The 40,868-nt window shown below is 60.9% G+C and carries 37 protein-coding genes, 1 tRNA gene, 1 pseudogene and 1 riboswitch; of the genes and pseudogenes, 22 read left to right on the forward strand and 17 right to left on the reverse strand.

All coding sequences use genetic code 11. The annotated features are described in order from the left end of the window. Positions 1–119 precede the first annotated feature (119 nt). Positions 120–1,508 (forward strand): annotated as a pseudogene (locus JMA46_RS12775) (amino acid transporter); the annotation flags it as partial. A 135-nt stretch (positions 1,509–1,643) separates the two neighbouring features. After that, positions 1,644–2,741 carry a hypothetical protein gene (locus tag JMA46_RS12780; RefSeq protein WP_207345729.1) on the forward strand — a complete coding sequence of 366 codons (1,098 nt, stop codon included), beginning with the start codon at positions 1,644–1,646 and terminating at the stop codon, positions 2,739–2,741. A 240-nt stretch (positions 2,742–2,981) separates the two neighbouring features. On the opposite strand, the gene JMA46_RS12785 is transcribed toward JMA46_RS12780, so the two are convergent. Next, positions 2,982–3,566: a helix-turn-helix domain-containing protein gene (locus JMA46_RS12785; protein ID WP_207345730.1), complete on the reverse strand. Its 585-nt coding sequence runs from the start codon at positions 3,564–3,566 to the stop codon at positions 2,982–2,984. A gap of 199 nt (positions 3,567–3,765) precedes the next feature. Here JMA46_RS12785 and JMA46_RS12790 point away from each other — a divergent pair, with 199 nt between their 5' ends. Then, on the forward strand, positions 3,766–5,247 hold the full coding sequence (locus JMA46_RS12790; RefSeq protein WP_207345764.1) for a sodium:solute symporter: 1,482 nt from the start codon (positions 3,766–3,768) through the stop codon (positions 5,245–5,247). A 172-nt stretch (positions 5,248–5,419) separates the two neighbouring features. After that, a complete protein-coding gene (locus tag JMA46_RS12795) occupies positions 5,420–5,638 on the forward strand; it encodes a hypothetical protein (protein ID WP_207345731.1) in 219 nt (72 codons plus the stop codon). A gap of 1,313 nt (positions 5,639–6,951) precedes the next feature. On the opposite strand, the gene JMA46_RS12805 is transcribed toward JMA46_RS12795, so the two are convergent. The 5 genes from JMA46_RS12805 to JMA46_RS17650 all read right to left on the reverse strand — a co-directional run bounded on the left by JMA46_RS12805 (position 6,952) and on the right by JMA46_RS17650 (position 12,175). Further along, positions 6,952–7,368 (reverse strand): hypothetical protein, encoded by a 417-nt coding sequence (locus JMA46_RS12805; protein ID WP_207345733.1) that lies wholly within the window; start codon positions 7,366–7,368, stop codon positions 6,952–6,954. Positions 7,369–7,797: 429 nt separating this feature from the next. Next, complete coding sequence (locus tag JMA46_RS12810) at positions 7,798–8,028, reverse strand: lipoyl domain-containing protein (RefSeq protein WP_207345734.1); 231 nt, start codon at positions 8,026–8,028, stop codon at positions 7,798–7,800. A 40-nt stretch (positions 8,029–8,068) separates the two neighbouring features. After that, positions 8,069–9,043 carry a histidine phosphatase family protein gene (locus JMA46_RS12815; RefSeq protein ID WP_207345735.1) on the reverse strand — a complete coding sequence of 325 codons (975 nt, stop codon included), beginning with the start codon at positions 9,041–9,043 and terminating at the stop codon, positions 8,069–8,071. Between the two features lie 61 nt (positions 9,044–9,104). Beyond that, a complete protein-coding gene (locus tag JMA46_RS12820) occupies positions 9,105–10,643 on the reverse strand; it encodes a hypothetical protein (RefSeq protein WP_207345736.1) in 1,539 nt (512 codons plus the stop codon). Continuing rightward, positions 10,640–12,175: a hypothetical protein gene (locus JMA46_RS17650; protein WP_207345737.1), complete on the reverse strand. Its 1,536-nt coding sequence runs from the start codon at positions 12,173–12,175 to the stop codon at positions 10,640–10,642. Before JMA46_RS17650 ends, JMA46_RS12820 begins: the two co-directional genes overlap by 4 nt. A 290-nt stretch (positions 12,176–12,465) precedes the next feature. Between JMA46_RS17650 and JMA46_RS12830 the strand changes: the two genes are divergently transcribed. After that, entirely contained in the window at positions 12,466–13,776 is a 1,311-nt protein-coding gene (locus tag JMA46_RS12830; protein ID WP_207345738.1) for an MFS transporter, read from the forward strand. A 31-nt stretch (positions 13,777–13,807) separates the two neighbouring features. On the opposite strand, the gene eno is transcribed toward JMA46_RS12830, so the two are convergent. Continuing rightward, positions 13,808–15,091: a phosphopyruvate hydratase gene (gene eno / locus JMA46_RS12835; protein WP_207345739.1), complete on the reverse strand. Its 1,284-nt coding sequence runs from the start codon at positions 15,089–15,091 to the stop codon at positions 13,808–13,810. 271 nt (positions 15,092–15,362) lie between these two features. Continuing rightward, a riboswitch (SAM riboswitch) is annotated at positions 15,363–15,474 on the forward strand. A gap of 14 nt (positions 15,475–15,488) precedes the next feature. Between eno and JMA46_RS12840 the strand changes: the two genes are divergently transcribed. The 3 genes from JMA46_RS12840 (at position 15,489) to JMA46_RS12850 (ending at position 17,616) form a co-directional block, all read left to right on the forward strand. Then, positions 15,489–15,782, forward strand: coding sequence for a hypothetical protein (locus JMA46_RS12840; protein ID WP_207345740.1), 294 nt, complete (start codon positions 15,489–15,491; stop codon positions 15,780–15,782). Positions 15,783–15,873: 91 nt separating this feature from the next. Further along, a complete protein-coding gene (locus JMA46_RS12845) occupies positions 15,874–16,413 on the forward strand; it encodes an inorganic diphosphatase (RefSeq protein ID WP_207345741.1) in 540 nt (179 codons plus the stop codon). Between the two features lie 111 nt (positions 16,414–16,524). Then, positions 16,525–17,616: a VIT1/CCC1 transporter family protein gene (locus tag JMA46_RS12850; protein ID WP_207345742.1), complete on the forward strand. Its 1,092-nt coding sequence runs from the start codon at positions 16,525–16,527 to the stop codon at positions 17,614–17,616. A gap of 34 nt (positions 17,617–17,650) precedes the next feature. On the opposite strand, the gene JMA46_RS12855 is transcribed toward JMA46_RS12850, so the two are convergent. From JMA46_RS12855 to sucC, 3 genes are all read right to left on the reverse strand, one after another. Beyond that, positions 17,651–18,778, reverse strand: coding sequence for a Rossmann fold nucleotide-binding protein (locus JMA46_RS12855; RefSeq protein WP_348770162.1), 1,128 nt, complete (start codon positions 18,776–18,778; stop codon positions 17,651–17,653). Between the two features lie 119 nt (positions 18,779–18,897). After that, entirely contained in the window at positions 18,898–19,800 is a 903-nt protein-coding gene (sucD, locus tag JMA46_RS12860) for a succinate--CoA ligase subunit alpha (protein WP_207345743.1), read from the reverse strand. A gap of 12 nt (positions 19,801–19,812) precedes the next feature. Then, entirely contained in the window at positions 19,813–20,982 is a 1,170-nt protein-coding gene (gene sucC / locus JMA46_RS12865; RefSeq protein WP_207345744.1) for an ADP-forming succinate--CoA ligase subunit beta, read from the reverse strand. Between the two features lie 306 nt (positions 20,983–21,288). Between sucC and JMA46_RS12870 the strand changes: the two genes are divergently transcribed. Continuing rightward, on the forward strand, positions 21,289–21,912 hold the full coding sequence (locus tag JMA46_RS12870; RefSeq protein ID WP_207345745.1) for a maleylpyruvate isomerase family mycothiol-dependent enzyme: 624 nt from the start codon (positions 21,289–21,291) through the stop codon (positions 21,910–21,912). Between the two features lie 42 nt (positions 21,913–21,954). On the opposite strand, the gene JMA46_RS12875 is transcribed toward JMA46_RS12870, so the two are convergent. Continuing rightward, positions 21,955–22,674, reverse strand: a complete 720-nt coding sequence (locus JMA46_RS12875; protein WP_207345746.1) for a hypothetical protein — start codon at positions 22,672–22,674, stop codon at positions 21,955–21,957. Positions 22,675–22,734: 60 nt separating this feature from the next. Further along, entirely contained in the window at positions 22,735–23,109 is a 375-nt protein-coding gene (locus JMA46_RS12880) for a VOC family protein (RefSeq protein ID WP_207345747.1), read from the reverse strand. 99 nt (positions 23,110–23,208) lie between these two features. Between JMA46_RS12880 and JMA46_RS12885 the strand changes: the two genes are divergently transcribed. Then, positions 23,209–23,730, forward strand: coding sequence for a hypothetical protein (locus tag JMA46_RS12885; protein ID WP_207345748.1), 522 nt, complete (start codon positions 23,209–23,211; stop codon positions 23,728–23,730). A gap of 76 nt (positions 23,731–23,806) precedes the next feature. Here the strand turns inward: JMA46_RS12885 and pcrA are convergent, their stop codons facing one another. Together pcrA and JMA46_RS12895 are read right to left on the reverse strand one after the other, a co-directional pair. Then, entirely contained in the window at positions 23,807–26,377 is a 2,571-nt protein-coding gene (gene pcrA / locus JMA46_RS12890) for a DNA helicase PcrA (RefSeq protein ID WP_247647285.1), read from the reverse strand. Between the two features lie 423 nt (positions 26,378–26,800). Continuing rightward, positions 26,801–27,466, reverse strand: a complete 666-nt coding sequence (locus JMA46_RS12895; RefSeq protein WP_207345749.1) for a DUF6226 family protein — start codon at positions 27,464–27,466, stop codon at positions 26,801–26,803. Positions 27,467–27,560: 94 nt separating this feature from the next. On the opposite strand from JMA46_RS12895, the gene JMA46_RS12900 reads away from it, so the two are divergent. From JMA46_RS12900 to JMA46_RS12910, 3 genes are all read left to right on the forward strand, one after another. Continuing rightward, the gene (locus JMA46_RS12900; RefSeq protein WP_207345750.1) at positions 27,561–27,803 is read left to right on the forward strand and encodes a hypothetical protein; all 243 of its coding nucleotides are present in this window, start codon (positions 27,561–27,563) and stop codon (positions 27,801–27,803) included. Positions 27,804–28,827: 1,024 nt separating this feature from the next. Continuing rightward, entirely contained in the window at positions 28,828–29,385 is a 558-nt protein-coding gene (locus JMA46_RS12905; RefSeq protein ID WP_207345751.1) for a hypothetical protein, read from the forward strand. A 123-nt stretch (positions 29,386–29,508) separates the two neighbouring features. Further along, complete coding sequence (locus JMA46_RS12910; RefSeq protein ID WP_207345752.1) at positions 29,509–29,955, forward strand: Clp protease N-terminal domain-containing protein; 447 nt, start codon at positions 29,509–29,511, stop codon at positions 29,953–29,955. A 500-nt stretch (positions 29,956–30,455) separates the two neighbouring features. Here JMA46_RS12910 and JMA46_RS12915 read toward each other — a convergent pair whose 3' ends face one another. Continuing rightward, complete coding sequence (locus JMA46_RS12915) at positions 30,456–31,310, reverse strand: inositol monophosphatase family protein (RefSeq protein ID WP_207345753.1); 855 nt, start codon at positions 31,308–31,310, stop codon at positions 30,456–30,458. 31 nt (positions 31,311–31,341) lie between these two features. Here JMA46_RS12915 and JMA46_RS12920 point away from each other — a divergent pair, with 31 nt between their 5' ends. The 5 genes from JMA46_RS12920 to JMA46_RS12940 all read left to right on the forward strand — a co-directional run bounded on the left by JMA46_RS12920 (position 31,342) and on the right by JMA46_RS12940 (position 33,921). Then, complete coding sequence (locus tag JMA46_RS12920) at positions 31,342–31,965, forward strand: hypothetical protein (RefSeq protein WP_207345754.1); 624 nt, start codon at positions 31,342–31,344, stop codon at positions 31,963–31,965. 59 nt (positions 31,966–32,024) lie between these two features. Next, positions 32,025–32,096, forward strand: a tRNA-Arg gene (locus tag JMA46_RS12925). 91 nt (positions 32,097–32,187) lie between these two features. Continuing rightward, entirely contained in the window at positions 32,188–33,126 is a 939-nt protein-coding gene (rarD, locus tag JMA46_RS12930; RefSeq protein WP_207345755.1) for an EamA family transporter RarD, read from the forward strand. After that, complete coding sequence (locus tag JMA46_RS12935) at positions 33,123–33,458, forward strand: YnfA family protein (protein ID WP_207345756.1); 336 nt, start codon at positions 33,123–33,125, stop codon at positions 33,456–33,458. The genes rarD and JMA46_RS12935 overlap by 4 nt, the downstream gene beginning before the upstream one ends. 40 nt (positions 33,459–33,498) lie before the next feature. Further along, complete coding sequence (locus tag JMA46_RS12940) at positions 33,499–33,921, forward strand: NUDIX domain-containing protein (protein ID WP_207345757.1); 423 nt, start codon at positions 33,499–33,501, stop codon at positions 33,919–33,921. Positions 33,922–34,019: 98 nt separating this feature from the next. On the opposite strand, the gene JMA46_RS12945 is transcribed toward JMA46_RS12940, so the two are convergent. Then, on the reverse strand, positions 34,020–35,201 hold the full coding sequence (locus JMA46_RS12945; RefSeq protein WP_207345758.1) for a M20 family metallopeptidase: 1,182 nt from the start codon (positions 35,199–35,201) through the stop codon (positions 34,020–34,022). Positions 35,202–35,245: 44 nt separating this feature from the next. Continuing rightward, positions 35,246–37,138: an ABC transporter ATP-binding protein gene (locus tag JMA46_RS12950; protein ID WP_207345759.1), complete on the reverse strand. Its 1,893-nt coding sequence runs from the start codon at positions 37,136–37,138 to the stop codon at positions 35,246–35,248. Positions 37,139–37,479: 341 nt separating this feature from the next. Between JMA46_RS12950 and JMA46_RS12955 the strand changes: the two genes are divergently transcribed. The 4 genes from JMA46_RS12955 to JMA46_RS12970 all read left to right on the forward strand — a co-directional run bounded on the left by JMA46_RS12955 (position 37,480) and on the right by JMA46_RS12970 (position 40,592). Continuing rightward, on the forward strand, positions 37,480–38,298 hold the full coding sequence (locus JMA46_RS12955) for an amino acid ABC transporter substrate-binding protein (protein WP_207345760.1): 819 nt from the start codon (positions 37,480–37,482) through the stop codon (positions 38,296–38,298). Between the two features lie 62 nt (positions 38,299–38,360). Then, the gene (locus JMA46_RS12960; RefSeq protein ID WP_207345761.1) at positions 38,361–39,020 is read left to right on the forward strand and encodes an amino acid ABC transporter permease; all 660 of its coding nucleotides are present in this window, start codon (positions 38,361–38,363) and stop codon (positions 39,018–39,020) included. Then, positions 39,007–39,840: an amino acid ABC transporter ATP-binding protein gene (locus JMA46_RS12965; RefSeq protein WP_207345762.1), complete on the forward strand. Its 834-nt coding sequence runs from the start codon at positions 39,007–39,009 to the stop codon at positions 39,838–39,840. The genes JMA46_RS12960 and JMA46_RS12965 overlap by 14 nt, the downstream gene beginning before the upstream one ends. 422 nt (positions 39,841–40,262) lie before the next feature. Then, entirely contained in the window at positions 40,263–40,592 is a 330-nt protein-coding gene (locus JMA46_RS12970) for a hypothetical protein (protein WP_207345763.1), read from the forward strand. Positions 40,593–40,868: the final 276 nt, after the last annotated feature.

Below are 40,868 nucleotides of genomic sequence, written 5' to 3' on the forward strand. Positions count from 1 at the left end.
TTGAGCTGGCCTGTAGTCTTGTTCATGTGTCCGGTCCTATTCACTGGATGCCACACCCCGGAGCGTTTGCAGCGCTGCCGGGGTATTTATTTGCCATTTAGTAATAGGAACTATGGTGCATCGTGGTCGTGCTTGTCATCCTGTTCCTCGCTCTGAACCTTGTGGTCATCACCGTGGCACTGGTCAATGTGGCCGGCAGCCCGCTTCTCACGGCCGACTGGTGGGGCGCTCTCACCACCTCGCACGGCAATCCGATCAGGATCGTAGCCATCGCCCTGCTCGTGTTCCCGCGGCTGGCCCTGGGCCTGTCCGGCTTTGAAACAGGCGTTGCCGTCATGCCCCAGATCAAGGGCCGCAACACCGACACCGAGGCGAGCCCGGAAGGCCGTATCAAGGGCGCCCACCGCCTGCTGACCACGGCCGCCGTCATCATGAGCACGTTCTTGATCACGTCCTCGCTGGCCACCACCATTTTGATCCCGGCGGCCGCATTCCAGCCCGGGGGCGCCGCCAACGGCCGGGCACTGGCATACCTGGCGCACAGCCTCCTCGGTGAAGGTTTCGGCACCGTCTACGACATCAGCACCATCGCGATCCTGTGGTTTGCCGGCGCCAGCGCCATGGCCGGTCTGCTCAACCTGGTTCCACGCTACCTGCCGCGCTTTGGCATGGCCCCGGAATGGGCGGCGGCCGTGCGGCCCCTGGTGCTGGTGTTCACCGTTGTTGCCATTTTCATCACCATCATTTTCAAGGCCGACGTCGACGCCCAGGGAGGTGCCTACGCGACAGGGGTGCTGGTACTCATCACGTCCGCGGCCATAGCCGTCACGTTGTCGGCAAGACGCAAGGGAGAACGCTACAAGACCATCGGCTTCGGGGTTGTCTCGGTGGTGTTCGTCTACACGACGGTTGCCAACTCGATCGAACGACCCGACGGGCTCAAAATCGCCGTACTTTTCATTCTCGGAATTGTCCTGGTCAGCTTGCTTTCACGGCTGCGCCGGTCCTTTGAGCTGCGCGCAACGTATGTTCGCCTGGATGAGGACGCCATGAACTTTGTGGCGGCAGTGGATGAAGACACCATCCGGATCATTTCCCATGATCCCAAGACGCGCAGCGCGTCCGCCTACCGCCGCAAACTCAGCCATGCAGCACAGGTCAATGACATTGGAAATCCACGCAATGTGCTCTTCATGGAAGTCATTGTCGATGATTCTTCCGATTTTGAAACAGCGCTTGAAGTCCACGGAATTACCAGGCACGGTTTCAAAATCCTGCAGGTGCATTCCTCCAATGTGCCCAACACCATTGCCGCAGTGCTCCTACATGTCCGCGATGCCACAGGACTGATCCCCCACATCTACTTCCGTTGGACGGAGGGGAATCCCATCAAGAATCTGTTGAAGTACCTACTCATTGGCGAGGGTGAAATTGCCCCGGTGACCCGAGAAGTGCTCCGTGAAGCCGAGCCGGACCTGACCCAGCGACCCTGGGTGCATGTGGGCTGACCGGCGGCCTTGCCAGTGCCGTTCCGGTGCCGTTCCTGCTAAGGACCTTCTCCGCTGGAGGGGCATTGACTTCGTTGATACGATGCAGATGTCTGCCCCCGCCGCCCTCTACATGGACGATCAGAAGGAGAGACCATGCATATCGATATGCCAACACACAGTGACATAGAACGACTCGCATCAGCCCGCGAGTCACTCTGTGTTTCCATTTACCTTCCCACCAGTACGGTTCCAGTTGATTCCGAATCGAATCAGCTCAGAGCACGCACACTGTTCAAAACCGCCATGGGGCGCGTCCGCGAGCGCGCTGACGAGAACACTGCGGCCGCCGTCGAAGAACAACTCAACAGTCTCCTTGAAGACACCAGTTTTTGGTTCGATCTGGGCCGCAGCCTCGCAGTGTTCGTCACCCCGGAGCAGATAGTCGAGTACCGCCTCCCGAACGAACTGGAGGAGCAGGTGGGCGTGAGCGACCGGTTCGCCATCATCCCCATCCTTCGCGCCACCACCTTCCGGCATTCCGCCTTCGTTCTCGCCATCTCGCAGAACGGGCTGCGGCTCGTGGAGGTGTCCGCTGACATGCCTGCCAAGGAGGTGCCGCTCCCTGACGCACCCCACGATGCCGCGAGCGCCGTCGGACTTGGAACCGTTGGGTCACGGTCCTCGCACGAACGGCTGAAGGGCGATGAAAACCGCAAGGTGCGCCTCATGCAGTATTCGCGGGCAGTCGATCACGCGCTGCGCCCCATCCTCAACGGCAAACCGCTGATTCTGGCTGCGGCCGAACCCCTGGCCAGCATCTACCGCAATGTAACGGGCTACGCGCAGGTGGCATCCGAACTCATTCGTGGCAACCCTGACGACTTGACGGAGGCTCAGCTCGCCGATGGCGCTAGGGAGATTCTCGACGGACTCTACGCAGCAGAACTCGCAGATTTGCGTGCCACGTTTGCCGATCGCAGGCAGAGCGGCCGCGCCTCGGCGGATCTCAGCGACCTCGCGCGTGCGGCGGCGTTCGGGGCAATAGGGACGCTCGCGGTGGACATGAATGCGTTGGTTCCGGGGAACGTGGACGACGACGGACACCTCACCTTGGATCCCGGCTCGGACAATGATGCCATCGAGGAGATCGCGCGGCATGCGATCTCTGCCGGCGCACGGGTGCTGGCAGTGCGGCAATCCGATCTGCCGGAGAACGTCCAGGCCGCGGGCATCCTGCGCTACGCCGTCTGAGCACAGCATCAAGCACCCCAGGAGCGTGAGGGTGCCCTCCCACCCCACGCTCCAGCACCTTCCGGCCCCTATCGGGCGTGCCTCCCGCAGGTTCAGGAAACGGCCGGAAGGTTGCGATGGCTCGTTGCCTGCGTTGGGTGCTTCCAATTCAAAAAGCGTCAAGCAAAACACCCCAGAAAGTGCAGGAGGGTCGGTGGCCGACGGCCCGAAAGTGCTGGAGGGTCGGTAGGTGGGGAGGGTTTAGCCGCCGGAGCCTGAAGCTGCCGGGACAAGTATCCACAGTGCCTCAACCGGATGGGCCGTGTGGTTCACCCAGCTGTGCGGCTCACGCCCTGGGAATGAAAGAGTGTCGCCCGTCGTCAGTTCGTAGATGTCCTGGGTCATGCGCAGCGTCAGGTCGCCGCTGATGATGTGCAGCACGTCCACGTCGCAGTCGACTGCATACAGTTCAGACTCCCCCCGCCCATAGGGTTCAATGGTGGCTCCAAGGACTTGCACTCGCCGTTCCGAGCGGGCGGTCAGCAGGCGCTCCACAATTCCTTCACCGCCCAAGTGGATCCGCGGACCCTCGCCTTTTCGGGTCAAATGCGTGTCAGGGGACGCGAACAGGTCGCCGATGGAGATCGACAGGACTTGGCACAGGGTCACCAGTGACGCCACGCTGGGGGACGTCAGATCACGCTCCACCCTGCTGAGAAATCCTTTGGTCAGTCCCGTGGCGTCGGCCACTTGCTCAATGGTCAGGCGCTGGTCTTGGCGGGCAGCACGGATGCGCGATCCGATGGCCACCGGATCGATGCTTGGTTCCAAGGGCAAAGATTTCATGAAGGCTCCTCGCAACACTGCTGCCACTGCGTTTCAAGATGAAACATTGACTGTAACTATGATCACAGTTTAGCCTAATAGACAACAGATGTTGCTTTAGAGGCAATACTTTTCGGTCAATACCCAATACTTACTACCTCGCACACTGGAGTGTCACGTGGACTTGAACATCGCCATAGTTGGCTTATATTTGCTGGCCATGCTGGCCTTTGGTTGGTGGGGCAAATCCCGCACCAAGAATAACAGCGACTTCCTCGTCGCCGGACGCCGTCTGGGCCCCTTCCTCTACACCGGAACCATGGCGGCCGTGGTGCTTGGCGGCGCCTCCACCGTGGGAGGTGTGGGGCTTGGCTATAAGTTCGGCATCTCCGGGATGTGGCTGGTGGTTGCCATCGGCGTGGGCGTGCTGGCGCTGAGCCTGCTGTTTGCCCCGACGCTGCAAAAACTCAAAATCTACACCGTCTCGCAGATGCTCAGCCTGCGCTATGGGCAGGAAACCACCAAGGTCTCCGGCATTGTGATGCTCGCTTACACCATCATGATTGCGGCAACTTCCACCAGCGCCTACGCCACCGTCTTTGTGGTGCTCTTCGGCTGGGACCGTTGGGTTTCCATCGCCGTGGGCGGCGTCATTGTGCTGATCTACTCCTCCATTGGCGGCATGTGGTCCATCACCTTGGCCGACCAGGTGCAGTTCCTGATCCAGACCGTCGGCGTCTTTGTGCTCATGCTCCCCTTCGCTCTGAACGCGGCCGGCGGCTTGTCAGCCATCCAGGGACGAGTCGAGGAAAGCTTCTTCCAGTGGGACGGCATCGGCGTGCAAACCATCATCACGTACTTCGTGGTGTACGGTCTGGGTTTGCTGATCGGTCAGGACATCTGGCAGCGTGTGTTCACCGCGCGCACCCCGCAGGTGGCCCGCTGGGGTGGCACCACGGCCGGCATCTACTGCATCATCTACGGGTTCGCCGGCGCTTTGATTGGTTTGGCCGCCCGGGTGGCCCTTCCTGACATCAACGTCGCCGAGTTGGGTAAGGACATTGTCTACGCCGAGGTTGCCCAATACCTGCTGCCGATCGGCATTGGTGGCTTCGTCTTGGCAGCCGCCGTGGCAGCCATGATGTCCACTGCCTCCGGCGCCCTGATCGCCGCCGCCACGGTGGCCCGCAAGGACGTTGTCCCGTTCGTGGCCAGCTGGTTCGGCAGGAATATCGACTCCTCAGACTCCTCCAACCCTGAGCACGACGTCCGCGCCAACCGCCTCTACGTGGTGGGCCTGGGCATCCTGGTAGTGGTGATTTCCATCATTGTCAGTGACGTGGTGTTCGCCCTGACCATCGCCTACGACATCCTCGTCGGCGGGCTCCTGGTAGCCATCATTGGTGGCCTGGTGTGGAAGCGCGGCACGGGCCTGGGTGCTGCCTGGTCCATCGCCGTGGGCTGCGGACTGACAATACTCATGCTGGTCCTGTACGCCACCGGAGCACTGCCCAGCGCAGACGGGATTTACGCCAACGAGCCCATCTACTATGGCCTGCTGGGCTCCCTGCTGGTCTACGTGGTGGTTTCACTGCTCACCCCGCCCACCCCTGTCCACATTCGCAAGGCGTGGGAGGACCGGCTGGCCGCTGCAGCCACCGATACGAACCCGGACGACGTCCCTGTTCAGCTGAAAAAGTAGAAAGTTCGACGGCGGGAGGCGGGCTTGGGCAACCAAGCCCGCCTCCCGCCGTCGTCATTTAACCCCTCCCCGGCGGAGGCGTCATTTTCTGGCCAACAAATGTCAGGAGCCATGTTCAGTGGCCTGATTTTTCTCCGACGAGCGCGAAGTGGTCAAGGGTAAACTAGGTAACGTGAACAGCAGAGTCGGGCGCATCGCCCTCATTACCATCGGTTTGATCGCTGTAATCATCGGTGGAATATTCGCCGGGCAGGGAGTGAACTTGATCCCGGGAAGTTTCATGACCGGTAACCGAATGTGGCTCTCCATCGGACTGATAGTCGCGGGCGTCGGCATCATCCTTTTGGTGCTCGGCCTACGTCGGCCCAAGACCGGCCGCCCGAGCAAATGAAGCTCTGCTGGTGTGCCCGTCTAGGTTTGTACCGGATCTGATTTCCGGGCAAAAGCAGAAGTCCCGAGGAGAACGGGTCTCATCGGGGTGTTTCAAGAGTGTAGCGCCGACCACCAGCATGATGTTCTGCAACTCGAGACGACGCTCCGCCGGGGAACGGTCTGTGGGACATTTGGGGTCTGCAATATAATCCCGTTTACAGGCATCCCCTTTTTGGACCATAGTCGAGGTATGGAACTAGGTGGAATTCTTCCCGAAGACGCCACCGATTCCGCCATGGAACTGGTCGAAAGCCTGAAACTCATGCCCACTCCGGTGATGGGGCTCATGCCCTAACCAGCGTTGGAGGATTTGGATGCCGTCGGTCTGGGCTGCACCGGGGGTGATGGTGGGTATAGCGAAACGATGGCGAGCATCACCTATAGGCTTTGGAGAAATCCGGATGACCGCGCAGGCTCGGTCAACCTCGCGGACCTGGATGAGACGACACGCAGGTCGATCGAGGAAGTTCCGCCATAGCCGAGGTCTCCCTGGCTGACCATGTCAACTACATTCTCATGAACCAGTACCGGGAGGAGCTCTGGCCGGGCGGCACCCCGTGGGACCAGCACGCACCCGCAGTAATCGGCCGGATGGTCAACGACTAGGCCGAATGTACGCTCGTCACCGTTCAGCTCTCCAGTGAACTACCCACTCAACTCAACGTGAAGTCTCATTGCAGTCCCCCGCTCTCAGCGTTGCGAACCGGATCATCGTTGTCGTCCCACTCAGCAGTGATGGCCACACCGCGTTCGCGCAAGAGCTTGAAAAGTCTTGCCGCGTAGAGTGTGTAGGTCTAGGACTCCAGATTGCTGATAGCGCTCCGCGTGACGCCCGTCCGAGCGGACAGCTCCCTCTGGGACATCCCTGTCGCCAGCCTCGCCTGCTGCAGAGCCATCCTTAGATCAGCCGGCGATGGATCGTCGCAATTTGTTTCGACACGTTGAGCCTCCCCATCGACACGGGCGATGCCGTGCTACGAAGATTCAGATCATAGTCGTTGATATGATTTTTTGCATCAATTCCACTGCCCAAGAACTACAGTTGGCCTCATCATCTCTGCAGTTCAGGATCACGGCTGGTCATATGCGGCCAATGAGTATGCAACGACTCCCGGTTCACACCTTTGCACGGGAAGGCTCAACAGTCTTCCTTCGCTTAAGGGCACGGCTTCTATCGTGCCTCTGACGATTCGAGGCCCCACAGAATGAACAACAAAATATTGGAACTGGTTCCTACGAAGTGGGCTACTCTTTTTGACCATGGCAGCAACCTCAACGGCGTGTAGCAGCGCTGGCGACGTCATCGTCGAGTTCATTTCGGGTCGGAAAGTTGTGGTCGCCGGGCCCATTTGTCCAGAGGTGCAACTTGTCGTTCCGAATGGGGAGGTCGAGTTGCGAACTTCCCCATAGGTGCCACCGCATAGGTGCCACCACTACAACGAGGCGTTTGACAAGGCCGAGAGACTGACCTTGTTTTCCGAGCATTGGTCGCCCAATGTGGTGAAGAGGCTCAACGACTACAAGATCGAGGTCGTCAAGATCGAAGGCGAGTTCGTCTGGCACGCCCATCGGGACAACGGCGAGTTGATGATCCAGTTGCGCGACGGGAAAGTCAGCCTCAATCCAGGGCAGCTCTTTATCGCTCCCAAGGGTGTGGAGCAGTGCCCGATCGCTGAGGGAGAAGTCCACGCGCTGCTCATCGAACCCGCCGATGTCCTCAATGCCGGTGAAGCTGGCGGATCAATGACAGCCGCGTACGAAGACACGCTCACGTCGCCTCCTCCGCAAGGCGTTGGAGTTACGGCTCTCACCGGCCAAGACCCGGAAAGTGAACATGATCGAAGGGCTCGACTTCCTGGGGCTTCACATCCAGCGGCGCAGCAAGCAGGGCACGGGCAAGTGGTACAACAACGCCTTCATCTTCGACCAGCCGATCCGATTGGTGAAACAAAAGGTGCGAGAGTGGGCTCACTGGAGAACGTCGCATGGCACAGATCGATCTGGTGGTGGAAGCACCTGCACCGCTGGAACTGGAAGGACGTCCGCCGTCACCTCGCCGGCCCCATTGGCCATTGGTGCAGCCAACTCCGGAAAAGGCAGGAAGTTGCGGCGGGGCTTTCAGTCCACAGTGGCAATGACTGCGCCTTGGCGAACCTCGTCCCCTGCGGCGACCACCCAGCTCAAGGTACCAGCCACCGGGGTGTTGATCTCGGCGTCGAACTTGTCCACGGTGACCTCGGCAATGACCTGATATGCGGCAACTTGGCTGCCGTGCGGGGCACGCCACTCCAGGAGTACACCCGGCTCGTCGGGGTCCCCGGACATCAGGGGAAAGAGAATCTCCGTCATGGCATGCACCGCTTCCTTCTGGGCACTGATTGTCCCCAGCCTAGCGGCCGTCGTTGAGAACCCGCAGCATGATGTCTTCAGCTTTTTCATACCTCAGCGTCGCCACCCATAAACGGAAGGGCGCTTCGCCGGGCGCTGGCCCGTGGCGATGGGATGCGGCCCGGCGAACCCGCACTGAATGGATGGGCCCTGAATGGACAGGTGAGGCCCATCCTGCGATGTCTTCGGCGCCAAGTGCGGCAAGCGCCGGGGTCACCAAGCGTTCAGGAAGGTCGGCCAAGCACGCCCAGTACAACGCCTGCAGCCCGTTGCCCCGGCCGAACGGCGGCAGCCAGAACGGCAGCCCGAGGTTCATGGACTCCACCGCGGAGATGGGAGTTTCATTGCCCACGGTCATCGCCAGTGCCCCCTCGTCTTCCAGTGCCGCAGCGGCACTCTGACCGATCGAGACCACAGTCCATTCCCCGCCTGAACGGGTCAGCACGCTCAAACAGCCGGTGGGCAGCTCGATTCCGGCCGCGGCGGGGCTCAGCGACACAAGCAGTGCCATGATGACGGCGTCGTGCGTGACAAGGACGACGGGTCCTGCTTCGGCGGCATCGGCGGCGTCCTCCAACGCCGGCATGGCCCGCTGCACAATAGCATCATCCGTTTCAACACCGGGGGCACTAGCGGCCGTACCCCACAACGCGGCAACTTTCGCCTCCAGAAATCCCGTCCACTGCCCAAAGTCCCTGTCGATCAGGCGTTGATCAACGCTCGTGACAAGGTGCGCCGCCTCGGCGACCGCGCCAGCTGTCTGCACAGCCCGCGCCAACGGGCTGGAAGCAATCTTCACCGGCCGCACCCGCGCCAGCACACGGCCCACTTCATGGGCCTGATCCTCGCCGTGGGTATCCAAAGGCGGGTTGGCATGTCCTCGTATGTATCCGGTCCGGTTCAGCCCCGTTTGTCCGTGGCGAACCAGATAGACCGTTCTGGATTCTGATGCGGGTTCTGACTGTTTGATCGTCATGACGACTTCCCACCTTTGATATGTGCAGCGAATCATCGAAAGTAAAGCCGACGTGCTCGGCTCAGCCGCGACGTGCCGTTTTCGCATAGAAGGACGGCGCCAGCTCCGGCTCTGCAAATACCCTGGCATAGAGATCCGGACCATAGCTGGTGCGCTCCGGGGCGCCCTCCTCAACCGTGAATGTCCGCTCCCCCGATGGGGTGCGCCCGGCTTTCAACAGCAAGGCCCCCGACGTGTGCAGTGCATGGACGTCTTCGGTAAGCTCGTAGAAGTGCGTAACAAACACCACCCGCATCCCGCTGTCGACCAAGGCCCGGACGATGTCGCGCGCAATGACTGTTCCTTCTCGTTCGTTGGTTGAGGAGAACGACTCATTGAACAGCACCATGGCATGACCCTTCGCCGTGTCGGCAATGGCGCTCATGCGCTCCAACTCCTCATCCAACTTCCCACTTTTGAGACTGGCATCTTCTTCCCGCTTGTAGTGTGAATAGATGCCCGAGACGATGCTGGAGCTAAAGTATTGAGCACAGACAAAGATGCCGCACTGCATCATCAGTTGTGCCGTTCCCAAGCTGCGCAGGAAGGTGGACTTGCCGCCCTCGTTGGCTCCTGTGACCATGATCAGGGACTTGTTGTCAGCGTTGATGTCGTTGCCAACCACCACACCCTTCCGCGCCACTGTCAGGGAAACATCCCGAAGATCACGGGCAGAGCACACCATCGCCTGGGGCGTCTCCGGTTTGGGAAAGCAGAGTGGGGCATCGGCATCCAGAAAGGCCGCTTCGAGGTTGATGCAACCCACGAAGAAGGCCAATTCCTGCCGCAGCATTTTGATGAAATTCATGATGTGGTCATCCGATTGGGCCAAGACATTGGCCGCCAGATCAATTCCATGGCCTTCCAACTCGCCCAATGCCCGAAACCCTGCCTCGTCACGGTCGTTGATGCGAAAAGTGAAGCTTTCCTGTCGCTTGCCGGCCATCCGCTGCAACCAATTCCTGGGGTCAGGGCTCTGCTTCGAGAGGGTGTAGTCGGTTCCCTTGTTGGCACGCCCCAAGCCAGCAGCTATCAACATTCCGTCCTTGAACCTGAGCTGCCGTAAATGGGCATTAATCTCCGCAAGGTACTTTTCATCGAGTTCCTGCAGAACCATGTCGAAGAACCGGAGAAAACCGGGCGAGCGGAAACCTGCCCTCGAGTCTTGGCACACGGTCCTTAGCTGCTCCAACACGGTTGCCATCATCTCCAGTGACTGGATCGCCTGGCGGAGGATTGCCGACGTGGAGTGGCTGAAGATGCTGCGGTAAATTTTCCGTTCCGCCTCGATGGTTTCCGTCGCCAGGGCATAGAGGCCCCGAACCACCTCCGGATTCTCCAACACGTCCATCAGCACGTGTTGGCGGTATTCGATGTCTTCGACCGTGGTCAGTGGCGCGCGCAGCACCAATTGGGCGACGTCGGCAACATAGTCGTCGTCTGCGGACATGGCGACAATAAGCCGGGCAAGATCCAAGTCCTTGTGCAGCGCGGAATCGTTGTCACTCCAACGGACATTCGGATGAAAATCCCTGTCCTTGTGCAACAGAAAAGTCTTCATGAGTTGATCCGTCCCTTCAGCTCGCCATAATCAAGCCTGTATTTCCGTGCCAGCACCATGGCGTAGGCCAACCCGTCGGCTGGTTGACGGACGATCTTGAATGTCCGCTGCGCAGGATTGTCAGGCTCAACCGTGCTGACCATGCTGACGACTGATGGGCCAAGTCGTGACAGCTCGTCGACGAAGGTGACGCATACACACACAAGGTCCAATTTCTGCATCTTCCCAAGCACCCTGCTGCCAAGATCGATCGCATCGCGCAGGCTCGTGGACGTAAAGATCTCGTTGAGAATGACAAGACTGCGTGGAGTTGCCTGTTCCAGGATGGCGTGGATTCTGACCAAGTCGTCCATCAGTTTGCCACGCAGGTCCTGGGCATTTTCACCCAATTCAAAGTGGGTGAAGATCGCATCGGGAAGGCTCAGCTTCGCAGTTGTCCCCGGCACGGGAAGTCCCAGAGCCGCCAGGTAGTGCAGCTGGCCAACTGTCCTTGCAAACGTTGTCTTGCCGCCTTGATTTGGGCCGGAGACAACGAGAATGCGTTCAGCCCCGCCCAGTTCGATGTCGTTGGTGACCATTGACCGCGCCCGGGCACCGATTTGCACTGCGAGTGCCAGGTCGAACGTTCCGGTGACATGCACTTCCTTGCTCCGACCTACCAAGGGAACGCAAAATGACAGCCCTTCTTCCACCTGCTCGGCTATTACGTCCAGGTAGGCAAGATAAAACTGGATTTCCTTGTCAAAGGCCGCTATCAGATCACTCTGAAATGCAGCATGCTGGGAATTGAAGGCCTGCAGGGCTGAGAATTCGGCTGGAAAAAGTTGCACGACCCCGTCCAAAACCCACTCCTCAACGTGGTCCATGGCCAACACGGTCCGGCCCTGTGTCCGGTAGTCCTTGACCTCCCCTTGGCGGAACCTGGCGAACGTCTCACGCACGTCGGCGGTGTAGTCGGAGTTGTCCTCCTCCCGTGTCACGGTGACACGGCTTCCCTTGACACGCACGCAGTACCGCACATGTCCCAAGGAGTCCTTCACTTGGTCAGCATCGCGGACCACTTCCAGAAACCCGGACGATTTTACATAACCGGCCAGATAATCCTGAAATTCTCGCATACCCTGGGAGGCCGGGCCTGCTGCGGCCAAGTCCCGATTCAGCCCCTCGACGGCAGCACAATACAAGCCAGCGGCTTCAACCACCATGGCTTGGCGTTGGCGCTCGTTCCGAAATCCGGCGGCCAAGGCAAGATCGCGGCGCATTTCGATCATTTCCCGGGCGAAGTCCTCGATTGCGGCCCGCAGCTCTGCGTTACCGAGGTCGTTGAACACTTCATGCCGGTAGTTGATCGCGGCGAGGTCCCCAAGCGGCAAGTAGAAGTATGGCTTGAGCTGATATTGTTCCCGGCCGGCAATGGTGGCTGCAATGATCTGGTTGATCTGCAGATCAACGAGAAACGCCGTTCCGGGGCCTTCAATGAGCCCGGCTGGCACGCCGTCGGGGAAAAGGATGCTTGCAAACTTGCGGCTCACCCGTTCGCTATCCATTTCTGGGCCCGGGGTGGAAGTTCCTGTGTGCGGGGTTCCTGCCGCTGTGAACATGGCCGTGTCTCCGTCCTGCAACTCGAGACAGGATCCATGAGCCAATTGGCAGTTCGAACCAGTTTGTCGGTTCGGGCGGGGTCCATCACCACATACTTCATTATATCCCTGGAACCACCTCATGGGCCGAAAAAATCTTTGATCGGCGTCTTGTCTGCCGGGGCACCGGCGCGGATCATGGCAAGTAGTATTCACGGCGCAGCCGGGAAGGAACACCGACAATGGATAAGGATCAGCGCGGGCAAACCCCACCCGGTGGGCATGGTCACGGGGCAGCCGGCCAAGGTGAGGAACAGACCGAGCCACCGCCCGCCCCACAGAAGTGGCTCAACAAAGGCATCCTTGCGATTGGCGGTACGTCATTTCTCAGCGATTCCGGGCACGAACTTGTAACATCGCTGCTTCCTTCGTTCCTGACGTCCACGCTCCATGCCGGACCGGCCGCCCTGGGCGCCATCGAAGGCGTGTCCGACGCACTGCTTGGTTTGAGCAAGCTGGCCGGCGGGCCTTTGTCCAACGAGCCCTCGCGCCGGGCCAAGGTGGCCTCGGCCGGGTACCTGCTGACAGCCGTGGCCACCGCGGCAATTGGTCTTTGCACGATGGTGTGGCAGGTTGCCGCGCTGCGTGCACTTGCCTGGGCTTCCCGTGGAGTTCGCTCCCCCGCCCGGGACACGCTGCTGGTCTCTTTGGCCCCGCGCACCGCCTATGGCAGAGCAGCCGGCATCGAACGGGCCGGAGACAATGCAGGGGCCATCGCCGGCCCGCTGCTGGCAGGATTGTTGGTTGGTGTGCTCGGCATCCGCCAGGCAATCATGCTCTCCTTCATCCCCGGAGCTCTTGCTGCCGTGGCCATCACCGTAGCGGCTCGCCAAGCTCGAACCGTTCTGGCGGCTCCTGCCAACAGAAGCCGCCTCAGTTTCAACCTCGGGGAGCTGCGCCGCAGCGGTGTTGCACGGGCCTTGGCTCCAGTTGCGTTTTTTGAGCTCGGAAACCTGGCCACAACACTTCTGATTTTGCGGGCCACCGACCTGCTCGCCAGCGGTGGCAGAAGTGCGACGGCGGCTGCCTCGCTGGCCATCTTCTTCTACGCTGCCCACAACGCTGCAGCCTCGCTGACATCGCTTCTGGCCGGCCAGCTGGTGGACAAGGCCGGTGCACGCCCCGTGTTTGCCGCTGGAGGTGCTGTATATGTGGGCGCCTACCTGCTGTTCGGGTTCGGCACGTCCTCATGGGGATTGGTGCTTTTCGGGTTTCTGCTGGCAGGGATTGGCATTGGGTGCGCCGAAACCGCTGAATCGACGGCTGTTGCACTGGCCCTGCCGGACAGGTTGCGTGGCAACGGTTACGGTTTGCTGGGATTGGTGCAGTCTTTCGGTGACCTCGGGGCCACGTTGACGGCCGGCATCCTGTGGGCCGTCTTTTCCCCGGTAGTCGCCTTCACCTATGCAGCAGTGTGGATGGTCGCATCGATCGCCGCTTCCGGACTGCTGCGTCCTGCAGCGGGAGCGGCGGCCGGAACCCCGCTAACCTGACAGCGGCGTGGGCCACTGTCAGGTTCTTCGGTCAGCGGTGCCCGGCCCCGGTAGCGAGGCCAAACGGCAATGACGGGTTTGCATCGGCAATTTCCAGCAATCTGTTGTACTTGGCGAGCCTTTCGCCACGGGCCGGAGCCCCGGCCTTGAGTTGGCCGCATCCGGAGCCCACCGTCAGGTCGGCAACGAAACTGTCAAGGGTTTCCCCTGAGCGGTGCGAGACCATGGCGGTGAATCCGCCCGCTGCTGCAACGGCCATCGTCTCGAGGGTTTCGGTGACCGTGCCCACCTGGTTCGGCTTGATCAGCACCGCAGTCGCCGACCCGTCCGCAATGCCCGAGCGAACGCGGGCAGCTTGTGTGACGAAGAGGTCGTCACCGACAATCTGCGCCCGCCCGCCAAGTCTGCTGACAAGTCCGGGCCAGGACTGCGCATCGTCTTCAGCCAACGGATCCTCCAAACTGCGGATCGGATAGTCGTCTAGGAGAGTCCCGTAGTAGGTGGTCATTTGTTCCGGCGTCAGAACACGCTCGTTGAAACGGTAGGCGCCGTCAGCAAAGAAAGAGTTGGCTGCCGGGTCCAGTGCGATCATGATGCCCGCTTCCCCTGGTACATGGCCGGAAGCATCGATGGCGGCAAGGATCAGGTCCAGCGCTTCCTCCGGACTGGAGATCTCCGGCGCATACCCACCTTCGTCGCCAAGGCCGGTGGCCAGCCCCCGGCCCCGCAACACGCCAGCCAATGCATGGTAGACATCTGCACCCCATTCCAGTGCCTCCGGATAGGATCCGGCTCCGATCGGGGCGATCATGAATTCCTGAAAGGCGAGTTCGTTGGCAGCGTGCGCTCCACCGTTGAGCACGTTGAAGTGCGGCACGGGCAGCCTCTGCTCAGTGCCGGCCAAATCGGCGAGCCAGGCGTGCAAGGGCTTTCCGGAACTGGCGGCAAAGGCCCGGGCCGCAGCCATTGATACGGCAACGATCGAGTTCGCTCCCAACCTGGATTTGTTCTCCGTTCCATCCAGCTCGCACAGAGCCGCGTCCAGCTCCGCCAAGGACGCCCAAGGGCGCGAAAGCAGCAATGCTGACATCTCCCCCTTCACAGCCGAGATCGCCTGCCCAGCCCCGCGACCGAACCATGCTGCGCCGCCGTCGCGCAGTTCTACAGCCTCGTGAGCTCCTGTGGACGCCCCGGCCGGGGCTGAGGCTTCAAAAACACTGCCTGCCTCATCCTCAAGCTGCACCTGCAACGTCGGAAATCCTCTTGAGTCAAGAATTTGCAGGGCTCGTACGGCCCTGATCTGCAGTTCACCCATCACGGGCTCCTTTTCCACAGTGCTGCTCTTTGCCGGGCCATATGTGAGGTGGCCCCGGCCTTTACGAGGGACAAGGCCTGGACGCTGAACAATACCTAGAGAATTCTTCGCCACGTCTTCAACCCACGCAATTTTGAGGCTACCCCGCTTAGCTGTCGCCACGCTAGATCCCGACGCATTCCGTCGCCACACAAAACTCCTTGAATCCAGGCTCCGTCATTTATGACGTAGCCCGCCCCAGCGGCACCGCATCCCGGTAGTCTGGAGGCAGCTTCAAGAGATGCGATGTCAAGCTCCGACTGGTCGCACGCCAACCCCATGTTCACAGGGTGGCTCGGATGACGAAGCGGCCCACTGCCAACCGGCGCGGGCAAGAGCACTCCCCAAAGGTATGGTCATGGCACTTCTTTCAGCTAGCCCTTCCCATCACGTCCGGCCCACCACCAGGCCACGCCCAGCCGGCATCCCCGTGCTGCCCGCTGTGGACGTCAACCTGGGTACGGTCACGTTCGCAAGCCCTTTCGGGCACCAGCAGTCCTGGTCCGGGGAGCCCGCCGAGCTGGTAGCGGCGCTGTCGCAGGCCGTTCGCCCAGCCCAGTGGATCCGCGAAATCAATACGCTCGTAGTGACCGTGGCACAAACAGGCGAGCGGTCCGGACGCCGACTCGGTTTCCGGCTGGCTTCGCACTGACCAGACTGGACGGTAAACCACAGCCTTGTCAGGGTGCGGCTCCTGTGGTTAGCTGCAGAAGAGGGGCCCATTCACGGATCGGAGACATTCCATGCCTGAATACAACAGACTTCTAACCTGTGGCGATTTCCGCAAAGGGCTTGTCACCGGGGTGATCGATATCCCCCAGGGTTCCAGCCACAAGATTGAATGGGACCGCACCACCGGCCTGTTCCATCTGGACCGGGTGGATCCAGGGATCTTCGCCAAGCCTGTCAACTACGGTTTCATCCCGCAGACGCTGGATGAAGACGGCGATGAACTCGACATCCTGTGCATCACCCGGGCGCCTCTGCCCACGGGTTTAGTGGTGCACACCCGCATCCTCGGAATACTGAACTTCCGCGACGGTGAGGACATGGACTACAAAATCGTCACTGTACCGGCCGACGACCGCGACACAGGAAACAACATCAGCTCGTTGGAGGACGTCGGCAACCGGTTGCGGCAGCAGATCGAGCACCATTTCAACCACTACAAGGACTTCCAAACCGATACGCAAACCAAAGTCCTGGGGTGGGGCGGTGTTGAAGAGGCCATTGCCATTGTGGCAGCGTGCAGCGACCGCTGGGCTGCAACACAACCTGGCTGAGAAGGCCTTGGCCGGGTTTGCGGCTTCCCGAAAATTCCGTACAAGGTTTCCCGGCCGAAAGTCACGGCCAGAAAGCGCTACAGTGATGGCTGACTTGAGGAGTTTGTCGTCATGACTGAAAGCACGCCCACGCCCGGGCAGATCAAGCGCTGGCGCCAATATTTAGCCGATGAGCGCGCTGAGGCTTCTGTCTACCGCGATTTGGCGAAACGCCGCGACGGTGAGGAACACGCCATCCTGATGGCTTTGGCCGCGGCCGAAGGACGCCATGAACAGCACTGGTTGGCGCTGTTGGGGCCGCATGCCACGCCCCCCGTGCGCCCTTCCATGCGCAACCAGGTTTTGGGTTTGCTGGCCCGCCGCTTTGGCTCCGTATTTGTACTTGCCCTGGCCCAGCGCTCGGAGTCCCGGTCGCCCTACGCAACTGATGCTGATGCCACTCTCGCCATGGCCGCCGATGAATCAATTCACGAGGAAGTCATTCGAGGCCTCTCCGCCAGAGGGCGCAACAGGCTTTCCGGATCTTTCCGTGCTGCGGTATTTGGGGCCAATGATGGCCTTGTCAGCAACCTTTCGCTCGTCATGGGCATGGCCGCCACCGGTGTGGGGAGCACCGTGGTGCTCTTTGCCGGCATTGCCGGACTGCTCGCAGGCGCACTCTCCATGGGGGCCGGAGAATTTGTTTCCGTCCGCTCGCAACGTGAACTGCTTGACGCCTCGCAGCCAACCCAGGTGACGTTGTCCGCGGCTCCCTCGCTTGACCTTGAAAACAATGAGCTCGTGTTGGTGTACTTGGCGCGCGGCATGACCCGCGAAGTGGCAGAGCACCGTGCTGCCGAGCGATTGGGCAAGTTCAGCTGCGACTGCGACCCGAGCTTGTCAGTACCCCCTGAAGAATCCCAGCCCGTCGACGACCATGAAACCCTGGGCACCGCATGGGGCGCGGCATTGTCCAGCTTTTGCTTCTTTTCCTCGGGCGCCATTATCCCGATCCTGCCGTTCCTTTTCGGCATGACGGGTGTAGGTGCGCTGGTCCTGGCCTGTGTCCTAGTCGGGTTGGCACTGCTAGGCACCGGTGGCGTGGTGGGCCTGCTCTCCGGCGCCTCACCGTTCTGGCGAGGAGTGCGGCAATTGGGCATCGGCATGGGTGCGGCCGCTGCAACGTACTTGCTTGGCCTGCTGTTCGGTACCGTCGTCGGATAAAAATGGTTGGATAACCGTGGTTGGGTAACTGCGCTCAGCTGTGGCCGCGGGCCAGTATCTGGCAGGCCTCATCCACCGAATCCACTACATGGACAAAATCGGCCATGGGTCGCCCCTGAGCCAGTGTTGTCAGCAGTGGCAGCACTGGCACTTCAACTTCCCAGTAATGGCGCCCCACCAGCACCATCGGAGCAAGAGCTCCCTCGGCTGCATAATAGTTCTCGCAGGCGTCCTGAAAGATCTCCTGCACAGTTCCTGCGGCCCCGGCTAGAAAAACAGTCCCGCCACGTGAGCGGTCCAGCAGAATCGCCTCCCGCAAGGCGTTGGTAAAGAACTTGGCAATTTTCGTGGCAAAGATATTCGGCGGCTCATGCCCGTAGAACCAGGTGGGAATGCCCAAGGTGTCTGCCCCATCGGGATACGCTCGCGCCACTGTGAAGGCTGCCCTGGCCCACTCGGTGACCGAGGGGCGGAAGCCGGGGACGGCAGCCAAGGTGCCCAACGCACTTTCCAGGGCTCCGGCGTCGTACGTGGACAGGTAGGCACCGAGGTTGGCAGCCTCCATGGCGCCCGGACCGCCACCGGTCGCCACCATGAATCCGGCACGGCTCAGGGCACGGCCCAACTCGGCGGCCTGAGTGTACTGTGCAGTCCCCCGCTGTGCTGCGTGGCCACCCATGACTCCGACAACCGGTGTGGACAGCTGGGAGAGGAAGTCATCGAGGGCGTCGGAAATGGCGTGGTCGTGCATGGCGATGGCCAAAGTGGAGTGGAGTGCCGGATTGTGCCCGGCCTGCATGCTCCACTGGTAGATGCAGGCATCCGGCACGTGTTCGTATTCGCTGTCATCGATGCCGGCAAATAGCTCAGCTCCGCTATAGAGGTCCCCCCGATACGCGTTGAAGGGGATGTGCGGCAGTGCCGGGAAGATGAGGGCGCCGCGGCCCCGCAGCAAAGCTTCAACGCCCGGATCGAAGGTGCAACCCATGAAGATGGCACCTGCGACGTGCAGCTGCACCAACTCGGCTGACCGCCCGCGCAGGTCCACGGATTGGAAATGCCAGTGATGCATGGAGGTGGCGCCGCCGGCCACCAGCGCATCAAAATGTGGCAGGTGCTCGATTTCGATGTCCCGGGCGTGGGGTGCAAGCGGTGTGTTCACTCCCACAGCCTAGCGGCCCACCCGACGCGCGCCGCCTCGTGCACGCCGTATGAAACGCAAAAAGCGCGGCCGCCCCACCTTTTCAGGGGAGCAGCCGCGCCTTTTGCGGTGCAGAAGAATTACAGTGCGGCGTAAACTTCGCGCAGCAGCGTTGCGGTCTCGGAAGGCGTCTTGCCAACCTTGACACCGGCAGCCTCGAGGGCTTCCTTCTTGGCCTGGGCCGTGCCCGCGGAGCCTGAGACGATGGCGCCTGCGTGGCCCATGGTCTTGCCCTCGGGAGCGGTGAAGCCGGCAACGTAGCCAACAACGGGCTTCGTGACGTGGGCCTTGATGTACTCGGCTGCGCGCTCTTCAGCGTCGCCCCCAATTTCACCGATCATGACGATGGCCTTGGTCTCCGGGTCAGCTTCGAACGCAGCCAGGGCGTCGATGTGCGTGGTGCCGATGACGGGGTCGCCACCGATGCCGATTGCCGAGGAGAAGCCCAGGTCGCGCAGTTCGTACATCATCTGGTAGGTCAGGGTGCCTGACTTGGAGACGAGGCCGATGGGACCCTTCTGGGTGATGTTGTTCGGCGTGATGCCAACCAGTGCTTCGCCGGGGGTGATGATGCCGGGGCAGTTCGGCCCGATGATGCGGGTGACCTGCTTGCCGTCGGCGTCGACCTTGGACTGTGCCAGTGCCCAGAACTCAGCGGAGTCCTGAACCGGCACGCCTTCGGTGATGACAACAACCAGCGGAACGCCAGCTTCAATGGCCTCAACCACGGCATCTTTGGTGAATGCCGGGGGGACGAACACGATGGAGACGTCTGCGCCGGTCTCGGCAACAGCTTCCTTGACCGTGCCGAAAACGGGGAGGACAACGTCACCGTGGGTGACCTTGGTGCCGGCCTTGCGTGCGTTCACGCCGCCAACAACCTGGGTGCCGGCCTTGAGCATCAGGGCGGTGTGCTTGGTGCCTTCGCCGCCGGTGATGCCCTGGACAATGACCTTTGAATCTTTGTTCAAGAAGATAGACATAGTTTTGAACCTCTACTTCGAAGCGTGGGCGAGCTCGGCAGCCTTGTCGGCGCCCTCGTCCATCGTGGCGGCCAGGGTAACCAACGGGTGGTTGGCGGCGTTGAGGATGCGACGGCCTTCTTCAACGTTGTTGCCGTCCAGGCGCACAACCAGCGGCTTGTTGGCAGCTGAGCCGAGCTCGTCCAGTGCGCCGACAATGCCCTTGGCAACGGCGTCACAGGCGGTGATGCCGCCGAAGACGTTCACGAATACGCTCTTGACCTGGGGGTCGTTGAGGATGACGTCAAGGCCTGCGGCCATGACCTCTGCCGATGCTCCACCACCAATATCCAGGAAGTTGGCGGGCTTGACGCCGCCGTGCTTTTCACCGGCGTAGGCAACAACGTCCAGTGTTGACATAACAAGGCCTGCACCGTTGCCGATGACTCCCACTTCGCCGTCGAGCTTGACGTAGTTCAGGTCTGCAGCCTTGGCCTTGGCCTCCAGCGGATCAGCTGAAGCTGCGTCCTCGAGCTCGGCGTGGTGGGGGTTCCGGAATTCGGCGTTCTCATCAATGGAGACCTTGCCGTCCAGGGCAACAATGTCGCCGGCGCCGGTGCGAACCAGCGGGTTCACCTCAACGAGGGTGGCATCTTCCTTCTTGAAGACGTCCCACAGTTTGAGAATGGCAGCTGCCACCTTCGGGGCCAGCTCGGCGTTGAAGCCTGCTGCCGCGACGATCTCATCAGCCTTGGCCTGATCGATGCCTACGCCGGGATCAACGGCAACGCGTGCCAGCGCCTCGGGGCGTTCAACGGCCAGGACTTCGATCTCCACGCCGCCTTCCACCGAGCACATGGCCAGGTAGTTGCGGTTTGCGCGGTCCAGCAGCACGGAGAAGTAGAACTCCTCGGCAATGTCTGCACCCTGGGCGATCATAACCGTGTTAACGGTGTGGCCCTTGATGTCCATGCCGAGAATGGCGGAAGCGTGCTCAAACGCTTCATCGGCGGTTTTTGCCACCTTTACGCCGCCGGCCTTGCCGCGGCCACCGACCTTTACCTGTGCCTTGACGACGGTTACGCCGCCAATCTTCTCGGCTGCTGCCTTTGCTTCTTCAGGGGTGTGCGCCACGATGCCAGCCAACACGGGAACGCCGTGAGCCTCAAACATGTCGCGCGCCTGGTATTCAAACAGGTCCACGGGTTTGTGTCCTTCTACGTCGAAGTAGTGATGTGAAGGGGTCTTGACCCCTTCAACACATTACCTGCTCAGCGCTAAAGCACATATTTGCCCAATGCACCACAGTATTTTCGGGTTATTCGTCGCAGAATGTCCCACTTTGGGCGCACGACGGCGGAGCCTCCTTGCGCGGGGAGGCCACCTGGGGCGTGGGCCATGATGGCAGGCGAATGCCTGCGGGTGCGCATAGTGCCCGATGTCGATAAAATATTGACCACGTGGCGCCAACCCGCCCGGCAGAAGCCAACGAGGGATACTGGAGCTGTCATGACTGAAGACTTTGCTGTTCTCTATGAACAGGAACGCGATATTTTCGTGCAGGACGTGTCCCAACTGAGCGAACTCCAGTGGGCTCAGCCCAGCCTGCGCCCCGGGTGGGCTGTGCGTGATGTTGTGGCCCACCTGCTGATGCCTTTCGAACTCGGGGTCGCAGCGTTGCTGGGCCGCATGGTTGCCGCCCGATTCAATTTTGATCGGCTTGCGCTCCAGTGGGCGGTGAACGATGGCCGGACACCGAACGAACTGCTGCACGTATTGGCTGCCACGAAAGCTAAAGCATTCAATGTTCCCGGCGCAGGCCCCCTCGCTCCGCTGAGTCACTTGACCATCCATGCACTGGACATTCGCGGCCCGCTTGGCATCGACACTCCGATCAGCCCCGCGGCAGCACGGCCGGTACTCGATGACATCACTGGAGGTAGGCATGCCGTATCCGCAGCACTTCTTGCTGAACTTCGTTTGGAAGCCACTGATGCAGAATGGGGCTTCGGTCACGGCAGGAGTGTCAAAGGGCCCGCTGGTGCTTTGATGAGCGCGATGAGCGGACGCGCAGCAGCCGTGGACCAGCTTGTCGGCAACGGCACCTCTCTGCTTCGCAGCCGCCTGGGATGAGATCGCCGGAATGCCGGCAGTGCCCTCGTAAGGTTCGCAGCCTTACTTTTGAGGCTGGACCGACTTGTCCGCGCCAAGAATTTTGTACGTTTCTGCGGCGATGAAGAAGCCGGTGCCGCTGGCCAGGTTGGCGCAGGCAACGCCGTCGTCCATTGGTGCGCAGCGGTAGCCGTGAGCCTCCATGGCCTGCCCTGGAGCGAGGACGGGAATACTGGCCATCACCTGGTTGACGTTTCCGCCGGTCCCAAAGGCCGCCTCTACGGCAGTGACTCCAGCGCGGCATCCGCCATACGAGGCCTTGTCGGGGAAGAGCGTGGCCACCCCTCCCAAATAACCCACGTTGGTCCCGGAGCAGTTATCGCCTTGATCTGCGTCCAACGGCTGCGGGTAGCTCACCATTTGGCAGTTCACCACAGGGATGCTGGGCGCGGCGGCATTGGCACCGTCGGCAAAGTTGTTCGGTTCCCACGGCTGGTTGAGGTTCCCTGCCCGGGAGGACGTGAAAACGCAGGCAATGTTGCGTGAATCGGTGACGAACTGCGGCAGTTCCTGGACGCCGGCGTCTTCGGTTGGCTGCACAACACTGGTGGCCTTGAGCCGGTCCACATAGCTCAGCGGAGCGGTGGCTCCCTGTGTGGCGGTGGGCTGTGCCGGGCCGGTGGGCACCGTGATGCAGCCGGAGAGTGCTACGCCAGCTGCTGCCGCCATTATGATTCCTGCCGCCGCACGCTTGGCCGAGGCAGGATGAAGGGGAAAGACCATGGAACAAGCTTGCCGTATCAGGCTCCAACGGCCCAACGAGCGTAGCCATTGTTGCGGTTTTTAGCCTGCGACTTCTTGCACCGGCCGGGACAGCAGGCAGAACTCGTTGCCTTCGGGATCCGCGAGGACAACCCAGCTCACATCGGGAGTCTGACCGACGTCTACACGTTGTGCGCCCAGAGCCATCACCCTGTCCAGTTCCTCGGCAGTGGTGCAACCATCTGCACGCAAGTCGATATGGAGCCGGTTCTTCACTGTTTTTGGCTCGGGAACCGCAATGAGATCAATGGTCAGACCCGAACCATCCGGCGATCCGATGGAGAAGTCCGTTTCGTCGCTGTCGATGACGACCCAGCCGAGCACTTCACACCAGAAGTTACTCAGGAGCCCCGGGTTTGCACAGTCGATGGCCAGAGCCGCGAATTGACTAGTCATGCTGACTATTCTGATCGTGGACTTGGTCGCTGACAAGGTCACAGGCCAAGAGCTTAGGGCCGATCAGCCTCATGGCCATCTCCTCGTAGGGCCGCCGGCATGCGCCGTTGGCTATGGCTTGCGCAGTCCGCTCCTGTCGCTACACAGGCATCCGCGCCGGATGTTGCGGCCGCAACAGGGAAATCGGTCAAGGGCAGCGGCTACACTTTCATTGCACCCACCGGATGGGCTGAGCCCAAGGACGCCGAGGCCCAGCAGGGTATCGACACCTTCGTGGCCGATATGACCGACACCGATGGGTTCGCTGACAACGTCAACGTTTTGCTGTCACCAGCGGGGGAGGTCACCCCGGAGCGCGTGGAGACGCAAGGAGTCAAAGAGCTCCGGGACGCCGGAACCACCGACGTAACGACCCGTGATCGGACGACGATTGCTGGATCGGAGTCTGCCCACCTTTCAGCAATTTTTCCGCATGACACCGGTCAATATCAGGTCGACCAGTTCTATGTCACCCATGACAAACAGACGTACATCATGACGTTCTCGTTCAGTACGACGGTCTCAGAAGCCGACCGCGACGCCCTATGCTCTTCCGTGCTGCAAACATGGGCCTGGGCGTGAGCACTCGACGTCCTGTGAACACCGCCCGGTGAACATCAACCCGGGGTAGCGACGTCCACAACTCTCGTGGACGCCGCTACTCTTCCTTCGTCAATGGCGCGTACCTCAGGAGCAGGCGCTTTTCACCAATTTCGAAGCGCACCTTGGCCACGGTTTTGTCGCCAACGCCTTGGATTTCCAGCACGGTGCCGTTGCCAAACGCCGTGTGGTTGACCTTGTCCCCCACACTGACTGACACCACTTCCTTTTGCGGCTGCACGCGGCCGGCGGCTGTCCGGGCCGAAATGCTGGGCGGCAGCACACCGGAATCGCGTCCACCCACGGAGGTGCCGGCGCCCCACGAGGATCCGGAATAACGGCTGGATCCGAAGTTTCCGGCCACCGGAGCCGTCCGCGCGGTGCCTTCACGCTTCCACTCAATAAGCTCCGCCGGCACCTCCTCAATGAACTGGCTGGCCGGGTTGTATTGGCTCTGGCCCCACAGGCTGCGCACTTCCGAACGTGTCAGGTACAGCCGCTGCCGGGCACGGGTCAGCCCCACGTACGCCAGACGTCGCTCCTCCGCCAACTCCTTCGGGTCCGTGGCCGAGCGCGAATGCGGGAACAATCCGTGTTCCATGCCGGTAAGGAACACGACGGGAAATTCCAGACCCTTGGCCGTGTGCAGCGTCATCAACGTCACCACGCCCAGCCGCTTGGCCTCGGCCACGGCGGCGGCAGCCTCCGCTTCGGATCCGCCCGGGGCGTCGGGGATCTGGTCCGCGTCCGCCACCAACGAGACCTGCTCGAGGAACTCCCCCAGCGTCCCTTCCGGATTTTCCTGCCCAAATTCACGCACGACGGCGAGAAGTTCAGCAAGGTTTTCCACGCGCGACTCATCCTGCGGATCGGTACTGTTGCGCAAAGCGGCAAGGTAGCCGGTCTGCTCCAGCACGGCTTCCAACGCCGTTGCGGGGCTGGCAGTTGCTGCCACCTCGCCCAAGTCCGCCATCATTTTCGCGAACGTGTTCACGGCGTTCAGGGATCGGGAGGCAATGCCGGGAGCTTCTTCAGCACGGGCCAATGCTGCGGAGAAGGAAATACGTTCCCGCTCAGCCAACGCCGCTACAGCCCCCTCGGCGCGGTCGCCAATCCCGCGCTTAGGTTCATTGAGGATCCTGCGGAGGTTGACGTCGTCGTCCGGGTTGACCAGCGCACGCAGGTAGGCGAGTGCATCCTTGATTTCCTTGCGCTCGTAGAAACGGGTGCCGCCCACCACGCGGTAGGGCAGACCCACGCGGACCAGGATGTCTTCTATGGCGCGGGATTGGGCGTTGGTACGGTAGAAAATGGCCACATCTCCCGGCCGGACGTCCGTCTCGTCCTGAAGCCGGTCGATTTCCTTGGCAATGAATCTGGCCTCGTCGTGCTCCGACTCGGCCACGTAGCCAATGATCTTTTCGCCGTCACCTTCGGCTGTCCATAGCCGCTTTTCCCGGCGGTTGGGGTTGCGGGAGATCACGGCGTTGGCGGCGCTGAGGATGTTTTGCGTGGAGCGGTAGTTCTGCTCCAGCTTGATCGTGTCAGCGTTGGGATAGTCCTGCTCAAATTCGACAATGTTGCGGATGTCAGCGCCGCGGAATGCGTAGATGGACTGGTCGGAGTCGCCCACCACCGTCAGCTCCGCAGGAACCCCCATCCCGCCGTCGTCTGTCCCGACAATTTCCTTCACCAGCGCGTATTGGGCGTGGTTGGTGTCCTGGTACTCGTCCACCAACACGTGGCGGAAGCGGCGCCGGTAGTAGTCGGCAACGCCCGGGAACGCCCGGAACATGTACACGGTTTGGGCGATGAGGTCATCAAAGTCCATGGCGTTGGCCTGGCGCAGGCGCTGCGTGTAACCCTTGTATACCTCGGCCACGGCAGCGGCGAAGGGTTCGTTGAAGTTCGTGTTCATGGAGTTCTCATCTTCATCGATGAGCTCATTCTTCAACGCCGAGATCTTGTGCATGATCGCCTTGGGCGCGAACTTCTTAGGATCCAAGTCCAGGCCCTTGGACACCAGCGTGATGAGCCGCAGCGAGTCGGCCGAATCGTAGATGGAGAAATTCGAGTTCAGCCCGATGGTCTTTGCCTCGCGGCGCAGAATCCGCACGCATGAGGAGTGGAAGGTGGAAATCCACATGCTTTTGGCTGCGTCGCCAATCAAGGCCTCGATGCGTTCGCGCATTTCAGCGGCGGCCTTGTTCGTGAACGTGATGGCCAGAATTTGGCCGGGGTGGGCCTGCCCGGTGGCCAGCAGGTAGGCGATCCGGTGGCTCAGCACCCGGGTCTTGCCCGAGCCGGCACCTGCCACAATCAGCAGCGGCCCGCCGGAGTGAACCACGGCGGCTTCCTGCTGCGGGTTCATGCCTTCAAGCAACTCGGCAGGATCTGGCCAACGCCTTGCGGAGGCGATCGATGCGGTACCACCGAAGGAGCCTGATCCGCCCGCAAAGTCCGGGACGCCGTCGTGCCCCGGATGGCCAGGGCTGGACGCACCTGCACCAAATTCGGGCGCATCTGCTCCCGGATCCTCGGCGTCGAAGGGCTGCCACTGCGGCAATCCGGCGCCGGGGCTGTGCGTGGTTTTGGGCTTCTGGGGGTAAGGGTCAAACAACATATCCATGGTGGCATCCAGTGTAGTTCGCCCCGCTGACAATGACCTCCAGCCCCGCCACCACCACCGAGATGTGCGACAAAGCCGCCTCGAACTGGAATTGCAGTCATCATCACTTGGCGTCGTTCTGCAATCTCGTGGTGCCGATTACCCGGCCTTTGAACTGTCTTGCAAGGCATGGGTGGCGAGGCCGCACTTAGGTTATGAGACAGCCCAAGACCATTTTTGCTCCATCCGAGCGGCAACTGGCTAAGGGGCGAGGCTTTGCTGTTCAAATCCGCAGGACAGACTCACAGCGTCCTGATTCATCGGCGATAGGTGCCCGTAAGCGGAACCCCGACGAGGACCTGGAGACCTAAATGAGGCAACGTTGTCCTGAGCATATCCCCGCCCGCAAGCGGAACCCTCCACTGGGAAAGTGAGCTCCAGAATTTAGTCGACAGTGTCGGTGCTCTCCGGTGCAAGCTCTTGCCACGGTAGCCACTGCCCATCAGGGGGCAGTCCGGTTCGTGCTAGCTTCACGCGTTCGTCGGGCAGTTCGTTGGTGCGGCTGCGTCCTGATCGCCCACCGACCCCAGACTCATTGAGCTGATATTCGATCCAGCGTCCCGGCCAGGGATCGAATCGCTCGAAATAACCACCCGAGACGACGGTGCGCACGGTCCATTCAAGGTCTTCGGTCAGATTCTCGACATTGTCATCACAGGCATCGCACCCACACACGGGGAAGTGGAAGTCGTGGAGTGCGCCTGCGTGAAGGTAAACGCCGGGGAACTTCGTGAGGACAAATGTTAACGGTGCTGCTGTGCGATCGCGCGGCACGACCCGTACCGCTCGAACAACATCGTTTGGCATGTGGAGAAGATCGATCGCGACTACCGGGTCTTGCTCAACGATTACCTCGAAGGTGCTCTGTAGCCAGTCGATGAGGGCGTCGGCGACCGCGTGGAGAGGGGTGAAACGCTGCAGATTGCTGACACTGGAATAGGCGTCGTCAGGCTGTGGCCCTTCGTTCCACCGATTGCCGTAGTCGATGGGATGGCCCTGGTCATCACGGTAGATCTCTGTCGGGAGCGTGGGGCGCCGGTAGTCGCTCATGCTCCCACAGTAGCCGCCACCGTTCTTCTCACCGCGATATCCACCAGACCGTAGGCGGAACGTTCAGTGGGACGGCCGAGGGTTACAGTGAGGCATGACGCATGTTCCAAAGAAACGCACCATAGCAATATTGAGTTTCATCGTTGTCGGGTTAATGGTGATAAGCCTTGCGCTAAAGGTATTTCTTAACGGCGTAGAGCCTTGGTCATGGGTGGCGGTTGGTTTTCAAGGCCTGGCGGTCGTTATCGGTGTCTTGCTGCTGGTACGAGTTGTTCGCAGCCAGCGCGACGATTACTGGCGAGAACGAGGCAAAGGCGCCAGTGATTCTGGTACATGACAAGTCCGATGGGTGTTCGTTCCATAACTGGAACCTTGAGCGGGACAGCGAGTCACACCAAACCGAGGCAGTCTGTAATTGGGTGGTGGACTGCGTTGTATGTTCTGCTCGCGTAGTGTTGTCGGATGCGATCCAACCACGGAATGTTCAGCTGGAAAATGACACGCTTTCTCTTTTCCCTCGGTAGTTTTGTTGCCATGGCGGGAATTGCCCGAATCGTGACGTCGGGCTCGTGGGGGTACATCTGGTTTGTCCTGCTCGGGCTGGCTCTCGTGGTCCTGTCCACGCGTGGTCCATGGGATAGCGAAGCAAGCGGCCGCAGTCGTTCAGTTTTGGGGTTTCGAGTTCGTCAATAGCAAGTCCGTAGCGACATGCTGACTGCAAGCCACGGGTTAGCATCGATAGTCCGCAACTGGAACCCTCAGTGGGAACGTGGTTAGTCGATGGGCTGAACCTGTGTCCGCGTTGAAATCCCTGTCTTGGCGACCGATTCCCACCGCACGTGGGTACAGGTTTTAGCGGGCCGAGTCTCGGTGATTGCGACTTCGTCGAATGACAAGTAGTGCCAGGACAATTACCAAAACGGCCAACAGGATCCAGACTGGAATTAGCCTTGCCCAAGTGGGTGCCTCAACCAGTATCAGGACTACGTTTGCAGCTCCGAAGGCAAGCAGAAGAAGCCCAAACGGCCACCACTTGATGGGCTTTCGTTGCTGAGAATCCATAGCTAGTCCTGTCCATTTCGGGAACGAAAAATGAAAACCTGTTGAGGACGGTTCTGGCACTGTAGCAGCTGCTCTGATTTGAAATGCCTCCCACAGCCAGCGCATCACGCTTGTGCTGTCACTGTTAGTCGGATTCCACAAGGGAACGGTCTGCGGGACAGGATCCTCTTGGTGGCCGCGTGACGGTGAGAGTTGAACACACTTGTTTGGTCTAGACCCCGTCGCTCACGAGTCATCATTTTCTTGAGTCATTGAGGTGAGCGGGTGTTTTCGCCGTGCCATGGCGGTAGTGTCACCATATGCCCGCGATCATAGAGCCGAAAAGCGAACTGATTCCTGGTCCAGCCACAGTTGCTGCCCTAGTGGCGCAGCTGGTGGAAGGAACATGGCCGAGCACCGATGAGGAACGCGAGACTCTCTTCAGGCACCTCCTCTTCGAATCCGGAGAACGCTTGGACCACGACTCGGACGCGTCATCCACGGCGTCGTATACCCTCCTCACTGACCTGCCAGGTATTTCCTTTGCTTCATGGAATTTGTTTCACGGCAGGTTCATGAGCGTTCACTTCCACCTATACACGTTCCCCAAAGCGCGGGCCCCTGAGACCCGCCTGGGCCACCACGCAGTGTCGGGTATGTTGACCGATCTGTACGGCCCGCCGAGCAGGCCGTGGGAGGACAAAGAGGTGCCGCCCAGTATTTGGAAAGTCAACCACCGAGAAATAGTCACACATCTCTTCACCACGCGCGAGAGCTCGTTGATGCTCAGCATTTCTGACGGGGAGCTTGCTGTTGCAGCAGAAGCGGAGGCAACCCACGAGACCGGCAATTCAGACAGGATCGTCCCATCCCAGTAGCGGAACCGTCAGCGGGAACGCCTGATACGGCCGCAGCTCGATTAGCGGCCGGGTCACAGGACATCCTCCTCCGGGGAGGTGCGCCCGTGGTGTCGGCGCGTCGCGAAGACTACGCTTTGGGGCATGACCGGTTCGAAGATGTCTCAGAACTACACCGACGGTGCCCGGCGGGCGGTGGTCATGGCGCAGGAAGAGTCAAGGGTAATGATGCATGACTCGTACATCAGACCTGAGCATCTACTGTTGGGGCTTTTGCACGCTTTTCCGGACACGGTGCAGACGGCGCTGGGCGTCTGGCCGGACGAAATGCGTGATGCGATAGTGAGTTTCGCCTCCCCTGATCCGGAGGACACCTCAGAAGAGTTCCCGTTCACCCGCATGTCTCTGGAGGTCCTCAAGGCGGCGCAGCGCACCGCGCGAGAGCTTCATTCCGATCACGTCGGGATCAAGCACCTATTGTTCGGGGTGCTGAGTGTCCATAGCGACCGCCTGGATCGGGCGCTGGTCGCTGCGGGTGTGGATCGAGACAGTGCGCAAACGCGGGTAATGGCGGCGCCTACGCGGAGGTGACCGGTTGCTCCGAGCTGGGCAACAGGCAGCGATCGCCCGCCGTCCTATCCTCGCAAGGACCCGCAAGGGGTTTGTTCAGATAGGTATTTCTAAGAGTCCCGCAAACCGGTCGTTCACCGAAGTGTGCGTTGACGAAATCGAAAGTTTGCGAAACCGCATGGTTCCGCAGACAACACATTCCCGTATACCCCGCCCGACTTAATGCCCGATGAAGGTGCGCCAACTGCAACCCATCGTTAGTTGTGAGACACACCAGAAAAGCATCTGATGGCAATGAACGGCCATGCAAATGGCTTGATGGGACAGCAAGTAGTCATTTTGGCCACAGGCGCCCGCCACGCTGTACGAATACGAGGCTCTGGCCAGTACAACGGGTGGAGTGGCACGGCCGATCCACCCAAAACATGTTCCACCTGATCACAAAAGCCATAGTCGGAGACTCTCCACACCCCAAGCCGCGCTGAGGCGATGTTCTCTCACATCAGAACGCGAACAGGCGTTTACACAGGCGCAGCCACTTGCTCAAGGGCCGCCTTCAGCTGTGCCACTGCCCCCGCGGACCCGGCCACAAACCATTCGAGCCCATTGACAGGCACGACGGCGGTGTCCCCGCCGGCCGCCTCCACGACGCCTTTTCCAGGGAGCCAGTCCCAGGACGGGCAACTGTGCTGGAACCACACGCCCAGTTCGCCCTGTCCCACCCGGGCCAAGTCGCAGGATCCCGAGCCCAACATGCGCAGGGTGGCCGGCAGGACGGCCGCCCGCTGCCACGGCACCGCGGCGCGGGGATCAGCCAACCAGCCCGGGTGAATATAGGAGCCGGCGGCAAGCTCCCCCACCTGCTGCCGAGGGTCCACGCTGATCAGCTGGCCGTTACACGTGGCCTGATGTTGGGAGCCCCCCATCCACATCTTCTCTTCTTCTGGCTGATAGATGGCCCCGAGCAGCACCTCAGCGTGAGCGAAGTTCTCCGCCGTCGACCTTAAATCAGCACCGGAAACTCCGGTGACAAGGGCCAGGGCGGAACACCAGTAGGTTGAGCCGCTGGCGAAGTTGAACGTCCCGTCGACGGGGTCCACGACCCATACCCTCCCTGAGCTGCCCTCAAAACCTGCACCCTCCTCCCCCAGGATCGAATCCTCTGGGCGGGCCAGGCGCAACTGTTCGTACAAGAACTTTTCGGCAGCATGGTCGGCCGTCGTGGCGAAGTCAGCGGCGTTGGCCTTGATCTGGCGTCCGGCCTGTAATTCCTGGAGCCCTTTGGCGCGGATGGATACGGCCAGTGCGCCGGCCGTTCGCAGCAGCTTCGCCGCCAATTCACTGTCACTGGGCGCGGGGCTGGTTTCTGTTGCCATGGCACCAGCCTATGTGAGCGATAATGGTTCCATGGCTAAAACACCCGCCCAACGTGCAGCAAAACATGGTCAGGCTGCCACTCCGGCAAGCGTCCCAGCAGTCAATACAAGCACCCAGCGGTCCCCGCAAAAGGCGCAGGGCAACGCAAACTTGCTCTTGATCGCCGGCTCCGTGGCCAGTTTGTTCTTGTTCTGGTACTTCCACCTGTTGACGCTGAACCAGATGACAGGGCTCTCCGGTGGATTGTCCATGCCCGATTCCATGTTTTTTGGCTTCGACATGGCCCACGTTGAGGCGCTGCGCGCGGCCATGGATCCGGACGCGATGGGGCAGCTGCAATTTGTCCACAAAACGGCCGGGACACTGTTCCCGCTGGTCTTTGGCTTGAGTGCCATGACGATGGTGGCCATCAATGTGGCCAAGAAGTCAGTGCGATGGATGCTATGGATCCTTCCCTTGCTGTTCGCCGTCGTCCAGTTGTCGGCCAATGTGGCCATCGACAACATGCTCGGGGCGGAAAAGCTTTCATCGTCCGCTGTTTCCCTGGCCTCGGCACTGGTCATGGCCAGCTGGTTCCTTTTGATCCTGTCGTTGGCAGGAATTGGAGTGGCGTTGTTTATTGGCCGGAAGCGCAAGGCACCCTCCGTTTTGTAAGTAGGACACCTCGCCACCGTTTTTTGCTTGCCTGCCTGTTCCGCTAGGCTGGGTGACGCGCCTCTGTAGTCCAATGGATAAGACGGCCCTCTCCTAAAGGGCAAATCCGGGTTCGATCCCCGGCGGGGGCACTTTTTTATGGCCGCTAACGGTTGTTGCGGCACGGCGTCAACTCTTCTTAGTGCAGCTGACCCTCGGCAGCTGGGAATGGTGGGGAACTCGGTGAGCACTCGCACCACCGGATCCGGAGTGGCGGCATCCATCACGGCATCCGTCCTCTTTGCCGTCATCTTCCTGCTGGCCGGCTTGCTACCCGGGTGGGGTGCGGAGGAAATACTCGGTTGGCGGATAGTACTGACCCTGGCCATGCTGGGCGTCGCCTTCCCATTTCTTGCCACGGCGCGTGCCGAGTGGCGCGCCTTGGTGACACGGGTCCGACGTCGTCCAACCCTGATTTTGCTCGGGGCGCTGGCCACCATGCTGGTTGGAGTCCAACTGTGGCTGTTCCTATGGGCTCCACTGAACGACATGGCCATGGCAGTCTCCTTTGGTTACTTCCTCATGCCGCTGACCATGGTCCTGGCCGGTCGCGTGTTCTTTGCGGACAGGCTCAGCAACCTGCGCAAACTGGCCGTGGCTGCTGCGGCTCTCGGCGTGGCACATGAGGCTTTCTCTGCCGGCGGATTGCAATGGCCCACATTGCTGGTGTGCCTGGGCTACCCCATTTACTTTGTGCTGCGCCGCAAGATCGACTTCGACAACCTGGCCGCGTTTTCCGCAGAGCTGCTGTTAATGCTGCCCGCGGCCGTGTTCTTCATTCTTTCCGGCCCGCACGGACTGGGTGCCGACGACGGAGGCATGCTCAGCGGCGCGGGAATCCCCGAAGGGACGTGGGGTGTGGCGGCCATCGGCGTGCTGGGCGGGGTGTCCATGGCCACGTATTTGCTGGCCAGCAAGTGGCTGCCGCTTTCGCTCTTTGGCCTGCTCGGTTATGTGGAACCTGTGCTGCTGGTGGTGGTTTCCTGGATCCTGGGCGAAACACTTGGCTGGGCGGCGCTGCTGACCTATGGCCCCATCCTGCTGGCGCTGCTGTTCTTGTCCCTCGATGGCCGACGCCGGGACCCCAAATTGCTGGTGCGTGCCCTGGAGAATGCGCCATGAACATCACAAAAACCGTGGTCTTGTTTGTGCTGGCCGCAGTTGCAGAAATCGGTGGAGCCTGGCTGGTGTGGCAGGCGGTGCGCGAGGACAAAGCCTGGTGGTGGGCCGGCCTTGGCATTGTTGCCCTAGGCACCTACGGGTTCATCGCCGCACTCCAGTCTGATGCGAATTTTGGCCGTGTACTGGCCGCCTACGGAGGAGTCTTCATCGCCGGCTCGCTGCTGTGGGGCATGATCTTTGACAAGTTCACCCCCGACCGGTGGGACATCACCGGCGCCCTGGTCTGCTTGGTCGGAGTTAGCATCATCATGTTCGTCCCGCGCACTGCCTGAGTTCAACGCCGCTGTTCATGGAAAGACTAGGATTGAAGACGTGAAAAACGTTCTCAGGGTGTCCGCTGTTTGTGTTTACGATCCTGCCGGGCGGCTGCTCACGGTTCGCAAGTCCGGCACTTCGAAGTTCATGCATCCCGGCGGCAAACCGGAAGTGGGCGAAAGTGCGGCTGAAGCCGGTTCACGCGAGCTGGCCGAAGAGGTGGGCGTGCACGTTCTTGCTTCCGAGCTCGAACTCATGGGAGTCTGGACCGGAACGGCAGCCAATGAGTCAAACACCGACATTGAAGCCACGGTTTTCACGGCCCCTGGCAGCTGGGCCGCCGATTCGGTGCTGCCGGCTGCTGAAATCGCAGAGTTGCGCTGGATGGCCGTGGACCGGGGCATCGACTTTGACGATCTAGCTCCGCTATTGACCGAATACGTACTTCCGCTGCTCACCAGATACCCACAACACCCCTAAAACCGCACCCAACCCGGATGACCGCACCTTCCCTGCACAATCGCTGCTTCCTACCAGCGATCATGCGGGGAAGGTGCGGTCTTGCGGGAAAGAGGCGATCAAGCGGTCGCACCCAGGTGACTGAAGGCCAGTTGGGCCAAGGCAGCCGCTTGGTCACCGAGGACGCCGTCGTCAAAAACCACCCGCGGCGAATGGTTGAATTCTTCCGTGTCCGAGCCGTCCGGCGAGCAGGCCAGGAAAATAAATGAGCCGGGGACCTCTTCGAGCACCACCGAGAAGTCTTCCGAGGCCATGGCCGGGTTCTCCGCCAGCACAACCCGGCCCGGGCCAAACTGACTGCGCAAAGCGTCCAGTGCGGCCGCCGTCGTGCTTGGATCATTGAGGGTGACGGGGCACCCGACAAAGAACTCCACATCCGCCGTGCAACCATGGGCCAGCGCAATGTTCTCAGCCAGTCGTTTGGTTTCCACAGCCAATTTGTCAGTGGATGCCTTGGACAGGGTACGGACGGTGGCACCGAGCGCAGCCTTGTCGGAGATGACATTGAAGGCGTCGCCCGCCTTGAGCATCGTCACGGTGAGAACGATCGGGTCCAGTGCGTCGAATTTTCGAGTGGCCATGGTTTGCAGCGCTGTGGCAATTTCCATCAGCGCTGGCACCGGGTCAATGGCAGCATGGGGCCGTGAGGCGTGCCCGCCGAGACCGTTGACGGTGACGCCCAGCCAATTGGCGCCGGCCAGCATGGCACCGGGCCTGCTTGAAAAGACGCCCTTGGGCCCCGGCTGCACATGGACGGCGTAAGCGGCCACAGGCTTACGGCCCGTGGTGTCCAACAGGCCCTCGGCCAGCATCCGGCGGGCACCGTCGTGACCTTCTTCCCCAGGCTGGAACATGAACAGGACGTCCCCGGCCAGTTCCTCCCGCCGGGCAGCAAGCAGCCGCGCAGCTCCGACCAGCCCGGCGACGTGAAGATCGTGGCCGCAGGCGTGCATGGCACCGTTCGTTGAGGCGTACTCCAGCCCTGTCAGTTCCTCCACGGGAAGCGCATCCATGTCGCCGCGCAGCAGCACCGTGGGCCCGGGCTGGGAACCACGCAGCACTGCCACCACCGACGTCGTCGACTTCCCCAACGTGATTTCCAGGCCCAAACCCTCCAATGCGGCCACAATACGGGCTTGGGTCCGGGGCAGGTCAAGCCCTGTTTCGGGGTCGGCGTGCAGCTGGCGGCGCAGAGCCACCAGGTCAGGAAGCAGCGCTGCTCCGGCTTCGGTGAATGACATGGCGTGGGCCCCTCTTCGTCGATGGTGCCGGGCAGGCTCCACGGCTAGGTGTTGTCCGCCTCGGCAACGGCAGCCACAGCCTGGGAGAACTGGGTGTCGTGGAGTTCAGCGTAGCGGCCGCCGCGGCCAATAAGCTGCTCGTGGGTGCCGCGTTCCACAATCCGGCCAGCTTCCAGCACCAATATCTGGTCTGCGGAGCGGATGGTGGAGAGCCTGTGCGCAATGACAAGGGCCGTCCGACCTTCAAGCGCCTCACCCAAGGCCGCCTGAACGGCGGCCTCATTCGTGGAGTCCAAGGCCGCCGTGGCTTCGTCCAAAATGACGACGGCGGGCTGGACCAGCAGGAGCCGCGCAATGGTCAAGCGCTGGCGTTCGCCACCGGAAAGCCGGTAGCCACGCTCCCCCACCACGGTGTCAAGACCGTCAGGCAGCGCCCTGGCAAAGTCCTCCAGCCGCGCCCGGTGCAGCACATCCCAAATTTCAGCGTCGGTGGCTGAGGGCTTGGCCAGGCGCAGATTGGAACCGATGGTTTCGTGGAACAGATGCCCGTCCTGGGTGACCATGCCCACCCCTGCCCGCAGTCCGTCGAAGCTGAGGTCACGCACGTCCACACCGCCGAGGCGCACGGTGCCGGAATCGACGTCGTACAGGCGCGAAAGCAACTGCGCAATGGTGGACTTACCGGCGCCCGACGACCCCACCAGCGCGATGGTCTGGCCAGGTTCGGCGCGGAAGGAAATCCCGTGCAGCACGTCCTCGCCGCCACGGGTGTCGAGCACCGATACATCCTCCAACGAGGCAAGGGAGACCTTGTCCGCGGAGGGGTAGCCGAAGCGCACATCGGTGAATTCAATGCCGAGCGGGCCCGCAGGGAGCTCCACGGTGTGCTCCTTTTCGGCGATGAGCGGCTTCAAATCGAGAATCTCAAACACCCTGTCAAAGCTCACCAGGGCGCTCATGATGTCAACGCGGGCGTTGGCCAGCGCCGTCAGCGGAGCGTACAGGCGGGTCAGCAGCAGAGCCAGCACGACGACGTCGCCCGCGTTGAGCGAGCCGCCGATGGCCAGCGCGCCGCCGAGTCCGTAGACGAGCGCCAATGCCAAGGCGGAGACGAGCATCAGGGCCGTGAAGAACACGAACTGCAGGATCGCCGTACGCACACCGATTTCGCGGACGCGGTTGGCACGGGAGGCGAACTCGTGCGACTCGTCGGCGGGGCGGCCAAACAACTTGACCAACGTGGCTCCGGGGGCGGAGAAACGCTCGGTCATCTGCGTGCTCATGTCCGCGTTCAAGTCGGCGGATTCACGGCGCAAACCAGCCAGCCGGGCACCAAAACGACGTGCCGGCATCAGGAAGATCGGTAACAGCACCAAAGCCAGCACCGTCACGAGCCAGGACGTGTTCAGCATGACAATAAGCGTCAAAATCAGCTGCACCGAGTTGGAAACGATTCCGGAGAGCGTGCCGCTGAAGGCCTGCTGGGCGCCAATGACATCACTATTGAGCCGGCTCACCAGCGCACCGGTGCGGGTGCGGGTGAAGAACGCGATGGGCATGCGCTGGACGTGGTCGAAGACCGCGGTGCGTAGATCCAGAATGACGCCTTCGCCCAAGTTCGCCGAAATCCAGCGAATCACCAGGGAAAGGCCGGCATCCAGAACAGCCACGATGGCGATCAGCACGGCCAGCCGCACCACCACGTCGACGGCAGTTTTGGCGACAATGGCGTCCACCACCTGCCCTGCGAGAACGGGGGTGGCCACTGCCAGCGCCGCCGAAATCACCGACAGCACGACGAAAATCAGCAGCTTGCGGCCGTACGGTTTGGCGAACAGGACGGTCCGGCGCAGGGTGTCCTTGGAGATGCCGCCATTGCTTTTGTCCGAGCGCATGGAACTCCAAAGTGAACTCCAGGCTGCTCCTTCCATGCTCATGCGTGTGATCCTTCAATCTTTAAGGGGGCAAGCTACAAGCTTAAGCCCCGTACCCATCGCTAAAATTCCCGGCGGGCGCTGACACTGCCAAATCCATCAGGAACGACGCCGGGCTGGCGCCACCCGGCGCTAGCCCATCTTCCGCAGGTGCGTCAAGTCACACCGGTAACGTAGGCGTAACACAATGAAATATTTCCTCTTGTGTTCCGACGCTCCAGTGATAGCGTCCAACTACCGGTTGTGCCGCGCCCCATAGTTTCGCGACTGTCCCAAGAACTACCACAGCCCCAAGAACCACCACAGAACCAGAGCAGCACCTTCACAGCAAAGGAACACACACCATGAAACGTCGCAGCCTTGGACTCGTTGGCCTCCTCGCAGCAGCATCGCTGGCACTTGCTGCCTGCGGCGGCACCACCGCACCCACCGCATCCACCGACTCCGCAGGCGGGGACACTTCGCTGAGCAGCGTCAAGGACGCCGGAACCATTGTGTTTGCCACAGAGGGCACCTACAAGCCGTTCAGCTTCCACGAAGGCGGGGCGGGTGCACTGACGGGATACGACGTCGATGTGGCCACGGCCGTCGCCGGCAAGCTCGGCGTCAAGGCCAAGTTTGAGGAAACCCAATTCGACTCGATCTTTGCCGGTCTTGAAGCCAAGCGCTTTGACGCCGTCGCCAACCAGGTGACGATAAACCCCAGCCGCCAGGAAAAGTACAGCCTTTCCACCCCTTACACGGTCTCCCGGGGCGTGATTGTCACTAAGGACAGCACCACCGACATCACCTCCTTTGCCGATCTCAAAGGCAAGACCACGGCGCAGTCGCTGACAAGCAACTGGTACACCCTCGCCGTTGACAGCGGCGCCAAGGTGGAGTCTGTCGAAGGCTGGGCACAGTCAGTCTCCTTGCTCAAGGACGGCCGGGTGGACGCGATCGTCAATGACAAGCTCACCTTCCTCGACTACGAGCACAACACACCCAACTCCGGGCTGAAGATCGCCGCAACCACCAAGGACACCTCCGAGTCCGCCTTTGCCTTCCGCAAGGGTTCAACGGCGCTGACCGATGCGGTGGACAAAGCCATTGCCGAACTACAGGCCGACGGCACCTTGAAGACGCTGAGCGAAAAGTACTTTGGCCAGGATGTCAGCAAGTAGCCACGCCGGGCATTCGACCAGCTGCCCCTCACCAACCCGCTCACCCGGGCTAAGGTTCAGCCATGGACTTTAACCTCTTTTGGAGTTCCCTGGGCCCGCTGCTTCTGGGCGCCATCCAAGGTACCATCCCGCTGGCGCTGGCCTCCTTTGCACTGGGACTGCTGCTCGCCCTCGTCGTGGCAATCATGCGTATCAGCTCCAACAAGCTGGTCAGCGGCCTGGGCAGGGTGTACGTTTCCGTGATCCGCGGAACGCCGCTGCTGGTCCAACTGTTCGTGATCTTCTACGGACTCCCGGCAGTCGGGGTGAAGATCGATCCCTGGCCCAGCGCCATCATCGCCTTCTCACTGAACGTGGGCGGCTATGCAGCGGAAGTCATTCGGGCTGCCATCCTGTCCGTGCCACGCGGCCAGTGGGAAGCCGGGCATATGATCGGCATGTCCCGCAACCAGGCCCTGCTGCGCATCATCCTGCCCCAGGCTGCCCGCGTTTCCGTCCCACCGTTGTCCAACACGTTCATTTCGCTCGTGAAGGACACCTCCCTGGCTTCCCTGATTCTTGTCACAGAGATGTTCCGGGTGGCCCAGCAGGTGGCGGCCTTCAGTCAGGAATTCATGCTGCTCTACCTTGAAGCGGCCGCCATTTACTGGGTCATCTGCCTTGTGCTGTCAACGGCCCAGACGCGTGTGGAAAAGAGGTTGGACCGCTATGTTGCCCACTGACAAATTGCCCGTTGAGCCCGTCCTGCAGGTCCGCGGCCTGAGCAAGTCCTTCGGAAGTAATCAGGTGCTGCGTGGCATTGACTTGGAGGTGCCGCGCGGCAAGGTGGTGGCGCTCATCGGCCCCTCCGGCTCGGGCAAGACCACCATCTTGCGTTCTCTCAACGGCCTTGAAACGCCCGACGCCGGAGCTGTCACCATGGGTGCCCGCGACGCTGCTCCTTCGGGCCGCAAAGGCGCAGAAAAACCGTTGACCGTGGACTTTGGCGCCGCCAGCCCTTCCAAAAAAGAGCGCGCCAGGCAGCTTGCCGCCCTGCGCGACCGCAGCGCCATGGTGTTCCAGCACTACAACCTTTTCCCGCACAAGACCGTGCTGGAAAACGTCATCGAGGGCCCCGTCTACGTGCAAAAGCGGCCCCGCGCCGAGGCCGTGGCAGAGGCGGAGGCTTTGCTGGCACGGGTGGGACTACTGGAAAAGAAGGATGCCCACCCGTTCGAACTTTCCGGCGGCCAGCAGCAACGCGTGGGTATTGTGCGAGCGTTGGCGCTTAAACCACAGCTGCTTCTCTTTGACGAGCCGACATCAGCCCTTGACCCCGAGCTGGTGGACGACGTCTTGGCCGTCATCAAGGAACTGGCCGAGGAAGGCTGGACCATGGTCATCGTCACGCACGAGCTCGCCTTCGCACGTCAAACGGCCGACGAAGTGGTCTTCATGGACGACGGCGTGGTGGTGGAGCGCGGACCGGCCAGCCAGGTTTTGCGCAACCCGAAGGAAGAGCGAACACAGGCGTTTGTGCGCCGCCTGCTGCACGAAATCTAGGGGGAATCCCGGAACCAAAGGGAAGTCTGGCCGGCTTTGGAACTGACAACCATTGTTTGGTTCCGCCATACCGAATGGACGCACTGGTCGAATTCACGACGCAGCCCTTGGAATTCGCTGTGTTTGATTGCCCAACGAATCCGTCGTTGACCACGTCAGCCACGGCTACAACTGTGTTTCTGACAGTGTCGAGGTGAGGTAGTCACACCCAGGCAGTCACACCCATGGAGTGTTGTAGCCACATTGGGTGACATTTTCACAAAAAGTGACAACCAGCCTTGGTTGCTGGATTCGCCAGGCATAGATTCCTTCTTTCAGGGGAGTGAAAAATCATGGGGATACGTCCGGATGTCCACGCAGATTCAGACTTGGCATGATGCCCGCTTCCGTCCACACCAGAAAAACGGAATTTAGGGGAACTGATGAAAACGACGATCAAACTGCTCAGAATAGCGCTCGTGCTGTCCTCAAGTGTGGCTCTCACAGCTTGCGGCAGTACGCCGAAAATCGCGGGTAACTGGATCACCGACGATGGTCGATGCCAAGGCATGTATTACAACGGCACAACGCCCTTGGACATTGGCGGTGGGATGACTTGTTCGCTGGGCTCCAAGAAGGACACTAACGGACGATACGCCTTGGTAGTATCCCAACCGCCGAACCAGGCAAGCTATTCGGTCGATTTCACGGGCTCTGACACCGCTGTCGTCTATTCCGGATCAACAAAGATCTACACAATGACCCGGCGGTGAGCCCTCACAGTGGGCGAGCTGTCTGAGGAAGCAGCCGGCACAACCATCAGTCCACGGGCAGTTTGACCCATCGCCAGCACCGCGGTAGTAACGTATGTTGGTACAAAGTTTCTCCCAATGCCCACGGTGCCGGGCGCACCAACCTTGTCCCTAGTAGTACTTTGTTAGGTTGGGGGTGGCCGTTGGCAGGCGGGACAGCGGTCGAGCATGCCGATGATGATTTCCTGGAGGGCTTTTAGGACGCCGTAAAGACTGTGTCCACCGCTTGAACTTTTG

Source organism: Arthrobacter sp. E3 (assembly GCF_017353415.1).
GTDB lineage: Bacteria > Actinomycetota > Actinomycetes > Actinomycetales > Micrococcaceae > Specibacter.

Excerpts from the sequence above, each read along its gene's own strand:
- JMA46_RS12780 (WP_207345729.1), top strand. The coding sequence starts at position 1,644 with ATGCATATCGATATGCCAACACACAGTGACATAGAACGACTCGCATCA.
- JMA46_RS12785 (WP_207345730.1), bottom strand. The coding sequence starts at position 3,566 with ATGAAATCTTTGCCCTTGGAACCAAGCATCGATCCGGTGGCCATCGGA.
- JMA46_RS12790 (WP_207345764.1), top strand. The coding sequence starts at position 3,766 with ATGCTGGCCTTTGGTTGGTGGGGCAAATCCCGCACCAAGAATAACAGC.
- JMA46_RS12810 (WP_207345734.1), bottom strand. The coding sequence starts at position 8,028 with ATGACGGAGATTCTCTTTCCCCTGATGTCCGGGGACCCCGACGAGCCG.
- JMA46_RS12815 (WP_207345735.1), bottom strand. The coding sequence starts at position 9,043 with ATGACGATCAAACAGTCAGAACCCGCATCAGAATCCAGAACGGTCTAT.
- JMA46_RS12820 (WP_207345736.1), bottom strand. The coding sequence starts at position 10,643 with ATGAAGACTTTTCTGTTGCACAAGGACAGGGATTTTCATCCGAATGTC.
- JMA46_RS12830 (WP_207345738.1), top strand. The coding sequence starts at position 12,466 with ATGGATAAGGATCAGCGCGGGCAAACCCCACCCGGTGGGCATGGTCAC.
- eno (WP_207345739.1), bottom strand. The coding sequence starts at position 15,091 with ATGGGTGAACTGCAGATCAGGGCCGTACGAGCCCTGCAAATTCTTGAC.
- JMA46_RS12840 (WP_207345740.1), top strand. The coding sequence starts at position 15,489 with ATGGCACTTCTTTCAGCTAGCCCTTCCCATCACGTCCGGCCCACCACC.
- JMA46_RS12845 (WP_207345741.1), top strand. The coding sequence starts at position 15,874 with ATGCCTGAATACAACAGACTTCTAACCTGTGGCGATTTCCGCAAAGGG.
- JMA46_RS12850 (WP_207345742.1), top strand. The coding sequence starts at position 16,525 with ATGACTGAAAGCACGCCCACGCCCGGGCAGATCAAGCGCTGGCGCCAA.
- sucD (WP_207345743.1), bottom strand. The coding sequence starts at position 19,800 with ATGTCTATCTTCTTGAACAAAGATTCAAAGGTCATTGTCCAGGGCATC.
- JMA46_RS12870 (WP_207345745.1), top strand. The coding sequence starts at position 21,289 with ATGACTGAAGACTTTGCTGTTCTCTATGAACAGGAACGCGATATTTTC.
- JMA46_RS12875 (WP_207345746.1), bottom strand. The coding sequence starts at position 22,674 with ATGGTCTTTCCCCTTCATCCTGCCTCGGCCAAGCGTGCGGCGGCAGGA.
- JMA46_RS12880 (WP_207345747.1), bottom strand. The coding sequence starts at position 23,109 with ATGACTAGTCAATTCGCGGCTCTGGCCATCGACTGTGCAAACCCGGGG.
- JMA46_RS12885 (WP_207345748.1), top strand. The coding sequence starts at position 23,209 with ATGCGCCGTTGGCTATGGCTTGCGCAGTCCGCTCCTGTCGCTACACAG.
- pcrA (WP_247647285.1), bottom strand. The coding sequence starts at position 26,377 with ATGGATATGTTGTTTGACCCTTACCCCCAGAAGCCCAAAACCACGCAC.
- JMA46_RS12895 (WP_207345749.1), bottom strand. The coding sequence starts at position 27,466 with ATGAGCGACTACCGGCGCCCCACGCTCCCGACAGAGATCTACCGTGAT.
- JMA46_RS12900 (WP_207345750.1), top strand. The coding sequence starts at position 27,561 with ATGACGCATGTTCCAAAGAAACGCACCATAGCAATATTGAGTTTCATC.
- JMA46_RS12905 (WP_207345751.1), top strand. The coding sequence starts at position 28,828 with ATGCCCGCGATCATAGAGCCGAAAAGCGAACTGATTCCTGGTCCAGCC.
- JMA46_RS12910 (WP_207345752.1), top strand. The coding sequence starts at position 29,509 with ATGACCGGTTCGAAGATGTCTCAGAACTACACCGACGGTGCCCGGCGG.
- JMA46_RS12915 (WP_207345753.1), bottom strand. The coding sequence starts at position 31,310 with ATGGCAACAGAAACCAGCCCCGCGCCCAGTGACAGTGAATTGGCGGCG.
- JMA46_RS12920 (WP_207345754.1), top strand. The coding sequence starts at position 31,342 with ATGGCTAAAACACCCGCCCAACGTGCAGCAAAACATGGTCAGGCTGCC.
- JMA46_RS12935 (WP_207345756.1), top strand. The coding sequence starts at position 33,123 with ATGAACATCACAAAAACCGTGGTCTTGTTTGTGCTGGCCGCAGTTGCA.
- JMA46_RS12945 (WP_207345758.1), bottom strand. The coding sequence starts at position 35,201 with ATGTCATTCACCGAAGCCGGAGCAGCGCTGCTTCCTGACCTGGTGGCT.
- JMA46_RS12950 (WP_207345759.1), bottom strand. The coding sequence starts at position 37,138 with ATGAGCATGGAAGGAGCAGCCTGGAGTTCACTTTGGAGTTCCATGCGC.
- JMA46_RS12955 (WP_207345760.1), top strand. The coding sequence starts at position 37,480 with ATGAAACGTCGCAGCCTTGGACTCGTTGGCCTCCTCGCAGCAGCATCG.
- JMA46_RS12960 (WP_207345761.1), top strand. The coding sequence starts at position 38,361 with ATGGACTTTAACCTCTTTTGGAGTTCCCTGGGCCCGCTGCTTCTGGGC.
- JMA46_RS12965 (WP_207345762.1), top strand. The coding sequence starts at position 39,007 with ATGTTGCCCACTGACAAATTGCCCGTTGAGCCCGTCCTGCAGGTCCGC.
- JMA46_RS12970 (WP_207345763.1), top strand. The coding sequence starts at position 40,263 with ATGAAAACGACGATCAAACTGCTCAGAATAGCGCTCGTGCTGTCCTCA.